Raw genomic sequence first — 56,035 nt, 5'->3', positions numbered from 1 at the left:
GAGTTCGAGCTTGTTGTTCTCTTCCTTGTTGGCCTGGTTCTTCTTGTTCTCGGTGCCCTCGGCCTGGGCCTCGTCGTTGTTGTCGGCGCCGTCGTCGAGCTTGGCCTGCTTCTCGTTCGCGGCCTTCACCTTGCAGGCGGCGAGCGGGTTCAGGTCCGGTGCCTGCTTGCCCTGGCGGCTGAACGCCAGCATCATCCGGTCGAGGATGGCGGCGCGCTTCTCGCGCGTCGGGCCGACGATGATGTTGTCGACGTCCTGGGCCTTGACCGTCTCCAGCCGCTTCTCGGCCTCGTCGGTCACCTTCTCGATGTTCGCGAGTTCCCGGTCGATCTCGGCCTGGGCCTTGTCCGGCACGTCCTCGGGGAGCTTGGAGGCGACGTCGGGGCACTCGAGGCGGGCCGCGGCCTTGTCGGCCTTGTCCTTGTCCTGCTGCGCCTTGTCGTCCTTCTTCGGCGGCTGCTTGGCCGGCTCTTCCTCGTCCTCGGTGTCGATGCGGACGACGGGCCAGAAGTAGGCGGACTTGTCGCCGTTCTTGCAGGTCGTGCCGGCCTTCTGCAGCGACTTGTTGTTCGAGTCGGCGTTGGTCGAAAGGTTGCCGACGTAGTCGTGCAGGTGCTGGGCACCGTTGCGGACACCGGGCTGCGCGATGAAGTTGTCCGGGTTGAAGTGCCCGTTCTCGTTGCGGCCGCAGTCGACGATGAAGTTGCCCTTGGAGGCGTTCTGCTGCTGGTTTACTTTCTTGACGTTCGGCTTCACCTTGGTGATGTCGACGAAGGAGTTCTTGTCCGCCCCGTCGGCGAGCGCGGCGCCATCAGAAGAACTGATGGCCACCACCGCGGCACCGCCAGCGACCAGCGCCATCGCCGCTGCGGCGGCGGTCAGCCAGATCGTGGATTTCCTACGGTGAAAAGCCATTTGCCACCTCGTGTAGTCCGATAAAACGGCATGGTGAAGCTGACGGCGGTTAGCCGTGTGTTCGGGTTTAAGCTCGGTGTGCGGTTAGAACGAACGCGATTTACTTCGTCGGCTCGTCGATTTCTTCTTGGACCGGGAGATCACTCGCATTCCGACCAGCGCGAGCGCGAGCACCGCTATCGCACCGAAGAAGACGCCGTTGTTCTCCCCGAACACGCCTTGCTCGGCGGTGCGGGTGAACTTGGTGCCCTCCGGCACGGTCGGGATCACGCCGTCGGTCGGGTTCGCAGACGCGTCAGCGTTGTTCGAGCTGTTGTCCCCCGTCGGTTCCGGTGCCCCGGAGGCCGCCGGTGGGGGAGCGAGCGGCTGCGGTGACTCCAGACCGGCGAAGTCGACCTTGCCGGTGTCCTCGATCACCTTGATGTGGTCGAAGACGGTGATCATCGCTTGCGTGGAGAGAATGCGGATGAGCTCGTTCTTCGTGCCCGCCCGGATCTGCGCGGCATAGGCGTAGACCTTGCCGTGCGCCGCGCGGAGCCGGTTGGCGAAGACGGCGTCGAACTCGTCACCGTTCGCCGCGTCCATCTCGGCGAGCCAGCCCTTCTGCTCTTCGGTGGCCTCCGTGGGCAACGTGACGCCGAGCAGGACGCCTGCCCGGTTCACCACGTTGTCCAGCAGCGTGTGGCCCTCGATGAGGTGCTTGCTCGCTTCCTGGATCTTGGGCTGGTCGGCCCGCTTGGCCTTGCCCTTCTCGCCCGCGGGCTTCTCCCACAACCCGGCCTGCTTGACCCGGTTCATGAAGTCCCGGTCGGCAGGTCCGAGCGGACCCCACTGCGTCTGCACGACCTCGTCGCCCGTCCCGCCACTTCCGGGCGGCGGGGTCGAGATGGGGGTCGGGGGAGTGGAAGGCAGCACGGCCAACGCGCAGCCCGCCAACGCGACGAGGAGTCGCGTCGGCGTTGCCAAGTTCATGGGGAGTCGCACGATCGGGACTACGGCTCGCAAAGGGAGCCCGCCTCAGTTCGAGACCCCGGCGTTATCGAACCGTTATCGAACCCCGCGCAACCTGGATCTGAACGCGCGACCTAAAGTCCTGAGCATGAGCAAGCGTTTTGTGGCGTTGGGGGATTCGTTCACCGAAGGCGTGGGTGACGAAGACGCAGGTCGGCCCAATGGTGTGCGGGGATGGGCGGACCGCGTGGCCGACGTACTGGGGGCTGCGGACCCGGAGTTCACCTACGCCAACCTCGCCGTGCGGGGCCGGTTGTTGCCCCAGGTGCTCGACGAGCAGCTCGAGCGCGCTCTCGCGATGAACCCGGACCTCGTCTCGCTCTACGCGGGCGGGAACGATCTCATGCGGCCGAAGGTGAACATCGACGCTCTGATGCGCCGGTACCGCGATGCGGTGGCGCGCTGCGTGCAGGCCGGCGCCCTCGTCATCCTCTTCACAGGTGTGGACGGGGCAGACGACCCGGTGTTCCGCAAGATGCGTGGTCGCGTGGCCATCTACAACGAGCACGTGCGTGCGATCGCGGCCGAGTTCTCCTGCGTGCTGGTGGACATGTGGGCGATGAAGCAGCTGCGTGACCGCCGCATGTGGTCTGCCGATCGGCTGCACCTCAACTCTCTGGGGCACACCGAGGTCGCCATTTCGGTGCTCGACGGTCTTGGGGTCTCGCACGCTCTGCAGCGGACGGTGCTCGGAGCGGCTCCGCTGGTCGACCGGAAGGTGCGGCGCGCGGAGGACTGGCAGTGGGCGCGCGAGCACGTCGTGCCGTGGGTGATGCGCCGGCTGCGCGGGGAGTCGTCCGGAGACGTGATCCGGGCTCGCCGCCCTGAGTTGCTGCCGCCGTCGTGAAGGACGAGCGATGGACGATCTACGCGCGAGAAGAGGCCGGATCGTGGTCGAACTACTACGAGCTCGACGCCAAGGGGTGGATCAACCGTCACATGTCGTTGAAGCAGGGTGACTGGTCGGCGCCGACGGCGTGGGGCACTGTCGAGCTGGAGCCGTCCTGTGACCGCTGGTTCGGTCGGATCCCGCACGACCACGTGGACGAGTGGCTGTGCGGGCCGGGCATCGAGCTCGTCGACCCCGGCAAGTTCGACGAGCTGTGGGGTCTCGCCCGCGGTGCGCTCGGCAAGCCTGTGGAGCTCATCCCGTTGCCGGTGGTGGAGCGGCCTGCGGTGGGCAAGCCGTTCTACGACAGGCCCGGCTACCGCTTCCGCATGGCCATGCGCAGGCTGTTCAGCTGGCGCCCGTAGGTAGAACGTGTTCCTTGGCGCGAGGTGGTCTAACGAGGTAACTCGCGTTTGGTAACGGTTTTCCGCCAGGTTGTTTGCATGTAGAACGCGTTCTAGAAAACGTGTGGGCCACCTGGGTGAAATCGCTGGTAGCGGGCCTGGGCTGGATTGATGCAGTGGCCTAGCGTTCGTCCGCATGCATCGCAGGGCTGCGCTGATCGCTTTGGTGGTCTGCGCGTTGATCGCGGGGTGCGGGAGCAGGCTCACCTCCGAGCAACGCGCCGCACTCGCCGTGCCTCAAGGCGGCGGGTCGGGGGTTCAGGAGGGCACGGCACCGGTCGAGGAAGGCGGGGTGCCCGGCAGCGAGGGCACCGCGGGTCAGCCCGGTGCGAACAACCCCGGGCAGCCCAACAAGCAGCCGAACCCGCCGGGGAGCATCGCGGGTGGGTGCCAGGGGACCGGTGGCGCCACGGACAAGGGTGTGACCGCGGGCGAGATCACGATCGCCAACATCTCGGACATCAGCGGGCCGGTGCCCGGCCTGTTCCAGGCGGCGCAGCAGGGGACGAAGGCGTTCGTCGAGTACTTCAACGCCACCCAGGGCGCGATCTGCGGCCGCAAGCTCAAGCTCGTGTCGTTCGACTCGCGCACCGACAGCGGCGGCGACCAGCAGGCCACTGCGCAGGCGTGCGAGCAGGCGTTCGCCATGGTCGGCTCGATGTCCGGGTTCGACCAGGGCGGCGGTCCGGCGGCTTCCGCTTGTGGGATCCCGGACCTGCGCGCCTCCACGGTCACGGTCCAGCGGCAGCGCACCCCGGTCAGCTTCGGCGTCGCGTCCAACGTGGTGAACCTCGTGTCCTCGGCCTACCCGGACCTGATCAAGTCGAGCTTCCCGAACGCCGCCGGCGCCGCGTCGTTCCTCTACCTCAACGTCGACGCGAGCTCGCAGAACGCACGCAGTATGCAAAAAGCAGCCGAGCAGCGCGGGTTGAAGTTCGTATACACGCAGGCCATCGACATCGCCGACGTCAACTACGCGCCCTATGTGGCGAAGCTCAAGGAGACGGGCGCGAAGATCGTCTACTGGATGGGGTCGGCGCAGTACGCGGTCCGGTTGCAGCAGGCGATGCGGCAGCAAGGGTTCACGCCGGAAGCCTTCATCACGGACCCGTCGGCGTACGACGCGCAGTACGTGCGCCAAGGCGGAGCGGCGGTCGACGGCACCGTCGTCTACACGAACGGCGGGTTGTTCGAGGAGAACAACGCCCAGGTGGCGCTCTACAAGCAGTGGCTGGGGCGGGTGGCGCCCGGTGCGGCGCCGTCGTACTTCGGGATGTTCGCGTGGGCTGCGGCACGGCTGTTCGTGCAGCTCGCCGCGAAGATCGGGCCGCAGTTGACGCGCAAGGCGATGCTCGACCAGGTGCGCGGGGTGCACGACTTCACCGCCGAGGGGATGGTCGCGCCGCAGGACGTCGGTGGGAAGCGGACCTCGGCGTGCATGTCGCTGGTGCGGTTGAAGGGCGGGACGTGGTCGCGGCTCGCGCCGGCGTCCGGGTACTCGTGCGGTGCCCTGATCGACACGGGGGTGGGCGGATGACGGCCGACGTCGCCTGCACCCGCTTCGGCCTCGTCACTGGTGGTGGCTCATGACCGCGCTCCTCGCCTACACCATCTTCGGCCTGGTCACCGGGGGTGCGTACGCGGTCGTCGCGGGCGGCCTCGTCCTCACCTACAGCACCTCCAAGGTGTTCAACGTCGGTCATGGCGCGATCGGCATGGTGATGGCGTTCCTGTACTGGGAGCTGGCCGAGAACCGCGGCCTGCCGCAGTGGCTCGCGTTGCTGCTCGTGGTCGGCGTTTGTGCGCCGCTGTTCGGGTTGCTGATCGAGCGGTTCATCATGCGCCGGCTGGCTGGGGCGCCGGTCGGGATCACGCTCGTCGCCGGAGTCGGCGTGCTGGTCGGGTTGATCGGGGCGGCGCAGGCGATCTGGCCACCGGAGGCGCGGCCCGTGCGGCCGTTCCTCGACCAGTACGGGATCCACATCGGACAGTCCTTTGTGAGCGGGCACGACCTGGTCACGCTGGCGTGCGCCGTGCTGGTCGCGGGTGGGTTGTACTTCCTGTTGAACCGGACTCGTACCGGCTTGGCGATGCGCGCGTGCGTGGATGCCCCTGAGCTGGCGGCGTTGTACGGCACTCGGCCACAGCGGTTGTCGGCGTTGAGCTGGGCGATCGGGTCGTCGTTGGCGGCGTTGGGCGGGATTCTGCTGACGCCGGTCGTGCAGCTCGACTACGTGACGATGACGTTGCTCGTGATCACGGCCTACACCGCGGCTTTGGTGGGGCGGTTGCGGAGTCTGCCGTTGACGTTCGTGGGTGCGCTGGGGCTCGGGCTGGTGCAGTCCTACGCGGTGGCCTACCTGCCGTCCTCGCCGTTCTGGATCAGTTTCCGGGTCGCGATCCCGGCTTTGCTGCTGTTCGTGGTGCTGCTCGCGATGCCGCAGTCGCCGTTGCGGATCGGTGGCGTGCGGGGGTCGCGCGGGGTGGCGGTGCCTTCAGGGTTGGCGACCGGGGTGGGTGCGGCGCTGTTCCTGGGTGTCGTCGTGGTGTTGGCGCTGCTGGTGGACACGGTGGTGGCCGGGCAGTTGGCGCTGGGGCTGGTGTTCGGGATCGTGCTGCTGTCGATGGTGCTGCTCACCGGATACGGCGGGGTGGTGTCGCTGGGGCAGTTCACGTTCGTCGGCGTGGGCGCGGTGACGGTGGCGCGGCTCGGTGGCTCGCCGTGGACGCTCGTCGCCGGTTCTCTGGTGGCGGCGGCGATCGGTGCGGTGATCGCTCTGACGGCACTGCGGGTGAGTGGGCTGTACCTGGCGTTGGCGACGTTGGGGTTCGCGCAGCTGATGGACAAGCTGGTGCTGCAGTCGCCGATCGCGTTCGGGGTGCGGGGGAGTCTGCAGGTGCCGCCGCTGTTCTCGTCTTCTGCTGCACAGCTCGTGCTGGCAGCGTCGTTGTTCGCGCTGGTCGGGGCCGGGGTGCTGGCGGTGCGGCGAGGGCGGCTCGGGCGGCGGATGATCGCGGTCAAGGACAGCTCGGCTGCGTGCGCGACGCTCGGCATGAACGTGCGGTGGATCCGGGTCTGGGTGTTCTCGCTGTCGGCGGCGATCGCGGGCCTGGCCGGCGGGTTGTTCGCGCAGCTGCGGGAAACCGTTGCGGCGAGCGACTTCCAGCTGTTCAACAACCTGCCGCTGCTGCTGTTCGCGGTGATCGCGGGCGTGACGTCGGTGTCCGGGGCGGCTCTGGGCGGGCTGCTGCTGATGCTGCTTCCCGTGCTGCAGAGCGGTTTCCCGGCGTTCGCTGGAGCGGCTGTCGTTCTGCTGGGGGTGGCGGCGGCCGGGTTGGCGCGTGATCCCAACGGCCTGATGAGCTGGTTCTTCCGCGCCTGGTCCTGGCGGCGCGCATGAGCACGCTGCAGGTGCAGGGAGTGACGGTCCGCTTCGGTGAGGTGACCGCGGTCAACGACGTGACCTTGTCGGTGGACGTCGGCGTCACCGGATTGATCGGTCCCAACGGCGCGGGCAAGACGACGTTGTTCGACGTGATCAGCGGACTGCGGCGGCCGTCGTCCGGTCGTGTTCTGCTCGATTCCACGGACATCACGTCCCGTTCACCGCACCAGCGGTCCCGGCTGGGCGTGGCGCGGACGTTCCAGCGGCTCGAGGTGTTCGGGTCGCTGACCGTGTGGGAGAACGTCGTGGTGGCGCTGGAAAGCCGCCGCCGGCCGTCTCGCCTTGCTGGTGGGCTGTTGGAACGGGTGGGGATCGCGGAGTTCTCGTCGAACCAGGCCGACACCGTGCCGACCGGTGCGGCCCGGCTGCTGGAGCTGGCCCGCGCGTTGGCCACCGACCCTTCCTTGCTGCTCTTGGACGAACCGTCGTCGGGACTGGACCGGGCCGAGACGGACGCGTTCGGCGCGCTGCTGCGGGAGTTGGTGGGCGAGGGGCGTGCGGTCGTGCTGGTGGAGCACGACATGGACCTGGTCATGAACTACTGCGACGTCGTGCACGTGCTGAACCTGGGCCGCCTGCTGACTTCTGGTTCACCTGAGGAGATCCGCTCGCACGAGGGTGTCCGGGAGGCGTATCTCGGATGATCGATCTCACGGACGTCCACGCCGGCTATGGCCGCATCGAGGTGCTGCGCGGCGTCTCGTTGAACGTGCCGCGCGGCACGGTGACGGCGTTGCTCGGCCCCAACGGCGCCGGGAAGTCCACCCTGGTCAAGGTCCTGAGTGGACAGTTGCGGGCGACTTCCGGCCACGTTCATCTGGGCGGTGTGCACGTGAACGACGCCGCGCCCGACGCGTTGGCACGAGCCGGGCTGTGCACGATCCCGGAAGGCCGCGCGATCTTCCCGAACCTCACGGTCGCCGAGAACCTGCGCTTGATGCGCGGAGATCCTTCAGCGGTCTATGACCGCTTTCCCCGGTTGCGGGCCCGGCAACGGCAGCTCGCGGGCTCGATGTCCGGCGGCGAGCAGCAGATGCTCGCGTTCTCCCGCGCCCTGATCACCGACCCGGCCGTCGTCGTGATCGACGAGCTCTCGATGGGCCTGGCGCCGGTGATCGTGGCCGAGCTGTACGAGGTGGTGCGCGAGCTGGCTTCCGGCGGCGTCACCATGCTGATCGTCGAGCAGTTCGCCGAGACCGCGTCCTCGGTGGCAGATCAGGTCGTCGTGATGGCGCACGGCGAGATCGCCGCGGACAACGACCTGGCTTCCGTCTACTTCGGAGGGACGTCATGAGGTACGCACTCGTCCTGCTGCTTCTCCTGCTGTCCCCGGCGCCTGCGCAGGCCGCCGAGATCGGTGGTTTCACACTCTCCGCCCACGCCGCGCCCGTCTCCGTTCTGCTGCACACCGATCTGCTCCCGGTACCGGCGGAACCCCAGGGCGAAGTGCACCTCTCCTACACCCAGACCGAGCTGGGTTCGGGCCCGATCGGCCGTTCTCTCGCGAGCTCCGTGTGGCCCGGCGCGGCCGTCGGCACCGGTCTGCCGCAGCTCTTGGGCTTCGCCTACCCGGTGCAGGCCAACGCTGCGCACCCCGGCGGCCCGGCGGACGAGTCGAAGTCGGGCATGCGGGTTTCGGCGGGTGCCTCCAAGACCGAGTCGTACGCGGGCGCTCGTCAGGAAGTGCCGTTCTTGCTCACCGCGGATGGCCTCTCCTCGACGAGCACGAACGTCGTTGGTGCGTCGGAGGTCCGCTCTTCGGCGGTGACGTCCGCACAAACGATCTCGCTGCTCGCCGGTCTCGTGGTGATGTCGGGCGTGAAGTTCGAATCCGTCGCGGTGAGCGATGGCAGCAAGGGGAGCGGCACGAGCACGTTCTCCGTCGCCGAGTTCACCGTGCTGGGCCAGAAGTTCCCCGTCAAGTCGCCGGCCGCCCCACCGGACGGCTTGCTGAAGGCCCTGGAACCACTGGGAATCACGCTGACCTGGCCCACGTCCGCGACCAAGACCGAGGGCACCGGGGCGACCTCGACGTCTCGCGGCCTGACCCTGACCGTCGACGTCATGGTGTTGCGGACCAAGCTGGGTCTGGGCGGCATCCTGGACGGGGTGCTGGCACCGTTGCTGCCCAAGGAACTCGTGCCGCTGCTGAACCCGCTGCGCAAGATGGTGGTGATCGTCGGCGACACCGAGGCCGTCGCAAACGCTTCCGCCTCCGTGTCCTTGCCTCCGCCTGATGTGCCTGTGCCGCAAGCACCTCTCGTACCACCGCCTGCAGACGGTGGTGTCTCCGCACCTTCGCCGGGCACGCCCCCGGTAGCCGGTGTCACGCCACCGCGAGCCGTCACTCCGGTCGCTTCTTCCCGCGCCAGGCCTCGGTCGTTGCTCGACTTCCCCGGTGTCCCCGCGTTGATCGTGCTGGCGGGCCTGGGGATAGCGGCCGCGGGAGCGTTCGGCATGAAGTCGTTCGGCACGTTCCTGCTGGGCGGCGCTCCTTGTCCCTCCGGACACCCCACCGGTGTCCCCGACCTCCGGGCGAACTCATGACCATGCAGGACCGGCGCCGCGCACGGATGCAGAGCGGGCTCGGCTTGATCGGCACGATGCTGATGACGGCGGGGATCGCGGCGATCCTCTTCGCCTGGTGGGGCGTCGCGCACACCGGCTACGTGTGGGAGCAGATCCCGTACGTGGTGTCGGGAGGGATGCTCGGGGTGGGGCTGATCGGGGTGGGTGGGTTCCTGTACTTCGGGTCGTGGCTGGTCAAGCTGCTGGAGGAGCAGCGGCAGACCACGTACGCACTGTTGCAGCTGCTGGACGACCGGGCGGCGGAGCGTGACGCCGAGCGCGTCTAACGCGCGGTGAGGGAGTAGGCGGAGAGCGGCACGTTGCCGCTCTTCCGCGCGATCTGCCGCAGCAGGTCCTTGGCGAGCCCGTCCGGAGCGTCCTGCAGCGCGGCCGCGATCTCCCAGTCCGCGTCCTGCAACGCGCTGGTGTCCATCCCGGCGACCTCCTCGACCTCCCAGCCGGCGCGTTCCAGCGCGGCGACCAGCGTCGCACGGGTGAGCGGAGCGCGGACGTTTCCCTCCGACTCGCTCATGCGGTCCTGGGCGAGCACCGCGAGCAGGTGCGGGACCTGGCTCGGGTGTGCGGGTTCCGGGTCCCACTCGGCGAAGCACAGCCGGGTGCCGAGCGAGCGGACCCGCTGAAGTGTGCGCGACAGCAGGTCGGCGGACGCGAAGTACCAGGAGCAGTGGGCGAGCACCACGAAGTCGTAACCGGTACCGACGTCATCGGTCAGCACGTCCGTCTCGTAGCGCATGGAGATGCGCGAGCCGAGCGGGCCGGCGAGAAGGTGCTCGGCGGACTGGCCGACCGTGACCGGCGAGCCGTAGGAAGGCGGAGCCACGTCGACGCCGACGACCCTCCCGTTTGGACCCACGAGCGAAGCCAGCACCGCGGTCATGTCGCCCTGCCCGCACCCGACCTCCAGAACCGAGGCCCCGTCGGGAATCCGCCACTCCGCGGCGAGCGCGGCGCGATATGTCGTCTGAGCTACCTGGATGTCCGGATCGGGCACCCACGCGGCCATGAGCTGGGCGATTTCGTGAGCGTTCATCAAGCCAGACCATAGGAGAGCGATCCCACGACCGCACGCCGATTTGGTTTGTTCACACCCTTGAACCATTGGTTTAGACCAGTTAACGTGCCTCCCATCACGTTCCCCCTGCACGTGAAGGAGCACCATGAAGAGGTTTCGCTGGCAAATCCTGACCTTGGGGCTGGCCTTGGCCACCGTGGTCGGAGGCGTCGTCGCCGCTCCCGCGAGCGGCGCGACGGGCGTGACGGCGGCGTTCACCAAGACGTCGGACTGGGGCAGCGGCTACGAGGCCAAGTACACGATCTCGAACGGCGGCTCGTCCGCGCTCACGGCGTGGACCGTCGAGTTCACGCTCCCGAGCGGACAGTCGATCGCGTCGCTCTGGGACGGCAGCTACACGGCCAGCGGCCAGAACATCACCGTCAAGAACACCTGGAACGGCAGCATCGGCGTCGGTGGCACGGCGAGCTTCGGCTTCACCGTGCGCGGATCGGGTGCGAACCCGTCCAACTGCAAGGTCAACGGCGGCTCGTGCGACGGTGGAACCCCGCCGACGACCACGACCACCACGACGACGACCACCACGTCGAACCCGCCGTTGCCCGGCACCGGCCGCGGCGCGCCCTACCTGTACCTGGGCTGGGGCAACCCGCAGAGCGCGACGCAGGTCATGAGCTCGACCGGCGTCAAGTGGTTCACGCTCGCGTTCGTCCTGTCCGGCGGCGGCTGCACCCCCTCGTGGGACAGCCAGCGCCCGCTCACCGGCGGCGCCGACCAGCAGACGATCAACGCGATCCGCTCGGCCGGCGGTGACATCGTGCCGTCGTTCGGTGGCTGGAGCGGCAACAAGCTCGGTCCGAACTGCTCGACGCCCGAGGCGTTGGCCGGTGCGTACCAGCAGGTGATCAACGCCTACGGGCTGAAGGCCATCGACATCGACATCGAGAACTCCGACGAGTTCGAGAACACGACCGTCCAGGACCGGATCATCACCGCGCTGAAGATCGTCAAGCAGAACAACCCGGGTCTGCAGACGATCGTCACGTTCGGCACCGGCGTGACCGGCCCGAACTTCTACGGCGCGCGGCTGATCGACCAGTCGAAGGCGCTCGGCGCGAACATCGACATCTTCACGATCATGCCGTTCGACTTCGGCAGCTCGAACATCCGCACCGACACCATCGGCGCGGCCACGGGCCTGAAGAACAAGATCAAGTCGACGTTCGGTTACAGCGACGCCGAGGCGTTCAAGCACGTCGGCATCTCCGGCATGAACGGACTGTCGGACCAGCGCGAGCTCACTTCGGTGGACGACTGGACCGCGATCCGCGACTGGTCGAAGTCCAACGGCCTGGGGCGCCTGGCGTTCTGGTCGGTGAACCGCGACCGCGGCGGCTGCGACGGCCAGGTGTCGTCCAGCTGCTCGGGCATCCAGCAGGCCGACCTCGCGTTCACCCGCATCACCGCCGGTTTCTGACACGTTCTGATTCCGATCGGTCACAAGCCGTCAGCGCCATTTATTCGGTGGCGCTGGCGGCTTACCCTTGTGCCATGCGCCGACGACATTGATCTTCAACTGATCTGACCAGGACCGCGACGGCGTGGGCGTGGTGTTCGCACCTCATCCCGATCTACGCGCTGTACGCGTTGCTCTTCGCCGACAGCGGGCTGTCGGACGCCTCCATCTCCGTGCTGCTCACGATCTGGTCGCTGACCGCGGTCGTGTTCGAGGTGCCGTCCGGTGCCATCGCCGACCGCTTCTCCCGCCGCAGCTCGCTGGTCGCCGCCGGTGTGCTGCAGGCGCTCGGATACGCGGCTTGGGTGGTGTTCCCGTCCTTCTGGGGCTTCGCGGCCGGCTTCGTGCTGTGGGGTCTGGGCGGGACTTTGACGTCCGGTGCGTTCGAAGCCCTGCTGTACGACGGGTTGGCGGCTACCGGCGACGAAGAGCAGTACGGGCGGCTCAACGCCAGGGTCGACACCATCGAGCTGATCGCCCAGGTGCCGGTCGCCGTCGTGGCCACCGCGTTGTTCTCCTTCGGCGGCTACCAGCTGGCCGGCTGGGTGTCCGTCGCGATGTGCTTGCTCTCGTCGGTGATCGCGTTGCGCTTCCCGGAACCTGCGCGCGAGGCTGAGGAACACGAGAGCTACTTCGCGACGTTGCGCGAGGGTCTGCGCGCGTCCGTGCCGATCAAACGTGCTGTGCTCGCAGTGGCTCTGGTGTACGCGATCGACGCGTTCGAGGAGTACTTCTCGCTGCTGGCCCAGGATTGGCACGTGCCGACGGTGTGGGTGCCGCTGGCGACGATCGGAGTGCCACTGCTGGGTGCGGCCGGTGCCTCGCTCGCCGGACGACTTCCGTTCCGCGGCTGGGTTCTGTTCGCCTCAGGTGTGGTGCTGATCGTGGCCGCGGTGTGGGCCGTTCCGCTCGCGATCATCCTTTTGGGACTGTTCTACGGCCTGTACCGGTTCGTGCTGGTGCACGTGGAAACCGAACTGCAGCACCGGATCGAGTCCGATGCCCGCGCCACGGTGACCTCGGTCGCGGCGATCGCGTCCGAGTTCGTGGCGTTCGCGATCTACGGCTTGTGGGTGCTCGGGTCGGCGGCGGCGATCGGCGTGCTGATCCTGGTGGTGGCGCTGGCGATCTGGCGGAGGTGATCGAGGTCGCGAGCTTCGATCAACAACCGGTCGGGGTTGAGCGCGAGGCCTTCCTCAGGTGTCTTCGCGAGCACGCCGAGCCGTGGATGCTCGGCCTGGTCGCGATACCTGGCAACGTGTTCTGTCTGACCCGCGAACACGAACAGCCCGTCACCGTGCTGCGCGGCCAAGTCGGCGATCTCGGGCGAGCGGGTGCAGGCGTGCCAGAGGTAAGGCCTGTTGTGCCACAACGATTTGAACGTCTCGTAGTGCTCGATGGTGAGTGGCAGGCTGTACTCGATCTCCTTGCCGAACCAGCCGAACACCCTGGCGGTGTTGCCTCTCCCGAGCACGAGGTCGACCCGGTCCGGGGCGAGCAGTTGCAGGGTGGAGTACTCGGCCGCGAGCCGGGCCGGGTCGTTCGTGGTGATCAGCGTGGTGGCGGTGGAGAGCTTCAGCGTCGTCCTCGCCGCGATGTGGGCGAGCAGCGTGGTCGGCGAGGACGAGTTGTAGGGCGGATTGTGGTGCTCTCCCACCGCGAAGACGTCGAAACCCGCCTCCTCGGCCGCGATCGCCAGCTCGACGATCCCCAGAGGGGTGAGGTCGCCCGCGGTGAAGACGCCGATCTGCACGGTCTCAGTGTGCTCGGCCGAGCCACAACGTCCACAGGCAGCCCGCCGCGGCCAGTGCGCCACCGGTGGCCAGCGCCAGCGGGATGTCCTCGACGTTCGCGACGAGACCGAGCAGGATCGGGCCGCCGCCGAGCCCGATGTCGATGAACGCGCTGGCCGTGCCGGACGCCGCCCCGCGCTGGTGCGGTGCGGCGGTGGCGAAGACGGCCGCGAAGAACGCCGGCGTGCTGAACGTGACACCCAGGCCGAGCACGATGCTGCCTACCAGCAACATGTCGGGAACGGCTGTGAAGACGAGTGCCGCCGCGATGATCGCGAGGGCGATGGCGCCGAGCTTCAACGGCGGCACGCGGTCCGGGACCTTCGCGAACACCATCCGTGCCGCCACCACCGTTGCGCCGTAGAGGAAAAGCGGCAGGCTGGTGTTCTCGAGCCCGCTCTGCTGGGCGCGCAACGCGGAGAACGCGAGGAACCCGCCGCAGGCCGCGAGCGCGGCGCAGAGTCCGATGCTCGGCGCGATGGCGGGCCGGTGGATCAGCTTGGTGTCCGAGCCTGTCGCGGGCGTCCCGGTCTCGCCGAGGAACACCGAGACAACGGCTGCCACCACGCAAAGCGCCGCGGCGGTGAGCCAGGCGGCGGGGAACGACAGCTGGGTGAGCACTTCACCGAGCGGCGGGCCCGCGGCGAGACCCAGGTAGAGGCCGAGCGAGTTGAGGCTGAGGGCTTCGCCGAGACGTTCGGGTGGCGCGATGTCGACCAGGGCAGCGAACCCGGCGACGAAGAAGGCTGCTTCGCCGACGCCCAGCAGGAGCCTGAGGGCGACGACCGCTTCGAGGCTGGAGGCGAGCGCGGTGAGCGAGAGGCTGATCGCGGCGAGCGCGGTGCCGCCGATCAGCAGCGGTCTTCGGCCGAGACGGTCGGTGAGGCGGCCTGCGAACGGGCGGAGGAGGAGCGCGGAGACGGCGAACGAGCCGAACGCGAGGCCCGCTGCGGCTTTCGAGTTGTGCAGCGGGCCGGTGACGTACAGGGGCAGGGTGTAGACCGCGATGCCCATCGCGGTGAAGTAGCCCAGGTCAGCGGCCGTGAGGAGGGCGAAGCGCGAGGTCAGCAGGCGCGCCATCGCAACAGGGTGCGCTAGGAGACGCCGTTCCGCACGTCGGACAAGTAGGCGGCGAAGGTGCGCAGGCCGGGGTGCAGGGCGCGCAGAGCTTCGATGTCGACTTCTGGTTCCGCGGTGGTGCCGAACACCTTGCGCAACTCCGGGTCGTCCACCTGGATCTGTTCGTACTCGACGCCCAGCGCGTTCGCGATCTCCAGCGGTGTCAGGAGATCGCCGGCCAGGGTGAGGTCGGCGCCGATGAACCGTGCCGGGTCGGCGAAGACCTCGGCCGCGATGGCGCCGATGTCGTCGACCGCGATCAAGTGGTAGCCGACGCTCGGGTGCAGGAGATGGGTCAGTTTCTTCATGCCGGGGTGGTGCAGGCCGTTCATGAACGTCGTCGGCCGCAGCACGGTCGTGGGCACGCCGATGTCCGCGATGTGCCGCTCGACCTCCCACTTGCTGTCGAACGACGCGACGCCGGTCCGCGACTGCGCGGCGACCAGCGAGGCGTATACGAGGTGGGGGACTTGTGCGGCGAGAGCGGCGTCGGCGACGTTGCGGCCCCATCGGGTTTCCACGGTGGGGGAGTAGCCCTGCGGGGCGCGCGGGTCGTGCGGTGCGGGCTGGACGCTGAACACCGCGTCGGCGCCGTTGAACGCGCTGGTGAGCTCGTTCGGTGAGTCCTGGTCGGCCACGACCGTCTCCGCGCCGGGGATTTGCGCGGACGGGTTGCGGGTCACCGCGCGGACGGTCCAGCCCGCTTCGACCAGGTGCTTCGTGACGGCGCCGCCCTGCCTGCCGGTTGCGCCCATGACCACTGCAGTCTTCATCTTCCGCCCCCAGATGGTTTTTTTCGAAACTACCTGAGGTGGAAAGTGCTCATCATCTGAGCACTTTCTGGCCGCACCCGAAAAGTTGCCACCCGGAAATTTTTGGAGGGGCCGCACAGGTGCCGCCACCTGGGCGATTCCACTGGCGGCGGCGTAACGCCAAGATCTGCGGATCAGATCAAACTGCACAAGCCGGACATTTGTGCAGGAGATTCACGGAGGCCGCCCGTGCTCGTCGTTCAGATCTTCCTGCCGCTGGCGCTCGCCCTGGTCATGTTCGGCCTCGGCCTCACGCTCACGGTCGCCGACTTCGCCCGAGTCGCGAAATACCCCAAGGCCGCGCTCATCGCCCTGGTCTGCCAAGTGATCATCCTGCCCGCGATCTGCCTCGGGCTGGTGCTCGCGTTCGGCCTCAAGGGTGTGCTGGCGGTTGGGATGATGCTGCTGGTGGCGTCGCCGGGCGGGACGTCGGCGAACCTCTTCAGCCACCTGGCGGGCGGCGACGTGGCTCTCAACATCACGTTGACCGCGATCAACTCGGTGCTCGCGGTGTTCACGTTGCCGCTGGTGGTCGGGCTGAGCATGGCGCATTTCATGGGGGATGACGCGGCGGTCGGCTTGCAGCCGGCGAAGTTCGTGCAGGTGTTCGCGATCGTGCTGGTGCCGGTGGCGATCGGCATGTGGGTGCGCAGCCGCTTCGAGGCCTGGGCGCTGCGGATGAACGATCCCGTGCGGATCGCGTCGGTCGTCGTGCTGGTGCTGGTGATCATCGCGGCGATCGCGCAGGCCTACCAGCAGCTGCTCGACAACATCGGGACGCTCGGACCGGTCGCGCTGCTGCTGAGCATCCTGAGCCTGCTGATCGGGTACTACGTGCCGAAGGCGTTCAAGGTCGAACGCGGTCAGGCCGTCGCGTCGGCCATGGAGATCGGGATCCACAACGCCACGATCGCGATCACGTTGGCGCTGACCGTGTTGAACGACGAGACGATGGCGATCCCGCCCGCGGTGTACGGCGTGCTGATGTACCTGCCCGCTGCGGTGGCGGTGCGGTTGCTGTCCCGGCACAGGACTGTGGTCTAAAGAGGTTGCGCGCCCAGGTGGGTGGACAGCTAGGTTGATCGTGACATGCGTTCAACCACAACCTTCATCGCGGCCGTTCTCGTTGCCGCAACAGCAGTTCCCGCCCATGCCGCGGGGACCATCATCCACACCGACGCTGGATATGTGTCGGGCAGTGTTGTTTCGGGAGGTGTCGTCCACTCCCAGCGCTCCTTCCAGGGCATTCCGTTCGCCGCGCCGCCGACCGGAGCGAACCGGTGGCGCGACCCGCAGCCCGTCCAGCCCTGGCACGGCGTCCGCGAGGCCACCGAGCCCGGCCCGAGGTGCGCGCAGGACGCGTTGCTCGGCGCCCCGGCCAGCGACGCCGAGGACTGCCTGTACCTCAACGTCACCGCGCCGGACAAAGCAGTGAACCGGCCTGTGCTGGTCTGGATCCACGGCGGCAGCTTCACCAGCGGCTCCGGGTCGGACTACGGCGTGGACCAGTTGGTGCGCAACGGTTCGGTCGTCGTCACCATCAACTACCGGCTCGGCGCGTTCGGCTACTTCGGGTTTCCTGGCCTGGAAGACTCCGGGGCGTTCGGCTTGAGAGATCAGCAGAAAGCCCTGGAGTGGGTGCAGCGCAACATCCGGCGGTTCGGCGGGAATCCGCACAACGTCACGCTGTTCGGGGCGTCGGCGGGTGGGTTGTCGACGTGCGCGCAGCTGACCTCACCGAAGACTCGGGGATTGTTCCACCGGGCGATCATCCAGAGTGGACCGTGCCAGCTCGGCACTCCAGCGGGGGATGGCAGGGTCGACCTCACCTGGGTGAAACGTGAGGACGTCGAGCGGGCTGGTGCCGAGGCGCCGCACGGCTGTGCTGATCTCGACTGTCTCCGCCGCCTCCCGGTCGAGGAGGTCAAGAAGCTCACGCCGCTGTTCGCCAAGCCCGCGTACGGCACGGAAGCGTTGCCGGACAACCCGATCACCGCGCTCCAGCAGGGCCGGTTCCACCAGATCCCAATCCTCGCCGGCACCACGCGCGACGAGCTCACACCGTTCGTGGTCATGTTCTACCCGCAACTGGACGCCGCCGGGTACGAACAGGCCCTGGTCCAGGGCTTCGGGGCGCCTGCGGCGAAACGGATTCTGGAGCGCTACCCGCCGAAAGGTGGCGATGAGCGGGTACAGCTGTCGGCGGCGCTCACCGCTATGACGTCAGCTTGCACGACTCAGGAGCTCCGGGCGCAGACCAGGGCTTACGGCTACGAGTTCGCTGAACCTCATCCGCCGATGATCTTCCCAGGTATGCCGGAGTTCACGTACGGCGCGTACCACGGCTCGGAGCTGCCGTTCCTCATGCGGTACGCGGGCGTTGAGCTGCAAGGGGAGCAGCAGCAGCTCTCGGGTGAGATGGTCGAGGCGTGGACCAGGTTCGCGCAGACCGGACGCCCCGGCTGGGATCGCCGAGACGTCCGGATCTTCGCAACCCAGCAGGTCGAACCGGTCGACTACCAGTGCGACCTCTGGGACCGGCTACGAGACTGAGCCCCGCGGCGCGCGTCCGTGCGACTTGCCGGGCGCGCGCACGCCGTTCACCGCCGAGGTGTCGAACGCGAACGTGATCACCGCGGTGGCGATCGCGTCGGCGTTGACGTCGAGCGCGGTCAGGTTCAGGTTCGACCTGTTGTCGCACGGCTGGTGGTAGCACGGGTCGAACGCGACGCCCGCGGTGCCGCCGTACCTGGCCGCCTGCTCGGCCGACTTGATGTCCTCCGCGCCGGTGAACAGTCCGCCCGCCGGGATGTTGACCGCGATGAACGGGCCGTAGTCCGAACGTCCGGAGAACTCGGTGTCCTCGGACGGCAGGCCGCGGTCGGCGTAGAACTTCTCGAAGACGTCCTCGATCTGCGCCGAACCCGGCGGGATCGGGACCGGCGCGGTGCCGCTCGAGTCGTCACCGTCGTAGATGCCGAAGAAGTGGTTCGGAGAGCCGACCATGTCGAAGTTCAGGTACAGCGCGATCTTGTCCTGCTCGGCCTGCGGCAGCGTGGTGACGTAGTGGTCGGAACCGAGCAGGCCCGACTCCTCCGCACCCCACCAGGCGAAGCGCACCTTGGCGTTCGTCTTGACCTTCGACATCTGGATCGCGGTCTCCAGCAACGCCGCCGAGCCGCTGCCGTTGTCGTTGATGCCGGGTCCGTTCTGGACGCTGTCGAGGTGTGCGCCCGCCATCACGACGTTGTTCGCGTTGCCGTACCGCGATTCGGCGAGCACGTTCCACGCGGTGCGCGTGTCGGTGTTGACGTCCACCTTCACCCGGACGATGGGCGAGGGGAGTGCGGCCAGCTGGTTGCCGACGTCGAAGGTCGCCGACACCACCGGAATGGTGAGCCCCGTGGCGTCGCCGATCGGGATGACGATCCCCGTGCGACCGGGCTGGCCCTCGTTGAAGAAGATCACCGCGGCTGCTCCCGCGGCCTGCGCGTTGAACGCCTTGACGGTGAAGTTGCAGGTGCCGCGCTGGATCAGGGCGATGTGGCCGGGCACGAAACCGGCGAAGTCCGCCGCGTCGCAGCCGCTCGAGCTGGTGTTCGCGTTCGCGCCGGGCGGGAGTACGAGGTCGACCGCCTGGAGGGTTCCGGTGACGTCACCCTCGGCCCTGGGCTCGAAGTCGGAGTAGGTGAAGTCGAGATCCTTGCGATACGAGACCGGGAACGGCGCGATCACGTCGAGGACGGAGTTGTCCTCGAGGTAGGTGAAGTCGAACGCCTGCACGGTGGGCGAGTAGCCGGCCGCGTTCAGTTGCGAGACCACGTAGTTCACCGAGGCCTGGTATCCAGGACGTCCGGCCGCGCGGTCGCCGTTCGCGGTCGCGATGGCCTGCAACGCGTCGAGGTGCCGCAGGACACCGTTGAGCGTCACGGCCTTGGTGAGTTTGGCGGGAGAGTTGTTGTTGGGATCAGCGAGTGCCGGCCCGGTCACGGCGAGTGGCAACATGAGTGCCAGAGTCGAGACGAGCGCGAGACGTCTGCGCCATGGACGTTGAACCATCGGTCTGCCTCCATGCGTACTTAGCCGCCGAATGCATCCCCTGTGGTGTCTCGTCGTCCGATGTGTCCTGTGTTACACCATTGCGCTCTGTTGGTCCCTTGTCACGGGAGGTGGGTGTTTGTTCCGGTTGCTGCAGACCGCCGTCCGCGTCGAACCGCTGGAGGGAGACGGTCTCACCAACGTCCTGCACCTCGTGACGCTGGCCGACGGGCGCAAAGCCGTGCTGCGGCAACCCAAAGTCGCCCGTGACCTGCCGAAGTTCGTGGTGCCCGGCGCACCGGAGATCCTCGCCCACAACGGGCGTGGTGACGTGCTCGTCGAGTACGTGGAGGGGCGGACCCTGGCAGACGTGCTCGCCGATGCGCTGCCGGTGTCGGACGAGGTCTGGCGCAGCATCGGCGACGCGTTCCGCAAGATCCACCGCGTTGGCCTGCTGCACAACGACGTCAACCTCTACAACATCATCGTCGGAGACGGCCGGGCCACGCTGATCGACTGGGACAACCCGGGCCAGGGCAACCCGCTCGACGAGCTCGCGGCGTTCGAGGAGCACCTCTACCTGCACGGAACCTCGCTGCCCCAAGCCTTCTGGCTCGGTTACGGGTCCACACCGGACTCAGGGCTGCTGCGGACGCACCGGATCGCGGGCTGCATCGGCTGGCTCGCGAGCGAGGACTGGCGGGAGTGGGAGGACGACAGGACCCTCAGGCCGGAGCTGCTGGCACGGGTCCGGAACTGGCGGAAGCTGCTCGCGAGCTGGCTCGCCGACCAGTTCCGGACCGACTACCGCCTAGCGACTGAGGTTGCGGAACTTCAGCACCGACAGCGGCCAGAAGATCGCCACGAACAGCGCGGGCCACAGCACAGCCAGTAACAGCGAGTGCTGCGCGGCCCACGAGCCGCCGCCGACACCGGGGTTGCCGAACAACTCCCGCGCCGCCGCGACCGTCGCCGACAGCGGATTCCACTCGGAGATGGCCCGCAGCCAGCCCGGCATCAGCTCCGGCGAGACGAACGTGTTCGCCAGCATCGTCAACGGCACCAGGAACATCCACGACGCCTGCGCCGCCTCGGGTTTCACCAGCAGCCCCAGGTAGATGCCGACCCACACCAGCGCGAACCGCAGCCACAGGAACAACCCGAACGCCAGCAGCGCGTTCAGCACCCCATCGCGCACCGACCAGCCGATCGCCAGCCCGCACAACGCCAGCACCAGCAACTCCAGCGACGAGTTGACCAGGTCCGCGATGCTCCGCCCGGCCACCACGCCCGTCTGCGACATCGGCGAGGCGCGGAACCGGTCCGTCACGCCCCGGTCGGCGTCCATCGACACCATCAACAGCGTGCTGCCGACCCCGAACGCGATGGTCTGCCCGAACATGCCCGGCATCAGGAACTCGATGTAGTCACCGCCGCCGAACACGTTCATCGCGCTGCCGAACACGAACCCGAAGATCAGCACCGAGATGATCGGATAGGCGAGGTTCGCGAACACCCTGACCGGCTCGCGCAGCCAGTGGATCAGATCCCGCTTGGCCACCACCCACGAGTCGACGAGCGCGAACCGCACCGCACTCACTCCGCGCGCCTCCGAAACCGTCCCCGCCGCACCGCTCACGCCCGCACCAGTCCCCGCTCCGCCGCTCACGCCCGCACCAGTCCCCGCTCCGTCACTTACGCCCGCACCAGTTCCCGCTCCGCCGCTCACGCCCGCACTTCCCGCGCGGGCCACCGCGCTGGTTCCTCCACCGCTCATGCCCGCACCCCCGTGCTCGCCGCTCCTGAACCGCTCACGCCCGCATGCCCTGTGCATGCCGCCGTGCCCGTCCGTACTCCGTCACTCACGTCGGCACCTCCCGCGCCGGCCACCGTGCTCGCACCCGTTGTTCCGTCACTCATTCCCGCGTCGCCCGCCTCGACCGCCCCGTGCTGGCTCCTGTGCCACTCACGCCTGCGCGTCCAGAGCCAGCCGCCGCTCCCGTTCCGCCGCCGCTCACGTCCGCGTTGTCCGCGCTGGCCGCCGTGCTCGCGCCCGCCTCACCACCGCTCGCACCCGTACCTCTCGCACCCGTACTTCTCGCACCGGTGGCCGTGCCCGCGCCCGGCCCGCTCACATCGGCGCCGGTGGCCGTGCCCGCGCCGGGCCTGCTCACGCCCGCACCCCCGGCCTGCTCACGCCCGGCCTGCTCACGCCCGGCCTGCTCACACCCGCACCCCCGAGTTGCCGCCAGACGTGTCGACCGCCTTGTGGCCCGTGATCGCCAGAAACACCTCGTCCAACGTCGGCCGCCGCAGCGCGATGTCCTCCGCCTCGACCCCCTTGGCCGCCAGCGCCGACGTCACCCAGGTCAAGGCAGCCACCCGGTCGGTCACCGCCGCGCTCACCCGGAACGAGTCCAGGTCCACCTCGGCGTCCGGCCCGAGCACGTCCCGCACGATCGGCAGCTCCTCCGAAGTCCGCGCCACGACCTCGATCCGGTCGCCGCCGAGCTTCGACTTGAGCTGGTCCGGCGTGCCGGAAGCCGCGACCCGGCCGGTGTCCAGCACGACGATCTGGTCGGCCAGCTGGTCGGCCTCGTCCAGGTACTGCGTGGTGAGCAGCACCGTCGTCCCCTCCGCGACCACCCGCTTCACCTCGCGCCACACCTCGCCGCGGTTGCGCGGGTCGAGGCCGGTCGTCGGCTCGTCCAGGAAGAGCACCGACGGCCGCATGATGAAGCTCGACGCCAGGTCCAGCCGGCGCCGCATGCCGCCCGAGTACTGCTTGGCGCGTTTCCCGGCAGCCTCGGTGAGGCCGAACTGCTCCAACAGCTCGTCGGCGCGCGAAGAAGCCTGGCGACGAGAGAGGTGGTAGAGCCGGCCCCACATCACCAGGTTCTCCTTGCCGGTCAGCACGTCGTCGACCGTCGACTGCTGGCCGTTCAACGCCACCTGCCGGCGCACTGCGGGTGCCTCGCGGGTCACGTCGAAGCCCGCCACCTCCGCGCGGCCGCCGTCCAGGCGCAGCAACGTGGCCAGGATGCGCACCGCGGTCGTCTTGCCCGCGCCGTTCGGGCCGAGCAGCCCGCACACCGTTCCGGCGGGCACGGCCAGGTCGAACCCGTCCAGCGCCGCCTTCTGGTCGTACCTCTTCCGCAGGCCTTCCGCGAGCACTGCGTGTCCCACGACTTCACCCCCGTGGCGTAACTGCGTACAAAGTAAACGAGGTGTACGTTGTACACGGTTCTAGGATTCACATGCAAGAGGCTTGTGAAGACGAGGGGGCTGGGTGAAGGACGACCGGAACCGCAGCGTGCGCCTGTTGTGGGAGACGCCTGCAGAACCGACCAGGGGACCCAAGGCCGCGCTCAGCCAGGCGAGGGTGGTCGAGGCGGCCATCAAGGTCGCCGACGCGGAGGGCATCGAGGCGCTGACGATGCGCCGCGTCGCCGAGACCCTGGGCTTCACCACGATGTCGCTGTACCGGCACGTCCCCGGCAAGTCCGAGCTGCTGGACCTCATGGTCGACGCCGTGTGGGGCGAGACCGAACAAACGCCCAAAACCACCTGGCGCGACGGGCTGGACTTCTACGCGCGGCAGCTGTGGTCGATGTACTGCGCGCACCCGTGGCTGCTGCAGCTCACCAACGCGCGACGGATGCCCGGCCCGAATGCCATGACCCGCACGGACGCGGCGTTCGCGGTGGTCTCGGGGCTCAACCTCAAGCCCGAAGAGATCGTCGCGGTCGTCACGAGCATCGGCCAGTTCGTCGCCGGCGTCGGCAGGACGATGGCGGACAGGGTCCTCGCCGAACGGGAGACCGGGGTGAGCGAGGAGGACTGGTGGAACGACCGCGACGAACTCTGGGAGCACTTCACGCCCGAACGGCTGCCGATGATGACGCACATCTGGACCACGGGCGGGTACGAACGGCCGCTGGACGAGTTCGAGTTCGGTCTGGCGCGGGTGCTGGACGGGCTCGCGGTGTTCATCGAAGCTGAGGAACGGCAGAGGGAAGCACCGTTGGTTCGTCGAGAGACGTGCCTGTAGCCATTCGAGACACCTTGAGTCGTCCGATCGAGTGAAATGCCCTGCTCACGTCACCCCTGAACGGTAGTTGCGCGGTTACGTAATGCCATTGTTATGCGCAATCAGAATGAACTCGTTCGCAGGCTGAACCAACCACTCCTATCTGCGCGTTTTCCTTGTGACACCGTTTCGCCGCGGGGGTCGAATCGGGACGACGAGGAGGTCGTATGACAGCTGGCGCGCACGACGCGGTCACTCTTGGCTGCTACGCGCTCGGCGTTCTGGACGCGCACGAGAGTCATGGCGTGGAGCAGCACCTGAGGGGCTGCCCGTCCTGCCGTGCGCAGGTCGCCGACTTCCATCGGATCCGCATGGTGCTCGACGAGATACCTCGGGAAGCATTCCTGCACGAGCTCGAGGACGACCTGCCCAAGCCGTCGGACCTGTTGCTGCAGCGGACGCTGCGGCAGATCCGGAACGAGTCCGTCATCCCGCAGCCGCGGGTGGCGGATCCGCAGCCGAGAGCCAGTCCGCAGCCGGTGGAGGACTTCCCCGAACCGCAGCACGCCAAGCCTCGCCGCTGGCCGGGCTACCTCGCCGCCGCGGCTGTGGCCGCGGTGGTGGCGTTCGGTGGCGCCGCGGTGTTCATGCAGAACCAGGGGCCGGGAACGAGCGCTGCCGCGTCCAGGACGGGTGAGGCGACGACGGGTGGGATCAAGATGGTGGCGGAGATAGCGCCGTCATCGCAGGACCGCTACGAGGTCAAGGCCGACATTCAAGGCCTGCCGGTCGCACAGAAGTGCAAGCTGGTCGTGGTCACGGCGGACGGCAGCAAGGCCGAGGCGTTCGCGTGGACCTCGAAGTCGCCTGGCGCCAAGGTGTCCGGCGTGGTCAGCGTTCCGCCGGACCAGGTGAAGTCGATCGCGGTCGAGAACGCGGAGGGCAAGGCCTTCGTGGTGGCGAACCTGCAAGGGCAGTAAGGGTAGAAACGACTGTAATCCCTAGAAGCAGAGGCCCGGATTCCACTGGAATCCGGGCCTCAGTCGTTGTTACTCACAATGATGTAATTCAGACGGCCTGCAATGTGAGCCATCCTCCGACGACGATCACCATCGCGGCTGTGCCGACGGGTGCGTAATGCGAGAGGGCGCGGGTGGCACGGCCGTCCAGGAATTTCTCGACGCGGTCACGGGCTTTCACCAGCAGCAATCCGACCGCGGTGAGCGTGCCGGCCATGCCGATTCCGTAGCCGAGGACCAGCAGGACGCCGAACCACGTCCGGCCCAAGGCCATGGCCCCGAGCAGGACGACGAGCGCGGAGGGTGACGGAACCAGTCCGTTGGCCGCGCCCATGCCGATCAGACTTGCCCGGCTGTACCCGTGGCCGTGCCCGGTTCCGTGCCCGTGCCCGTGCCCGTGCCCGTGCCCGTGACCGTGTCCGTGCCCATGTCCGTGGCCCACGCCGGCGCCGGCGCCGACGAGCGCGGACTGCCGTGTCGTCAGGGCCGAGCGCAACAGGAAAACGCCGATGACGGTGATGAGCAGGCCGCTGATGAGCCCCAGCCAGCGCAGCACCTGCTCACCGGCCAACGCGCTCGAAGCACTGATGACCAGCCCGAGAACAAGCACGCCACCCGTGTGTGTGGCAGTGACCGACGCACCGACGATGAACGCGTCCCTCGGCCTGCCCTGACGGCCGGCGAGGTACGCGGCGATGAGCGTCTTGCCGTGGCCGGGCAACGCCGCGTGCGACGCGCCCAGCAGCAACGAGAGCAGCACAGCCAAAAATCCGAGCCACGGCGTGAGCTCGGAGCTGCCCAGGATGTCGTTCAGGGCGGACGCGGTGACGCTCAACGACTGGATGGGGGAGCCGGAGGCCTTCTTGGGCTCCGAGCCGCTGCCCGGTGAGGCGTTGAAGGTGACGGACCGGACGTCCATCGGGTTGCTGAGCAGGTCCTCGGGATACGTCCGGAGCTCGTTGCTGATGCTCTCGGTCGGCACGGAGGAGTTGGTCAGCTTGATCCCGGAACCGGCCGCGGTGATCTCGCGCCAGCCCACGCGGTCGATGTTCGACTCGTCGCGGAACTGCAGCTGTGCCGGTCGATCCAGGTCGACCTTGGCGGTGAACTCGCAGACCAGGCGGGTCGTGGAGAGATCCGCCTGGCCTTTGGGGTGATCCTTGGTGGAGCTGGAGAGCGTCCAGGTGATGCGACGCCCGTCCACTGTGGACTCGTCGGTCCTCGCGACCTCGTCACACCACTGCTTGGCGTCCCGTGCCTTCAGGTTCTCCTGCAGCGTCGGGATCTCCGCGACGTCGACCACGGATCTCAGGTCGATGCGGTCCGGGTGCAGGTGCAGGCCGTGGTAGTGGTTGACGCTGAAGTTGCCCAGCGGGTGCGCGGACGCCTCGCCGTGGATGAAGAAGATGCCCGCCAGCAGGAGGGCCACGACCAGGACGGGCCGCACGACCCAGTTGGACAGACTCACCGGCCGCCTCGCAGCTCGGCGAGCTTGCGGCCCGCCTTCAGGGCCTGCAGCGGGGAGAAGTTCGCGTTCAGCCGCAACGCCTGCACCAGAGCCTCCTGGGCTTCGGCGACGCGGCCGAGGGCGGCGAGGATCATGCCGCGGTGGTAGGAGAACGTGGCGTTCTGCCAGCCCAGCGCGTTGGCGCGGTCCGAGTACGAGAGAGCCTCGGCGTCGCGGCCGTTCATGTGCAGCGCCCAGGCCATCGCGTCGGCCACGAAGACGCTCTGGCGGCGGCTCCACTCGGCCTCGGCCCGGCGCAGCGCCTGCATGCCGTCGCCGCGGTCGGCGGCCACGAGAGCGGCGGCGAGGTCGTCGGAGGCGCCCTGCGACTCCATCAGCCGCTGCTGCTCGGACAGCACGTCGTACTGCCGTGCCGCTTCCTCGGTCTTGCCGTTGGCCTCCAGCAGCTCCGCGTACTCCTGCAGGTACTGCGGCAGGGGAGCGCGAGCTACCAGCTTGCGGTAGGTCTCCAGGGCGACCGGGGCCTCACCCCGTGCCACCGCGACCTTCGCCTTGCCCTGAGTGAGAGTCATGTCGTCTCCTCTCGCCGCCAGTCCCTGCTCGTAGTGCTGAGCGGCTTCGTCGAGCCGGTTGTGGTCGAACGCGAGTTCGCCCAGCCGGTACTGGCAGAACGCGATCTCCTCGGGCGTCGCGGCAGCGGTCAGCGCGCGCGTCATCGCGTCGCGGGCGCCGTCGACGTCGCCGTGGAGCTCGAAGTGGAAGGAGGCGCGGGCGAACGACGCCGTGTTGGGCTTGAGGTCCAGCATCTTCTGCACCGCGTCCTGGGCGCCCGCGTCGTCGCCGAGCTGCGTCAACGCGTCCGCCAGCACGCCGTACGCCTGCGCGGACGACGGCAGTGCGGTGATGGCCTTCCGGGCCCAGTCGCGGGCCGTGGGGAAGTCGTGCCGGGCGTTGGCCAGCGTGCCCATGCCGATGGCGGCGAGGCCGGTGTCGCCCGCGTTCTTCAGCGCGCCCTCGGCCTTCGCGTAGTACGAGGGGTCGGCCGTGACGCGCGCCAGCTCCACATAGGACGCGCCGAGCTTGGCCCAGGAGTCCTTGTCCTGTGGCAGGTTGTGCAGTCGCTGCTGCAGCTGGTGCACCACGCGGTGCATCTCGTTCTGCTGTGCGACGACGGGAGCCTGCTCAGGGGGCGCGCCCCCGGCCCTGCTGTCGGCAGGACCGGAGGCGGCGAGGTAGGCAAGCGCCGCGGTGACCAGGAGAACCACCGCGACGGCCTGCCGTTGTTGGTACTTCACTTCGAGTGCGACCCGTACTTGCGGATGTGCTGCTGCCGCTTGCGCCACAGGAAGAACGCGGCGCCGAACACGAGCGCGGAGCCCACCGCGGTGGTCATCGCCATCGGGTCGAGGGTGCCGATCTTGCCGACGTTGTTGACCGCGACGTTGGCGGTGTTGCCGTTGGTGTTGACGGCGGTGCCGTTGCGGGGCAGGCCGACGTACGGGAAGTTCGCCTCGAACGGCTGGTCGTTCGCGTCGACCTTGTCACCCGTGGCGAGCGCGTCGACGAGCTTGCCGGACGCCGCGGCACCCTCCATCGCCTGCACCGCGATGTCCACCACGTCGTCGGTGAGGCGGCGGCCGTTCGGGAAGCCCTGCGTGTCACCGGCGAGCAGGCCGAGGCGGTTCGGGTTGGGGTTCGGGTCGATCATCAGGTTCAGCCGCAGCATCTCGCTGGGGCGGAACCGCCGCTGGTCGACGTCGGCGTTGTTGACCTGCGAGTTCAGGTCGGCGTTGATCTGCGCGCCCAGCTTCTTGGTGATGCCGGTCAGGAAGATCTCGGCCAGGTCGTCGCGCTGGCCCTGCGGTGCCGGGATCTTGTAGATGCCCTCGATCAGCTTCGGCAGCTCCGGGTTCACGACCCGGTCCACGAGGTCCTTCACGCCGGCGTCCTGGTCGGGGCGCAGGCCGTTGAACGCGTCCTTGAGGCCCGCGGGGGCGACGACCTCGTTGACCAGCGGGTTGCCCAGGCGGGAGACCTGCACGAAGTCGCCGTAGCCCTCGGCCTTGCCGGGCGAGAGCTTCAGGCTGCGCCGTGACGTGGTGCTCCAGACGCCGATGTTCGGGTTGCGGTGCACGTCGTTCTTGAGCGCCAGCGCGTGCTTGGGCAGCTGGATCGCGATGGTGTTGACGTTGTAGCCGCGCAGCGTGTCCTGGCCGACCTCGCTCAGGTTGCCGCCGTAGAGCAGGTCGAACACGCGCAGGTCAGCGAAGAACGCGTCGTCGGACGGGCCGGCGTAGACCTTGCCGCCGCCGGGGATCTGCACGATCGCCTGGTCGCGCAGCTTCTTGAAGTCCGGCATCGACGCGGGGCCGTTGGGCGACGGCGCGACCGGGGCGTTGTTGGCGAGCTTGACCTTCTGGCCGTTCGAGTAGATCGCCTCGAGGTCGTAGCGCTGGCGGAACAACAGGTTCTCGTCGTCGAGCGAGTCCACGACACCGTTGGCGTACAGGAACGTGTTGTTCTTGCGCCGGTCGTCGTTGTGGAACATGAACCGCAGGATGACGTCGGGCTTGGCGTCGCCGTCGTTGTCGACGTTGAAGTCGTACTGGGCGTCCTCGGCCCACGGGAAGAAGTTGGGGCCGCCGTTGGGCTCCTGGAAGCCCGACCAGTTGCCGACCAGCGTGACCGTGTCCTTGTGGTCCGGGCTGACGAACGCGTACAGGTCCGTGTTGTCGACGGCCGGGTCACCCGCGATCAGCGGTGCTTCGCGGTGCGACGACGCCGTGGCGTTCGAACCGAACAACGCCGCGTTGAGCAGTGTGGCGGCCACCAGCGCGGCCGCAGCCACCTGGCCGCGCCGACCGCTGAGGACGTGCGGTGATGACATTTCAGGAGACCTTTCGGTAAGCATTTCAGGCGCTGTGCATGAGCAGCGACGGTTCGCTGGCGTGGCTTGAGGAGTGGTCGGTCCACCTCGCTTGGGTGAAGTCGCGGATGCCTTCGACGAGCCGGTCGACGTCCTGGTCGGGCCGCACCACCAGGCGCGCGAAGCGGCTGCTCATGCCGAGCTTGTTGCCGCACTCGCGGATGAAGACCTGGTGCCGGGACAGCAGGTGGTCGCGCAGCTCGCGGCCGTCCATGCCGCCGCCGAGCTTGACCAGCAGGAAGTTGGCCTGCGACGAGTACACGGTCAGATCCGGGATGCGGGAGAGCTCCATGCCCATGCGGTAGCGGTCCCGGCTGAGCAACCGCAGGCTCTCCGCGTACTCGGCCTCGTGCTCGGCCAGCATGAACACGACGGTCTCGGCGAGGGAGTTGAGGTTCCACTTCGGCAGCGTCTGGCGCATCTTGCCCGCCAGGCCCGGGTTCGCGACCAGGTAGCCGAACCGGATGCCGTGCAGGCCGAAGTTCTTGCCGAGGCTCTTGAGCACGACCACGTTGGGCCGGATGGACGCCTCGGCGGCGACCGACGGGTTGCGCTCGACCTCCACGAAGTCGATGAACGACTCGTCGATGACGACCAGGTCCAGGTCGGCCAGCTCGTCCATGAACCGGACGATCTCCCGGCGCGACAGGTAGCCGCCGTCGGGGTTGTTCGGGTTGCAGATCACGGCCGTCCTGCTGCCGCGGGCACGGATGAACTTGATGTACTCGTCGATGTCCAGCTCGAAGTTGTTGCTCTCCTGGAGCAGGAACATGTCGACGCGCTTGTTGCTCTCCATCGGCTGGTCGGTCCACCTGCCGAAGGTGGGGATCGGGATGGCGATGCTGTCGTGGATCCACATGTGGTCCATCCACGTGATCAGCTCGGTGCTGCCGTTCGACATCGCGATCGTGGCCGGGTTGAGCCCGAGCACGGTGGAGAGCTGCTGCGCGATCTTGGACGAGTCGCTGGGGTAGAACTTCAGGACCGACTCGAGGTTCTTCGAGAGCTCCTCGAACATCTCGGGCGTCGGGAAGTACGGGTTGCACGGGATGCAGAAGTCGACGAGTTCACCGGCACCGGTCCGCGACAGCTCGAAGTAGGACGGGCTGTGCGCGGTCTGCTGGAACAGCCCCGCCGAGTCCACACCATGGCGCACGCGTTCGCTCCGTCCCTCGGTCCGTTGTTGACACCGGGGCATACGTGCCGATGTTCATCCCGGTTCACGGGTCAATGTCGGGAAGGTCTCGGATAGGTCTCGCGCGCAACCCGGCGGGCTCCGATGCATCGGCCCGGCGGGTGCGGCCTCGCCAGGTGATCGAGAGGCCGTCCCGGCGTGATCGTCGAGGCGCCCGCGCCCACGACTGTCCACACCGGACAGATCGGTGCCCTGACCTGGTCGCCTGGTCTCACTGCCTCGGTCACACCGCGCGAGCCGCGTACTGCGGGGTGTACCCGGTGGCCGCACCCGTCCGGGCACTCCGCGGCTCATCGGGGACGTGCGTGCGCCAACTCCGCGTCAACCAGGCGGGTCACCGCGCGCACGGCCGCGGTGGAACTCGTCGCTTTCCTCGACCTGGACCACGGGTCTCGTTTGGGCGGCGGCCGATCGCGGAACCCCAGGCTTTGGCTGGTCAGCACGGCCGTCCAGCCCGCGAGCAGACCGTGCGTCCGGGCTTTGTGACGCACCACCCAGGGCGGTTTCCACCTCCGTGACGAGCGTCCTGCGAAAAATTGTCGGTCCAGGCGGATACCCTGCTGGCAGTCCGCACACAACCAGGGAGAAATACCCGTGACCGCAGAGACCCTGTACGGGGCCGACGACCTGACGCACCTCGAAGGACTCGAGGCCGTCCGCAAGCGGCCAGGCATGTACATCGGGTCGACCGACAGCCGGGGCATCAACCACCTCTTCAGCGAGATCGTCGACAACTCCACCGATGAAGGCGTTGCAGGTCATGCAACGAAGATCGTGGTCACGCTGCACGCCGACGGCAGCGTCCAGGTCGACGACGACGGCCGGGGCATCCCGACCGACGTGCACGCGAAGTCCGGTCTGTCCGGTGTGGAGCTCGTCCTCACCAAGCTGCACGCAGGCGGCAAGTTCGGCGGCTCCGGCTACAAGACCTCCGGCGGCCTGCACGGCGTCGGCGCCTCGGCCGTCAACGCCCTCTCCCACCGTTTCGACGTCACCGTGCGCAACGGCGGCAAGGTGCACGAGATGTCGTTCGCCCACGGTGTTCCCGGCGTCTTCGACGGTCCCGGCCCCAAGGCGAAGTTCACCCGCCAGGGCGGGCTCCAGGTCGTCGGCAAGATGAAGCGCAACGAGTCGACCGGTACCTCGATCCGCTACTGGTACGACGCCCGCTACTTCGAGAACAACGCCGCGCTGGACGTCGAAGCCGTGCGCACGAAGATGCGCAACACCGCCTTCCTGGTTCCCGGCGTGACGTACGTGCTGCGGTCGGCGCTGGAAGAGACGATCTCCGAAGAGGTCTTCCACTACCCGCACGGCCTGACCGACATGGTCGACTTCCTCGCGCCCTCTGGTGACCGGGCGGTGTCCGGCACCCTCGTGATCACCGGCTCCGGCACCTACTTCGAGAACGCCGCGGACGAGAACGGCGTGATGCGGTCCAAAGTGGAGCGTCAGGCCGAGGTCGAGGTCGCGCTGCGCTGGGGCACCGGCTACGAGCGCACCGTCGAGTGCTTCACCAACACGATCCGCAACATGCACGGCGGCACCCACCGCCGCGGCTTCGACCGCGCGGTGCTGAAGGCCGTGCAGGACGCGATCTCGAAGACGCGCGGGTTGTTGAAGCCCAAGGAAGATCCGCCCACCCTGGACGACGTGCTCGAGGGCATGACGGCCGTCATCCACGTCCGCATCCCGGAGCCGCAGTTCACCTCGCAGACCAAGGACGAGCTGTCCACCGCGGGCATCACCAAGGTGCTGCAGGGAATCGTCGACGGGCAGGTGCGCGCGTGGACCGAGGACCGCAAGACCAAGACCGAAGCCAAGACGGTGCTGCAGAAGGTCGTCGACGCCTCGCGCGTACGGCTCACCCAGAAGCAGCAGAAGGACGCCGCTCGCCGCAAGACGGCGCTCGAAGGCGCCGCGATGCCCGCGAAGCTGGTCGACTGCCGCACGACCGGTGTGTCCCGTTCTGAGCTGTTCCTCGTGGAAGGCGACAGCGCACTTGGCTCGGCGCGCATGGCACGCGTGTCCGAGTACCAGGCGCTGCTTCCCTTGCGCGGCAAGATTCTCAACGTCCAGAAGGCCTCGCTGGCCGACACGTTGAGGAACGCTGAGATCGCTTCCATCGTCCAGGTCCTCGGTGCCGGCACCGGCCGCACGTTCGACCTTTCACAGATGCGATACGGCCGAGTGATCCTGATGGCGGACGCGGACGTCGACGGCAGTCACATCCGAACTCTGCTGATCACGTTGTTCGCCAAGTACATGCGGCCCGTGATCGAGGACGGCCGCCTGTACGCCGCCATGCCTCCGTTGCACAAGGTCATGACCCGCGGGCGCAACCCCGAAACGCATTTCACCTTCACCCAGCGCCAGATGGAACAGACCGTCGCGAAGCTGGAAAAGGCCGGCAAGACGGTCGTCACGCCGGTGCCCCGGTTCAAGGGCCTGGGCGAGATGGACGCGGACGAGTTGTGGGAGACCACGATGAATCCCACCACGCGTTCCGTTCGGCGCATCACGATGGACGATGCCGAAGCCGCTGAGGAAGCACTCGAACTGCTGATGGGCGAGAAGGTCGAGCCGCGCCGCAACTGGCTCATCGAGTCCTCCGCACGGGTCGACCAGTCGGCCATCGACCTCTGAGCCTCAGACAGAAAGAGCTGGAACAGTCATGGCACGCCGCAAGGGACCCACGACCAGGGTCGACCCCGCCGCGTTCGACCGCGCCGGTGCCACGGTTCTCGACAACTCGCTGAAGACGGAGATCGAGGACTCGTACCTGGAGTACGCGTACTCGGTCATCCACTCGCGGGCGCTGCCTGACGCGCGCGATGGCCTCAAGCCCGTGCACCGCCGCATTCTTTACTCAATGCACGACAACGGTCAGCGGCCCACCTCCCCGTACGTGAAGTCGTCCAGGGTCGTCGGTGACACCATGGGTCGCTACCACCCCCACGGTGACACGGCGATCTACGACGCGTTGGTGCGCCTCGCGCAGGACTTCTCGCTCAACGAGCCGCTGATCGACGGACATGGCAATTTCGGTTCCCCGGACGACGGGCCGGCCGCGAGCCGATACACCGAAGCACGCATGTCCCACGCGGCGATGCAGCTCGTCGGTGAGCTGAACGAGGACACGGTCGACTTCCGGCCGAACTACGACGGTTCGCTGGAAGAACCGTCGGTGCTGCCAGCGGCGTTCCCGAACCTGCTGGTCAACGGCACGTCCGGCATCGCGGTCGGCATGGCCACGAACATGATCCCGCACAACCTGCGCGAGGTCGTGGGAGCGGCGCGGTGGCTGATCACGCACCCGGACGCGAGCCTCGACAAGCTCATGGAGTTCGTGCCGGGCCCCGACCTGCCGACCGGCGGCATCCTGCTCGGTCTCGACGAGGTCCGGAAGGCCTACGAGACCGGTCGCGGTGTGGTCCGGATGCGCGCGAAGGTCGAGATCGGGCTGTTGGAGGGCTCCCGCGGCCGGCAGGCGATCACGGTCACCGAACTGCCGTACGGGGTCGGGTCCGAGCGGATCGTCGAGAAGATCACCGACGAGGTCAACAAGTCCAAGCGGCTCACCGGAATCGCGGACGTCAAGGACCTCACCGACCGCGAGAACGGCATCCGGCTCGTCATCGAGTGCAAGGTCGGCGTGAACCCGCAGGCGCTGCTCGCGGACCTCTACCGCCTGACGCCGATGGAGCAGTCGTTCGGCATCAACAACCTGGTGCTGGTCGACGGGCAGCCGCAGACGCTCGGCCTCAAGGAGCTGCTGGAGGTCTTCCTCAAGCACCGCTACGAGGTCGTCACGCGGCGCACGAAGTTCCGCCGCCGCAAGCGCGAGGAACGCCTGCACCTGGTCGAGGCGCTGTTGATCGCGCTGCTCGACATCGACAAGGTCATCAAGCTGATCCGGGCCAGCGAGAACGCCGCTGCCGCCAAGGAAGGCCTGATGAAGCAGTTCAAGCTGTCGGAGATCCAGGCCGCCTACATCCTCGACACGCCGCTGCGCCGCCTCACCAAGTACGACAAGCTCGAGCTCGAGAACGAGCAGGAGAAGCTCAACCAGGAGATCGCCGAGCTCACCGCGATCCTCGACGACGAGAACGTGCTCAAGAAGCTCGTCTCACAGGAGCTGGCCACGGTTGCCAAGGATCTCGGCGGCGACCGGCGCACCAGCCTCATCGACGGTGACCTCAAGGAGGTGCTGGCGGCGTCCAAGCCCGCCGGGCCGCTGGAGGTCGCCGACGACCCGTGCCAGGTCATCCTGAGCGCCACCGGGCTCGTCGCGCGCACCGCGGCCGAGTCGGAGGAGGTGTCCGAGGGCAAACGCCGGGCGGGACGTACCAAGCACGACGCGGTGTCGGCCGTGGTGCACTCCACGGCGCGCGGTCAGGTCGTCCTGATCACGAACCTCGGCCGCGGGTTCAAGACCGACGTGCTGCCGTTGCCGGTGCTGCCCGAGCAGAACGGCACGGTGTCGCTGAGCGGCGGCATGGCGGCGAGTGAGCTGGTGCCGCTGGACAAGGGCGAGAAGGTCATCGGCATCGTGCCGCTCGATCCCGGCGAGTCGCCCGGTGTCGCGCTCGGCACGAAGCTCGGCACGGTCAAGGTGTGCTCGCCGGAGTGGCCGGTGCGGTCGGACGAGTTCGAGGTCATCACGCTCAAGGACGGCGACGAGGTCGTCGGCTGCACCTGGCTCAAGGACGGCAGCGAGACGCTCGCGTTCGTCAGCTCCGACTCGTCGTTGCTGCGTTACGACGCGAAGCTGGTGCGGCCGCAGGGTCTCAAGGGCGGCGGCATGGCCGGTATCAACCTGAGCGGCGACGCGTACGTGGTGTTCTTCGGGGCGATCCGCACGGACGACGACGAGCACGGCGAGCCGATGGTCGTCACCTCGTCCGGGCAGAGCGTCAAGGTCACGCCGTTCAGCGAGTACCCGGCGAAGGGACGCGCGACGGGTGGCGTGCGGTCGCAGCGGTTCCTCAAGGGGGAGTCGCACCTGGTGCTGGCGTGGATCGGTTCGCGTCCGGCGGGTGCGGACGAGAAGGGTGCGCCGGTCGAGCTGCCGGACATCGACAACCGGCGGGACGGCTCCGGTCACGCGCATCCTGGCCCGGACGTGGTCGGGCACCTGATCGAACGGGACTGAGCGCGAGGCGCGGCCGGGCTACGGCTCGGCCGCGCGCTTGCCGCCCTGTCCTCGCAGCCAGTCGGCGAATTCCGCGAAGCCGTTGCGCCGCGCCGCGTCGAGGGGTGTCAGCTCTTCCCACGACGGCAGCCGGTTCAGGTCCGCGCCTCGGTCGAGCAGCAGCTCGGCGCACTCCCGTTGACCGCCGTGGCAGGCGTTCCAGAACGCGTCCTGGACGCTGCCGCCGGGAAGTAGACGTTCGAGGTGGTCGCGCAGACCGAGAGCGGCGGCATCGGCCAACGTGACGGTCGCACCGCGTTCGACGAGACGGTGGGCGGCATTCCACTGCGCGAACGCCCGTGCGTCCGTCAGCGGCGTGCCGCCGCCGATCACCGCGCCGTCCGCGTCGATGTCCGCACCGGCGTCGAGCAGTGCGTCGAGCACCGCGACGTCGTCGGTGCTGGCGGCCCAGTGCAACGGCGTCTCGCGGTGCGGTCCCACGAAGCGTGCGTTGACGTCGGCTCCGGCCGTGACCAGCGCCGCCGCGGTCTGAACACCGTCCGGGAACCCGCCGGGCCAGTCGGTCAGCACGTGCAGCAGCGTGCGTCCGCAGCCGCGTTCGTCGACGATCCGCGCGGTCGCCAGATCAGGGTTGTCCGCCAGCAGTCGGCGCAGCGCGGTGATGTCGCCGTGGTGGATCGCTGTCGTCACGGTGATGGCCAGCGGCTCGTCATTCCGCATTCCCGCACAGTACGTCGGTTCGCGGACGTAGCATCCGTCGAAATGACCTTGGGGAGTCAGATGACGTTCGCGAAGCGTTTCGACCACGTGGGCATCACCGTCGCCGATCTTGACGCCGTCACGGCGTTCTTCGTCGGTCTCGGCCTGGAAGCAGGCGAGAAGATGCCGGTCGAGGGCGAGTTCCTGGACACCGTGATCGGCATGACCGGCGCGCGCGTCGAGATCGTCATGCTGCACGCGCCCGCCGGTGGCACGACGGTGGAGCTGTCGAGCTTCACGCGGCCGGACCACCTGCCGGGTTCGCCCGCCGCCCCTGCCAACGAGCTGGGCCTGCGCAACGTCGCGTTCGAGGTGCACGACCTCCAGGCGGCGGTCGACCACGCCGCGGCGCAGGGCTTCGGGCTGGTCGGAGGGATCGGCGAGTACGAGGGCGTGTGGCGGATGGCTTACGTGCGCGGGCCCGAGGGAATCATCGTGTCGCTGGCGGAGCAGATCAGGGGGACCTCGTGAGCGTGACCGACGAAGAGATCCAGGCACTCGCGGCGACCGCGAAGCCGTTCAGCGTGGCCATCCTGCACTGGGCGGACAAGACCGTGGACGGTGCGGGCTCGATCGAGCTCGAACACCAGCGGCGCATGGTGTCGTTGCGCGCCGGGAGGACCATCGCGATCCTGTGCCCGGTCGCGTCCGACGACGTGTGCGGTGTCGCGATCATGACGGTGTCCGCCGAGGAGGCAGCGGAGATCATGGCCGCGGACCCGTGCGTGCGGGCCGGGATCATGCGCGTGGAAGTCCACCCGTGCCACGGCTTCCCCGGAGACGCTCTTCCCGTGTGAGCGACCGGGTGGAAACCCGGTCGTCGGAGCCCTGGGTGAGGTCGGATCCGATCGTTACGTTCGGATCATGGTGGTGAGCCGTCGTTCCGTGCTGATGTCGCCCGCGCTGATGGTTCTCCCGTCGCACAGGACACCCGCGCCGATCGCGTTGCAGATGTGGTCGCTGCACGAGCAGGCCGAGAAGGACCTGCTGGGGGTGCTGGGCAAGGTCGCGGAGATCGGTTACGTCGCGATCGAGAGCTACGAGCTGTACGGGAACTCGCCGAAGGTCGTGAGGGCCCGCCTGAACGCGCTCGGGCTCGGGTTGTGCAGCTCGCACGCGCCGTTCCCGTCGGGTGCTGACGCGACCGAGATCCTCGACCAGCAGGCGGAACTGGGCGCGCGGACGCTGGTGTGGAGCCTGGAGCCGGAGGAGTTCGACTCGGTCGACGCGATCAGGCGCGGGGCGGAGCGGATCAACCAGGCGGTGGTGAACGCCGCCCGGTACGGCATGCGGATCGGGTATCACAACCACTTCGCGGAGTTCCGCAAGGTGTTCCACGGGCGCAAGGCCTACGATATCCTGTTGCGCGAGCTGGATCCGCGGGTCGTCCTCGAGCTCGACACGTACTGGGCGAAGGTCGGCGGGGTCGATCCCGCCGAGGTGGCCGCGTCGCTCGGCAGGCGGCTGGAGTACATCCACATCAAGGACGGGCCCGCGAAGGGCATGGACGACTACATGGTCCCGTACGGCACGGGCGTGATCGACGTGCCCGGTGTCGTGCGCGCCAACCCGGCGGTGAAGTGGAACATCGTCGAGATGGACCGCTCGCACCACGACATGTTCTGGCTGCTGCGCGACTGCTACGACTACCTCGTGAGCCGAGGCCTGGCCACCGGGCGGCGCGAAATATGATCCCGGGGTGCCGGACAAGCTGACCGTTGATCTGCACCCGGTCTTCCGCAGTGACCAGGACATCGCGCTGGCAGTCCGCAACGCGCTGTTCCGGGCCGCGGCGCAGCGGGTGCCGCTGGTCGAGATCATCACCGGCAAGGGGTCCGGCAAGCTCAGGAGCCGGGTGCTGGCGATGTTGAAGCAGCCGCACGTCAAGAAGCTGTACCGGCGGGTGGAGACGGCGCCCGGCAACGACGGGATGGTGCTGGTGCACCTGCGTTGAACCCGGTCAGTTCTGGGTCCGGCGCATCACGCGGTCGAGCAGTTCGGCGTCCTCGCGCCCTTCCTCGTCCGACGACGTGAGGGCGAGCAGGAACACGATGATCACGCTGAAGCCGGCGCCGCCGACGATCAGCGACATGATCAGGTCCTCGGAGTTGTCCGTGACGACCGAGGCGCGCTGGCTGATCACGACGTTCATGGCGTGCATGCCGGTGTAGTGCATGCCGGTGACGGCGAGGCCCATGACCAGGGAGGCGCCGAGAACCGCGAGCGGGCCGCTGACCTCCCTGGTGAACCAGAGGGCCGCGGTCGCGGCGACGACGGCGATCGCGATGGAGAGCACGACGACGGCGGTGTCGTAGCTGATCTCGGCGTTGATCTCGATCGCCGACATGCCGGTGTAGTGCATCGCGGCCACCCCGAGCCCGGTGACCACTCCGCCGGCCGCGAGGGGCCAGAAGCGGTCGTCGTTGCTGCGGCGCAGCGCCAGCAGCAGGCCGATGCCGACGACCACGATGGCGACGATCATGCTCAGCAGCGTGACGGGGATGTCGTAGGCGACGTTCGCGCCCATCCACGTGCCGAGCATCGCGGTGAAGTGCATGCCCCAGATGCCGAGACCCCCGATCGACACCGCCGCCACCGCGAGCCACCACTTGCGCGAGGCTCCGACCGCGTTGCGGGCGCGCTCGCTCGACAGCAGGCCGAGTGCCGAACCGAGGCAGGCGACCAGGTAGGCGATGATCGGTGTTGAACTCCCCATGTCCATGCGCGAAATGGAAACATTTCACGCCAATGGACCGCAATAGCCTTCGCGGGGGAATAGGGGGATTTAATAGGTGAAGCCGGGCGGAGGTTCTTCGGATATCTCCGCCCGGCTTTCGAAAATGGGTTCAAACGACCTTTTGCGGGCTCGATAACGCCCAGATCCGTGTTGCCGAGCCTGGCGAACGCCGGCGTGCTGAGGTCGAGGCAGGTGCGTGTGCACGACGGGTGCATGTTCTTCAGTCGATTCTTGCGCCGTGCACCTTCGCCTCGGCGATAATGCGCTCCGCCTCGTCGATGGCGACATTTCGCAATTCTGCCAGGGCTCGCATGGCTTCTGCCCGGCGTGCCGACATGGCGAGCCGGAAGTCCTCGCGAATCTCCTCGCGCTTGGCCGCGGCCTCCTGGTCCAGATTGCGGGCGCGCTGTTCTGCCTCGCCGACGATCATCAGTGCTTTCAGCTGCGCGTCCCTGATGACTTCCCGGCGTTCTTCCTCGGCCAGCGCGACCATGCGGGCGAGCCGTTCCGGCAGGCCCTTCGGGTCGATGGGGGTGAGGCAGATGCGGTGCAGGCCGTCCTGCAGCCCCGCGTTCTCCTCCTGAACGGACATCAACCTGCTGGCCAGGGCGTCGGCCCTGGCTTCTGACGCGTCCCGGTCGGCGGTGACCAGGCGAAGCTCGGCCTCCAGCTCGGCGACGTAGTCGTCCACCTCGTCGCGGTCGTAGCCGCGCCACCGCAGCCCGAACCACGTGCGCAGCGGTACGAGCTCTGTCCTGCTCTCGACACTCACTTGCCGTCTCCTCTGCCTCCCGCGAGTCAGTCTTGACAAGGGGTACGTATGAGGTGCGGCATCGGTTCTAACGGGTTCACCAGGCACAATGTGGACGTGAACAACAAACTGTGCCCCTGCGGCACCGGTCAGTCCTATGTGGACTGTTGCGGTGCGCTGCACTCCGGGGCCCGCACCGCGGCCACCGCCGAGCAGCTGATGCGGTCGCGCTACAGCGCTTTCGCCGTGTCCGATGAGGACTACCTGCTGCGCACGTGGGCCGCGAAACACCGCCCCGCGAGCGCCGGGATCGACGCGACCGACCGCTGGTTGAAGCTCGAAATTCTGTCAACGGAAAACGGCGGACTGCTGCAGAACGAGGGCGTCGTCGAGTTCCGCGCGCACTACGTCGGCGGTGTCGTGCACGAGCGGAGCCGGTTCGTCCGGGAGAACGGCCAGTGGGTCTACGCGGAGGCGCTGTGAAGGTCGAGAGCAGGTTCAACGGGCCGCCCGGGATGGGCAACGGCGGTTACTCCGCAGGTCTGCTGGCCGCGCACGTCGACGCGCGGACGGTCAGTGTCCGTTTGCGCAAGCCCGTGCCGCTCGACCGCGAGATGGAGGTCCGCGGCGGCGACCTGCTCGACGGCGACACCGTGATCGCGTCCGCCGAGCCCGCCGCGCTCGACCTCGAAGTTCCCGCCGTGCCGACGCTCGACGAGGCCCGCAAGGCCGCCGCGAAGGTGCCGTGGCGCGAGAAGCACCCGTTCCCGACGTGTTTCGGGTGCGGTCCAGGTCGTGAGGACGGCATCGCCGCGCTGCTCGGCCCGCTGGACGGGCGACCTGAGTGGGCCGGCGTGTGGCGGCCGAGCGACCTGCTGCCCAACGACGGTGTGCACGTGCTGCCGGAGATCGTCTGGGCGGCGCTGGACTGCCCGTCGGCGCAGCCAGTGGCCCCTGACGGCGGTCCGGCGTTCGTGCTGGGCACTTTTGTCGCCCAAGTGGAGCAGCCGGTGGAACTGGGCGTGGACCACGTGCTCATCGCGTGGGAACTTGGCCGGGACGGACGCAAGGCTTACTCGGCGTCAGCCATCATCGGGCCTCACGGAGTGTGCGGACGAGCGCGCGCCGTGTGGGTCTCGATCGGATGAGATCAAATAACCCGACTGGGTGACGGGTGTGCGCTGCGTCTTGGTAGCGTGCACGACCGTTGCCCGATTAAGCCGAAAGGGCGAGTGAACGGGATGGCACGGAGGTGATCAGGCGCTTGATGGGCCGACGTGCCGCCGCCCATGGCGACCAAAAGACACAGACCCAGGCGTCCGTAGCGCACAACCCGGCTATGAACACGGATCTGTACCCCGTCGAGCAGCCCCCGGCAGCAGCGCCGCCGCCGGAGCCCTTGCCGCAGAGGACGCCCTTCGCGGCGAACTTCGTCGGCGCGACGCTCGTTGTATCCGCACCGGAAGGGCCCAGCCAGGCCGCGTCCGGCCTCGCCCGCACCCTGCCGGTCGACCGAGGCCGCACCGTGGTCGTGGTCGACTTCCCGAGCGGCGACCAGAGCACTTTCTGGCCGCACGTCGTGACCGCGCTCGGCGGCCGCGGGCCAATCAGGCTCGCGGTGTCGCACGCGGGCACCATGCGGCCTACCGCACCGGCGCAGTGGCTCGCCGAGCAGCTGCAGTCCGAGGTCGTGGCGCCGGACGGCGTGCTGACCACCGTGCCCGGCGCGGCGTTCGTCGTCGGCACCCAGGGCTACGGCAGCTGGGTGCGGTTCCAGCCGAACGCGTCGCCGATGCCGTTCGGCCGCCGGTTCCCGGTGCCGCAGTGGGAGGCGATGGACCCGAACTCGCCGTGGCCGACGGGCGAGATCGGCATCTCGGAGCCCATTCCGGCCGGTCTGTGGCTGCGTGCTCAGCAGCCGCCGTTCGACCCGGCCGCACAGGACGCGCGCCCGATCGTGGCGCTGCCGTGCCGTGACAACGTGCTGACCGTCGTGGTCGGCGGGCCCGGTCAGTCGGCGATCCCGACCGACGAGGTGTGCCGGCTGCTGACCGCGCTGCCCCAGGCGGCTCGCTCGCGCGTGCGGCTCGTCCCGTACGGCATCGACACCGCGCTCGGACGCCTGGTCGCGGACCAGCTCGGCGAGCCGATCGCGATGTTCACCGGTCTGCCGGTCGGCAACCTGCGCTCGGGCGGACCCGCGGTGGTCGCGGTCGACCCGCGCGGGCAGCAGACGTGGCGGCCGTTCGTGACCGAGGTGATGTGCTCGCCGCACGAGCCGGTGCCGGTCGTGTCCGGGTACCGCGCGCCGGTGCAGGGACTGACCGAGGTCGAGCCCGGCGTGTTCTCCCTCGGCGACGGCGTTGTGCTCGAGGTCGTGCCGTCCGGTCTGTGGGTGCGTGAGCACGACGAGCCGTACAACGCGGCCGACGTGCGTTCTCAGCCCGTTGACCCGGAGTGGGCGCGTCTGACCGTGGGCACGCCGGGGCGCACCACGCCCGGTGCGGTCGCGGTGCACGGTGCCGCTCTCGTGGAACGCCTTGAGCCCGAGGTCCGGAAGCTGCTGCGGGTCGTGTTCTGCGACGCCAAGGTGTCGCCACCACCGCCACCGCCGCCTCCCACCGCGCCTGTCGCGCAGCACGCCGCGCCCGCGCACGCCGTGGCCGAGGCCCCTCAGCCCACGTTCGGCACGCAGAACAACGCCTCGACGATCGGGGCCGCGCTGGGTGCTGCCGCCCAGGCGTTGTCGAACCGCGACTCGCCGGGCAACGGCACGGGCCTCTTCGCCGCGAACATCCCGGCCGAGCCCGAGCCCGCCTACGTGCAGCTGCCGCCGTCCGAGACCGCGACCGTCTCGGTGTCGGCCCAGGTCGTGGCCGATGCCGAAGAGGCAGCGTTCCCGTCGGACGACCCGGACGCGGCCGCTGTCCGGTTCCGGGTCGACGGTCCGCTGCCGAGCCAGCCGCTGGCGTCGTGGGAGCTCCCGGCCCAGAGCAACGGTGAGCGCGAGACGGTGCTGCCGGACCACAACAGCTCGGATCTGGAGCGTGACGCCGTCCGGCGCGCTCTGGGCGAGCGTTACGGCGTGCACGCGGCGACCGTGTGCAGGCTGCTGGCTCAGCGCCCGGACGCCGAGGAGGATCCGGCCGCGTTCGAGGCCATGGTCACCGACCTGACGGCGCTGCTGGCGTGCGTGTCGCAGGACGAGGACATGGTCGTCGAAACGCTGCGCATGGGCCGGCTCGGCCGCCTGCGCCCGTACGTCGCGTGCATCGTGTCAGGCCTGAACCGCCTGCCGCTGCACACCGGCGTGGCGGTGGTGTGGGGGCAGAGCGGCCCGACCGGTCCGCGTCGCTACCGCAGCGGCGACGTGCTGGTGGAGCACGGTCTGCTCGACGCCATCGCGAACCCGGCGCAGCGCGTCGAGGGCGCCACCGAGTACCTGCTGTGGTCGGTCACCGGCCGCCGGGTCGAGGTGGCGGACCGCGTCGCCGTGGCCACCGAGGAACGTGTGGTCTTCCCGCCCGGCACGGCTTTCCGCGTGCTGGCGGTCGCCGACGCCGAGGGTGATCACCCGCAGCAGGTGCTGATGCAGGAGATCGCCGGCGCCGCGGCGGACCAGGAGATCGCCTCGATGCGTCCGAGTGTTCTCTCGCAGCTCGAACGGGCGGCGGCGAACCTGCGGGTGCTGCCGTCGGTCCCGGTTCCGGTGGAGGCTTGAGCCCCCACCTGGGCATCCGTTACGCCGAACCCGCGGTCGGCTCGCTGCGCCTCCACCCACCGGTGGACTGCGACGGCGAGCCGGCCGGCGCGTTCGGGGACCCGCACACCTTGAACGTGTGGTCCACAGTGGACGCTGACGCGCCGGTGTTGTTGTGGGTGCACGGTGGTGCGAACACCGTTGGCTCGTCCTCGCAACCCGAGTACGCGGGCGATGTGCTGGCCTCGCACGGGGTGGTGTTCGTCAGCTGCAACTACCGGCTCGCGGTCGACGGATACGGTGCACTGGAAGGGTTTCCGCACAATCGCGGGCTGCTGGACGTCGTGTCGGCGTTGAGGTGGGTTCAGCGGAACATCGTGCGCTACGGCGGGGATCCGGGCAACGTCACGGTGGCCGGGCAGTCGTCGGGTGCGCAGACCGTGGCGTCGCTGATGGTGATGCCTTCCGCGAAAGGCTTGTTCCACAAGGCGATCGCGCACAGCCTGGCCGGGCGGTTCTTCACGCCTGACGAAGCTGTCGCGGTGCAACGGGCTGCTGAGCCGGATGTCGTGCTGTACCAGCCGATCGTGGATGGCTGGACGCTGCCGCGGTCGCCGTTGGAAGGGCCGTACGACGTGGATCTGCTGGTGTGCCACACGGCCGACGAGGACGCTGACCTGTTCCAGCGGCCCACTGCGCGGCTCGCGGACGAGCACGGGCGGGCATTCCGGTCGATCTACGCCGGGCCGCCCGCGCATCACGGCGCGGACGTGCCGTCGATGTTCCGCGGTGACATCGCCGCGGCGTGGGCTTCCTTCGCCCGCAACGGTGATCCGGGCTGGCCGCTCGCGGAGGTGCGGCGCTGGGTCAGCCCTCGGTCGTGAGGCCCAGCGCGCCGTCGAGCCTGGGCAGGCACGTGCCGTCGCGCTTGTCGGTCGCCAGGAACTCGGTGAGGCAGCGGCCGATCTGCTCGTGCCCGAGAGCGTTGGGGTGGAAGGACTCCTGCAACGCGTGCGGTGCGCGCTTCTCGTTCTTCAGGCCTTCCCAGTCGACCGTCAGGCGCGTGAACCACTCGTTCTGCGGCTTGCTCACGCACGCCTCGTGGCCCTCGCCGGCGCGCGAGAGGTCCAGGAACCGCGCGTTGACCTTCTGCGCGGCCGTGCGCAGGCCGTTCGACAGCTCCGGCACCGCCTCGTCGACGACCCACTCCAGGTCGGAGGTGCGCAACGGGCAGCCGGACAGGTTCTGCAGCGAGCGCGGCATCTTCGGCGAGACCGGCGCCGCGTAGGACTGGACGACCAGCTGGTAGCCGGCGTCGGGGTAGCCGGAGTCGCGCATGGTCTGGCGGATGGCGTTGAGCGTGTTCTCGACCTTGGGGACCATCCGCCGCACGCGCTTCGACCACTCCGCCGCCACCGATGACGTGCAGTCGTTGCGCTTGCCCCATGCCTCGAAGCACTTGTTGAGGACCTCGGCGAAGTGCGGGTCGTCGTTCGCGCCGATGGCCACGACGATCGCGGTGACCCGGTCCGACCCGGCGATCTTGCGCAGCTGCGGCAGCTGGTCGTTGCGCAGCTTGTCGGAGTTCGCGCCCGAGCACGCCAGGTTGATCTTCCGGTCGGCCTGGATCTGGGCCTTCATGATCGACGCCGCGGCCGACCGGTGGCACCAGTTGCCGCCGTCCTCGCCGTTGGTGCCGGGCTCGTAGTTTCCCGCGCCCTCACCGGACATCGTGCTGTCGCCGAGGGCCACGACCGCGGTCCTGGACTCGCGATCGGGGTCGGAGGGCGGCGGGAACGGGTGGTCGCTCACGATCAGCAGGATCGCGAGCAAACCGATCACCGCGAGGGGCAGGACTCGTCGCATCGCGCGCAATCCTACCGAGCTGGCCGAATGCGAGGCAGATATGGCGTTGCCGCCACTACCGCTGATGAGGAAAGTGGAGGTGTGGGGAATCTGAGGGAAATAGTCGTGGTCGGTTACGACCGCACGGCGCTGCTGGACCTGGCGGGACCGATCGAGGTGTTCCAGGCAGCGAACTACGGGGGCGACCGGTACCGGGTCACGCTGGCCACACTCGGGGGTGGCCCGTTCACCGCGACGGCGGGGGTGCGGATCGAGGCGGGGGCGGACCTGCGCACGCTCGACCGCGAGATCGACACGCTGCTGGTCGTCGGCGGCTGGGGGTACGACGAGGCCGCGTCGGACGCGGTGCTCACGACCAACCTGCGGCGGCTCGCCCTGAAGTCGCGGCGGGTCGCCGGGGTCTGCACAGGGGCCGTGGTGCTGGCCGGCGCCGGGTTGCTCGAAGGGCGGCGGGCGACCACGCACTGGGCGTTCACCGGTGAACTGGAGAACCGCGGTGTCGAGGTCGAGCCGGACGCGATCTTCGTGTGCGACGGCCAGGTGTCCACGTCGGCCGGCGTGACGGCGGGCATCGACCTCGCGCTGGCCATGGTCGAGCAGGACCACGGTCCTGGCCTGGCCCGCAAGATCGCGCAGTACCTGGTCGTCTTCCTGCAGCGTTCGGGCGGCCAGTCGCAGTTCAGCGTGCACACCCGCTCCCGGCCGGTGTCGGACGACTCGCTGCGGGCGCTGCTCGACGACATCCACGCGGACCCGACCCGCGAGTGGACCGTCCCGGTGATGGCCCGCAAGGCGATGATGAGCGTGCGGCACTTCGCCCGCGTCTTCTCCCGCAGCGTGGGCGTCTCGCCAGCTGTCTACGTCGAACGAGCCCGCGTCGAGGCCGCAGCCGACCGGCTGGCTTCGAGCGGTGACTCGCTCGACCTCGTCGCCCGCCAGTCGGGTTTCGGCTCGGCCGAGACCCTGCGACGGGCCTTCCTGCGCGTGCTCGGCGTGTCGCCGGGCAGTTACCGCGCCCGTTTCCGGACCACTGGGGTTGCCTGATGGAAGCCACGTTCGTGCTCTACCCGAACATGACCGCTCTCGACTTCGTGGGCCCGTTCGAGGTCCTCGGCTCGGTCCCGGTCGTGACCGCGCGGTTCGTGGCCGCGTCGCTGGAGCCGGTGAAGTCGGACAACGGGCTGGTCGTCGTCCCGACCGACACGTTCTCCGCTGTGAAGTCGACCGACATCATCGTCGTGCCTGGCTCCGGGCACTGGCGGGAGCTGCTGAAGGACTCCGGCGGCGTCGTCGAGTGGCTGCGGGAGGTGCACCCGACGACGAAGTGGACGACCTCGGTGTGCACCGGCTCGACGCTGCTGGCCGAGGCCGGACTGGTCTCGAAGGCCACCACGCACTGGGCCGCGCGTTCGGATTTGTCGGACCGTGGCGTGGAGGTGTCCGAGGACCGGGTCGTGTTCGACGGCAAGGTGGTGACGGGCGCGGGCGTGTCGGCGGGCATCGACATGGCGTTGCGGCTGGTGGAGGCCGAGTTCGGCGAGATGGTGGCGCAGGCGGTCCAGGTGGGCATCGAGTACGACCCGCAGCCGCCGCGTTCCTACGACTCGATCCCGCCGGAGGTCGCCGCCGGGCTCAAGGCCGCGTTCGAGTCACGTCAGGCCTGACTGGACCGCGAACACGACGAGCTGGGCGCGGTCGCGTGCGCCCAGCTTCACCATCGCCCGCGACACGTGCGTGCGCACCGTCGCGGGCGAGATCACCAGCACCGCCGCGATCTCGTCGTTGGACGCGCCGGACGCGACGTGCCGCATGATCTCCCGCTCGCGCTCTGTCAGCTTGTCGAGGTGCGGCACGGGCCGGGCGGAGGCGCCGGACGCGAACCGGTCGATCACGCGCCGCGTCACAGACGGGGACAACAAAGACCCGCCGTCGGCGACCACGTGGACGGCGCGCAGCAGGTCGGTCGGGTCGGAGTCCTTCACCAGGAAGCCGGACGCGCCGGTCCTGAGCGCCTCGAACACGTACTCGTCGAGGTCGAACGTCGTGAGCATGACGATGCGAACGTCGGCGCACGCAGCGTCGGCCGAGACACGGCGCAGGACTTCGAGGCCGTCCATCAGGGGCATGCGGATGTCGAGGAACACCACGTCCGGCTTGACCGACTGGATCAGCGAGAGGGCTTCGCGGCCGTCGGCGGCCTCGCCGGCGAACTGGACGCCGTCCTCGGTCTCGATCAGGGTCCGCAGGCCCATCCGGACCAGGGGCTGGTCGTCGGCCACCACCACGCGAATCATGAGGGCAACGGTATCCGGGCGGTGACCTGGAAACCGTGCGATGTGGATACTTCGAGCGTGCCGTCGAGAGCCGAGGCACGTGAGCGCATGCCGGTGATGCCGTGGCCTTCCACGAACGCGGCGGGCGTTCCGGTGTCGGCGACCTCGACGATCAGCGAACCACGCACCGGGTACACGCGGACGGACGCGGTGACACCGGGGGAGGAGTGGCGCAGGACGTTGGTCAGGGATTCCTGCACGATCCGGTAGACGGCCATCTGGTAGTTGTCGGGCAGCTCCGGCGCGTCCACCTCGACCGAGACCTCGAGGCCCGCCTCGCGCATCCGGGATGCCAGAGCGGGGATGTCGTCCAGAGAAATCGTTGGGCGCAAAGGAGCTGAGCCGCGCAGGGTGTCCAGTTCGGACCGCAGGCCGTCCAACGCCTCTTTGGACGTGTCGCGGATCGCCTCCAGTGAGGCGCGGGCCTTCGCGGGATCCTTGTCCAGCACGTACAACGCCACACCCGCCTGCATCGCGATCACCGACAACCCGTGGCCGACGACGTCGTGGACTTCCTGCGCGAGCCGCAACCTCTCGGAAACAACGGCGTGCTCGCGAGCGTCCACAGCGGACCGGCGGCGCAGCTTCATCAGCACGCCTGCCGCGGCGGGCAGCAGGATCCAGCCCGCGGACCAGGTGATCCACGAGGTGATCGAGTCGTTCCACCACGGCAGGATCGCCAGCGCGTACAGCAGGGCGCACCCGGCGGCCAGCTCGATGGACGAGTACGTGGCCACGGCGTACATCGCCGCGACGCCGCTGATCAGGATCGGCCCGAACGGGTAGCCCGAGGCCAGGTACACGGCGATGGAGACGGTGGTGAGGCCGAACGTCCACAGCGGACGGACCGAGCGGAACAGCAGGCCTGCCGCTGCGAGAGTGATGAGCAGGTAGGCGAGGACGTCGAGGTCGTGAGCACCCTGCAGGCGTGCGGCGAACCGCGTGCCCACGAGGCCGAAGAACAACAGCGCCGCGGTCAGCGCGATGTCCTGCCATTTGATCCGCATGATGCTGACGATACGACCGGGCGCGTACGCAGATGTGCGTATCTTCATGACGCTCCGGAGCTGACGACCCGCAGTGCTTCCAGGCCGAAGCTAGTACCCATGATCGTGACGACGGAGAAGCTGACGAAGCGCTACGGCGACCGCGCCGTGGTGGACGAGGTCAGTCTGTCCGTGCGGCGGGGCGAGGTCTACGGGTTCCTCGGTCCCAACGGCGCGGGCAAGACGACCACGATCCGCATGCTGCTGGGGCTCGTGAGGCCGAGCAGCGGGACCGCGAGCGTGCTCGGTGAGGCGCCGGGCACCCCCAAGGCGTTGCTGAAGGTCGGGTCGCTGATCGAGGGACCCGGCTTCTACCCCTACCTGTCCGGCCGCGACAACCTGCGGGTGCACGCGCACCGCCGCGGCGTGGCCAGGACGCACGTCGAAGCCGTGCTGGAGCAGGTCGACCTCGTGAGTGCCGCGAACGAGAAGTTCCGCCGGTACTCGCTCGGCATGAAGCAACGGCTCGGCGTCGCCGCGGCCCTGCTCGGCCAGCCCGAGCTGCTGATCCTGGACGAACCGACCAACGGCCTCGACCCGGCCGGCATGGCCGACATGCGCGACCTGGTGCGCGCACTCGCCGCCCAGGGACAGACCGTGCTGCTGTCGAGCCACCTGCTCGGCGAGGTCGAGGAGATCTGCGACCGGGTCGGCGTGATCTCGAACGGCAGGCTCGTCGCCGAGAGCACGGTCGAGCAGCTGCGCGGCGACACCGTGCTGCTGATCAAGGCAGACCCGATCGAGAAGGCGCACGTGCTGATCGAGGGCAGCGAACTGCGCGGTGACGTGCTGCACGTCCGGGAAACCGATCCCGGCGCGCTGATCAGGACCCTCGTCCACGCCGACGTGGACGTGCAGGAGGTCCGGCCGCTGCGCCGGACGTTGGAAGAGGTCTTCTTCGAGATGACGGGAGTGGCGTGATGGGCAGCGTCAAGGCGGAGCTGCTTCGCCTGTGGAAGTGGCCGGCGACGTGGGTGCTGATCGGTGTCTGGCTGGTGATGACGCTGACGTTCGGCTACGTGTTCAACTACCTTGCCCTCAACGGTGGCACCAACACCCGCGGCCAGTCCCAGCAGCAGCTGATCAGCGCGATGCAGCCGGAGAACGTGGGCGCGGCCGTCGTGCGCGGCCTGCCGATGTTCGGTGGGGCGATCATCCTGGTGCTCGCCGCGTTGGCCATCGGCTCCGGCTACGGCTGGGGCACCTGGAAGACCACGCTCACGGCTGGTCCGCGCCGGGTGTCGGCGATGGCGGGCACGTTGGGTGCTCTCGGGATCATCGTGGTGCTCCTGGTGGCGCTGACGTTCGTGGTGAACCTCGGCGCGTCGATCACGGTGGCGTCGCTGGAGGGCTGGGACTGGAGCCTGCCCGGCGTCGACGTGTGGAAACCGATCGTGGCGTCACTGCTGATCGCCGCGATGTGGACGGGGTTCGGCGTGTTCCTCGGCGTGATCACCAAGGGGCCCGCGCTGGCCGTCGGTCTCGGGCTGATGTGGGCGATCGTCACCGAGAACCTGTTGCGCGGCGTCGGTTCCCTGCTCGGGCCGGTCGAGTCCCTGACCAAGGTCCTGCCCGGTGGTTCCGCGGGCAACCTGGCCGGTGCGGTCGGCGGATCCGGTGCTCCCGGCGTGCTGAACGACCTGAGCGGCACGACGGCGGCCCTGTTCCTCGTCGGCTACATCGTGGTTTTCGTCGGCACGGCGACGCTTCTGAAGGTGCGCCGCGACCTCGTATAGGGCCACGGCGGCCCAGACCAGGCCCAGCGCGACCGCGACTCCGGTGGGGTAGTCGCGGTCGTGCAGTCCTGGGTTCACCGATCCGCTGTGCTCCCGCCACAGCAACGGGAACGCGAGAATCATCAGCACCCCGGAGACGACCAGCCCGATGCCGATCGACGGCCGTCTGATCACGAAGCCGGACGCTCCGACCAGCGGTGCGATCAGGAAGTCGTGCAGGACAACGCCTCCGCCGAGCCAGATCAGCAGGTTGACGGTGATCTGGGGGAGCAGCAGCCAGGCGCCCCACAGGCCCAGGCCCACGCCCGCGGCGCCCAGGACGACCCTCGCGCCTCCCGCGACACGAGTGCTCATGCCAGCACCTCCAACGACGTGACCCACTTCGTCTGCAGCACACCCGGCCGGTTCGGCGCGATGAGCCGGCACGGATACCCGTGGTCCGGGCTGAGGTCCTCGCCGTCGAGCTCGAGCGCGAGCAACGTCAACGGGTCCTGCGCGAACGCCTCCGGCAACATGGTCTCCCGGTACAGCCCCTCCTGCTCCAGCGACTTGACCCTGATGTCGCCCTTGCCGACCAGGTCGGCGACCCGGACACCGGTCCAGGTCGCGTTCTGGCTCCAGCCCTCGACGCACGCGATCGGCAGCTCGACGGTGGTCTGCGGCATGGCCTGGAGCTCTCGCAACGAGTAGCTCTTCGCGCCGACCTGCAGCCGCCAGTCCGGTGGCACCACGATCTTCGCGTCCTTCGCCGTCCGGTTCACCGGCAGCTCACCCGGTGACCGCCACGCCAGTACCGAGATGTTGCGCAGGAACGGCACCGTGACACCTGCCGTCGCGACGACCGCGACACTGGTGGTGAGGGCGGTCGTGCGCAGGAAAGCCCTGCGGGACAACAGGGTCTGCTCGGTCGATGCCGGTTCGAGCGTGCGCCGGACGACCGGGATCTTCACCGCGATGTGGACGAGCAGCGCCCCGATCGCGACGTACGCCACCGCGTAGTGGGCGGTGGGGAAGTAGAACGACCACGGGTAGTTCTGCGCGGCGTTGAACAGCCCGGTGACCAGCTCGAAGAACGATGCCGCTATCAGCACGAAGATCGAGCCGCGTTCGAGGGCGTGCGGGACGTTCCTGATCAGTGGCCGCTCGAACAGCTTCGGGTAGACGCTCCACAACTTGGCCAGCAGCAACGGGATCGACGCCACCCCGGAGATCACGTGGATCCCCTGCGTGACCCGGTACAGGTCGACCGGGCGGGTCGGCCACGGCCAGTCGTGCTGCACGCCGTGGCTGAGCAGCCCGGTGACGAAGCACAGCCCGAACGTGATGCCGAGCCACGTCCCGACCCGGCTGGTCACGCCCGTGTGGTGCGCGGGTGCCTTGAAGACCGGCAGCTTCCCGAGAAGTTTCACAGCTTCTCCCAACACGCGAAGAACCGCCCGGCGCTTTCCTTCTGCCACAGCAGGAAGAACCCGTCGGCGGGCACCGACTCGGCGTCGCTCCACGCCCACGGGAACCAGGCGCCGAGCGTGCCTTCCGTGCGCACTCGTGCCTGGCCGACCGTCAGCCCGGAGCCGGGCCGCTCTACCTCGGCGACAACAGTTCCGCTGGGCTTGAGCAGTTCCCTCATGCGCTGGAACAGCACGGCCGGGTTGCCGCCGATGCCGATGTTGCCGTCGGCGAGCAGCACGTGGTGCCAGCGCCCTTCGCCGGGTAGCAGGTCGAAGACGTCGCGGCGGATCGCGATGCCGCCGCGTGCGGTGGTGCGCCGGATCGCTTCCGGCGACACGTCGACGCCGAGCGCCTGGACGCCGCGGGCCAGCAGCGCGGCCACGAGACGGCCGGGGCCGCAGCCGATGTCGAGGGTGGGGCCGGTGCAGACGTCGAGGAGCACGGAGTCGCCGTCGTCGGCATCGGCCTGCCAGCGGTCGACGGAGAGCTTGCGCGGGGTCGTGCCGGCGAAGTCGAGCCAGCTCGCGTGACCTCGGAGTGCCTGGTCGAACATCATCGGGTCACCGCCGTGCCCACCGTCGAAGCGCCCGCGAGCCGGCTGGTGGTGATCGTCGCCAGGGTCGCGGCGAACTTCCCTCGCGGCGCCTGGGCGGCCACCGCGCGGGCGTCCACCATCGTGTCCACATCGGACAGAATGGGCAGCTGGTGCACCTTCAGCCCCTGCAACGCCTCGAAGGTCCGCAATCCCGTGTCCGCCTGCGACATCGGCACATCACGCAACACCGAGGCGCGCAACGGATCCTGCAACCCCAGCGCCCACCAGCCGCCGTCCAGGGCGAACCCGAGCGCCGCCTCCTCGAACGATGCGCACGACTCCAGCAGCGCGGGCGTCACCTGCGGCGTGTCCATGCCGATCTGCAGCACCGGCATCCCGAACCGCGCGATGTCGGCGTGCGCGTGCACCAGCCGTTCGGCGAACGATGAGCCACGCTGCGGTATCACCACGCACTCCGCGAGCGCGTCCCGCACGTCCTCGCGCCGCACGGCCCCCGCCAGGGCCACCACGGGCACCGCGCCCGGCGTGGCCAGCGCGGCCTCCAGCGTGTCGAGCAACGACGACGCCGCCACGTCGGCGGCCTCCTCGTGTGACAAAGGCGGGCACAGCCGGGTCTTCACCTGGCCCGGCACCGGCGACTTGGCCATGATCAGCAGGCAGAACCTCATCGCAGCACCCCCGCCATGTCCCGCGCCGCCCGCAAGGTGCCGCGCACCGAGCCCGACACCTTGGAGCGCGTCCCCGCCGCCCGTGGCCCGTAGGTCACGTCGACCTCGCGCACGCGCCAGCCCGAAGCGGCCGCACGCACCAGCAGTTCCAGCGGATAGCCGAACGCCCGGTCCCGCACGTCCAGCGCCAGCAGCGCTTCCCGCCGGCACACCCGCAACGGCGCGATGTCGTGCACGTCCAGGCCTCGGCGCCGCAGCAGCCCCGAAATCACCGCGTTGCCCGCCCGCGCGTGCCACGGCCACACGCCAGAAGACACCGGCACCCGGCGGCCCACCACCAGGTCGGCGGAGGCCAGCAGCGCGGCCATCGCGGGCAGTTCGGCCAGGTCCAGCGAGCCGTCGGCATCGGCGAAGGCCACGAACTCGGAGGTGGCCGCGAGCAGACCCGTGTGCACGGCGGCGCCGTAACCGCGACGAATCTCGTGCACGACAAGAGCACCAAGCGAAGCGGCAACCTCGGGCGAGCCGTCGGACGAGCCGTTGTCGACGACGATCGCGCGGTAGCCGGGTGGCAGGGAGGCGAGGACCGCGGGCAGTGCGGCGGCCTCGTCCAGGCAGGGCAACACGACATCCATGTGTCCACCCTGGACCATCGGAAAGTGTTGTGGTGCTTACAGAATTGTGACGCACCAAAGAGTTCTTACGATTGTCTTGCGTGGTCGGCGAGCACCCACGACACCCCCTAGGTTGGGCGCGGTGCGTCTAGTCATCGCGGGCCTGCTCGTCGCGGCCGCCGTCATCGCCGGATTCGTTCTCAACGCAAAGTACCCCGGCCTCACCTTCGCGTCCGCCGCGCCGATCTTCGGCGAGTGGGATCTGCACGTCGGGCCCGGCACACCGGCGGCGGTCCTCATCGCGTTCCTGGTCGTCGCCAAGGGACCCGAGCTGGCGCGGCACCGGTTCGCGTTGCCGATCGCGTACGTGACGGCGGTGGCGTGGACGTTCTCGCTGGCGATGATCGACGGGTGGGAGCGGTTCGTCACCAGGCTCACCACCTATCACGAGTACCTGCACGAGGTACCGGGCATCACCGACGTGCCGGCGATGCTCAGGACGTTCACCTCCCGCATCCTCGACTACCAGCCCGACTCGTGGACCACGCACACCTCCGCCCACCCGCCGGGCGCGACGCTCACGTTCGTCGCGCTGGACCGCGTCGGCCTCGGGGGAGGGACGGTCGCGTCGATCTTCTGCGTCCTGGTCGGCGCGCTGGCCGTGGTCGCGGTTCCGAAAGCCATCGGGGACAACGCGGTGCTGCCGTTCCTGGTGCTGTTCCCCGGCGCGGTGTGGGTCGGGGCGTCGGCGGACGGCATGTTCATGGGTGTTGCCGCCGTCGGGATCTACCTGCTCACCAGGTGGCCGCTGCTGGGCGGCGTCGTGCTGGGCTGGAGCCTGTTCCTGTCCTACGGACTGGTGCTGCTCGTCCCGCTCGCGCTCGTCGCGGTGTGGCAGCGAGGAGAGCTCGGCGTCACCGGCCGCCGGATCGCTTTGGCGGTCGCCGGCGCGGCCGCAGTGGTGGGAGCGTTCGCCGCACTGGGTTTCTGGTGGTACGAGGGCTACGAGCTGGTGAAAGTCCGCTACTACCAGGGCGTCGGCACGCCCAGGCCGTACTGGTACTGGGTGTGGGCCAACCTGGCGGCGCTCGTGCTCGTCATCGGGCCCGCCGGGGTCTCGGGCTTGCGCAAGGACAAGTGGATCATCGCGGCCGGCCTCGCGATCCTGGCCGCCGATCTGTCCGGCCTCAGCAAGGCCGAGACCGAACGGATCTGGCTGCCGTTCGCGATCTGGCTGCTCGCCGGCACCGCGAAGCTCGACCACAAGAAGAGGTGGCTCATCGCCCAGGCCGTCACGGCCCTGGCGGTGAACCACCTCATCCTCACGGAGTGGTGACCGGCTCCCGCTGCGAGGCGAAAGCGAACTCCCGCACACCGTCCGAGAACCCGACCTTGGCCTCGAAACCCAGCACGTCCAACGCCTTCGCGGGCGACGCGACGACGTGCCGCACATCGCCAGGCCGCGCCCCGCCCACGATCGACGGCGTCGGCCCGTCGCACGCTTCGGCCAGCGCGAAGGCCAGTTCACCGATCGTGTGCGGAGATCCGGAGCACACGTTCACGGCCTCGAAACCCGGCCGCGGCGAGGACAGCGCGAGGAAGTTCGCCCGCGCCACATCGGTGACGTGCACGAAGTCCCTGCGCTGCCTGCCGTCCTCCATCACACGCGGCGCGACACCGTTCTGCAGAGCCGACCGGAAGATCGACGCCACGCCCGCGTACGGGGTGTCGCGCGGCATCCGCGGGCCGTAGACGTTGTGGTACCGCAACGCCCACACGCTCCCGCCGGTCTGCCGTGCCCACGCGGATGCCAGGTGCTCCTGAGCCAACTTGGTGGCCGCATAGGTGCTCCGCGGATCCAGAGGCGCATCTTCAGGCACCAGTTCGGGCACGAGGAAGTCGCCGCAGAAGCACCGCGGCTCGTACAGGCCCCTCTCCAGGTCGGCGGCGGCACGCTCGGCCCGCACGACGCCGTGCGACAGACACCGGTAGCGCCCCTCGCCGTACACGACCATCGACGACGCCAGCACCAGCCGCGACACCCCGGCCCGGTACATCTCGGCCAGCAGCACCGCCGTGCCGAGATCGTTGTGCCGCGCGTAGGACGGCGCGTCGAACGGATCGACACCGTGCCCGACCATCGCGGCCTGATGGCACACCACGTCCACAGTGGACAACAACGGTCGCAGCACGTCTGGTGAGGTCACGTCGCCGACGACCAGCTCGTGGCCGAGCGACGGAACCGAGCCGTGCGCCTCGGGCAGCAACGCGTCGAGCAGCACGCAGTCGTGGCCCTGGGCGGACAGCTCGTCCGCGACGTGCGACCCGATGAACCCGGCCCCGCCGGTGATCAGTACTCGCATGCCCCGACCGTAGGACCGCGGGGCACCCGCGGCCCTCCTGAGGCCGATGACGTCAGAACTCCGTAATCACTGAGCCGGCTTGCCTCAAGTCGTGTCCATGGCGCCGGCTCTGTTGGCGTC

At 68.7% G+C, this 56,035-nt stretch carries 54 protein-coding genes and 1 pseudogene; 30 read left to right on the top strand and 25 right to left on the bottom strand.

What is annotated here, in order from left to right; all coding sequences use genetic code 11:
- Together UK23_RS16955 and UK23_RS16950 are read right to left on the bottom strand one after the other, a co-directional pair.
- A pseudogene (locus UK23_RS16955) lies at positions 1-915 on the bottom strand (DUF1996 domain-containing protein); the annotation flags it as partial.
- An 84-nt stretch (positions 916-999) separates the two neighbouring features.
- Positions 1,000-1,887, bottom strand: a complete 888-nt coding sequence (locus UK23_RS16950) for a DUF4142 domain-containing protein (protein WP_052684735.1) — start codon at positions 1,885-1,887, stop codon at positions 1,000-1,002.
- A gap of 127 nt (positions 1,888-2,014) precedes the next feature.
- On the opposite strand from UK23_RS16950, the gene UK23_RS16945 reads away from it, so the two are divergent.
- The 8 genes from UK23_RS16945 to UK23_RS16910 all read left to right on the top strand — a co-directional run bounded on the left by UK23_RS16945 (position 2,015) and on the right by UK23_RS16910 (position 9,520).
- On the top strand, positions 2,015-2,773 hold the full coding sequence (locus UK23_RS16945; protein WP_156213169.1) for an SGNH/GDSL hydrolase family protein: 759 nt from the start codon (positions 2,015-2,017) through the stop codon (positions 2,771-2,773).
- A complete protein-coding gene (locus UK23_RS16940; protein ID WP_045312494.1) occupies positions 2,770-3,180 on the top strand; it encodes a hypothetical protein in 411 nt (136 codons plus the stop codon). Before UK23_RS16945 ends, UK23_RS16940 begins: the two co-directional genes overlap by 4 nt.
- 175 nt (positions 3,181-3,355) lie before the next feature.
- Positions 3,356-4,756 carry an ABC transporter substrate-binding protein gene (locus tag UK23_RS16935; protein WP_045312493.1) on the top strand — a complete coding sequence of 467 codons (1,401 nt, stop codon included), beginning with the start codon at positions 3,356-3,358 and terminating at the stop codon, positions 4,754-4,756.
- A 49-nt stretch (positions 4,757-4,805) separates the two neighbouring features.
- Positions 4,806-6,620, top strand: a complete 1,815-nt coding sequence (locus UK23_RS16930) for an ABC transporter permease (protein WP_052684734.1) — start codon at positions 4,806-4,808, stop codon at positions 6,618-6,620.
- Entirely contained in the window at positions 6,617-7,309 is a 693-nt protein-coding gene (locus tag UK23_RS16925) for an ABC transporter ATP-binding protein (RefSeq protein ID WP_045312492.1), read from the top strand. The genes UK23_RS16930 and UK23_RS16925 overlap by 4 nt, the downstream gene beginning before the upstream one ends.
- Positions 7,306-7,959: an ABC transporter ATP-binding protein gene (locus UK23_RS16920; protein WP_045312491.1), complete on the top strand. Its 654-nt coding sequence runs from the start codon at positions 7,306-7,308 to the stop codon at positions 7,957-7,959. Before UK23_RS16925 ends, UK23_RS16920 begins: the two co-directional genes overlap by 4 nt.
- The gene (locus UK23_RS16915) at positions 7,956-9,212 is read left to right on the top strand and encodes a choice-of-anchor P family protein (RefSeq protein ID WP_045312490.1); all 1,257 of its coding nucleotides are present in this window, start codon (positions 7,956-7,958) and stop codon (positions 9,210-9,212) included. Before UK23_RS16920 ends, UK23_RS16915 begins: the two co-directional genes overlap by 4 nt.
- Entirely contained in the window at positions 9,209-9,520 is a 312-nt protein-coding gene (locus tag UK23_RS16910; RefSeq protein WP_156213168.1) for a hypothetical protein, read from the top strand. Before UK23_RS16915 ends, UK23_RS16910 begins: the two co-directional genes overlap by 4 nt.
- Here the strand turns inward: UK23_RS16910 and UK23_RS16905 are convergent.
- Positions 9,517-10,284 carry a class I SAM-dependent methyltransferase gene (locus UK23_RS16905; RefSeq protein WP_045312488.1) on the bottom strand — a complete coding sequence of 256 codons (768 nt, stop codon included), beginning with the start codon at positions 10,282-10,284 and terminating at the stop codon, positions 9,517-9,519. The two genes, UK23_RS16910 and UK23_RS16905, sit on opposite strands and share 4 nt — an antisense overlap.
- 127 nt (positions 10,285-10,411) lie before the next feature.
- Here UK23_RS16905 and UK23_RS16900 point away from each other — a divergent pair, with 127 nt between their 5' ends.
- The gene (locus tag UK23_RS16900; protein WP_045312487.1) at positions 10,412-11,743 is read left to right on the top strand and encodes a cellulose binding domain-containing protein; all 1,332 of its coding nucleotides are present in this window, start codon (positions 10,412-10,414) and stop codon (positions 11,741-11,743) included.
- 170 nt (positions 11,744-11,913) lie between these two features.
- Complete coding sequence (locus tag UK23_RS16895) at positions 11,914-12,924, top strand: MFS transporter (RefSeq protein WP_231114530.1); 1,011 nt, start codon at positions 11,914-11,916, stop codon at positions 12,922-12,924.
- Here the strand turns inward: UK23_RS16895 and UK23_RS16890 are convergent.
- The 3 genes from UK23_RS16890 to UK23_RS16880 are packed head-to-tail and all read right to left on the bottom strand — an operon-like array spanning position 12,843 to position 15,467.
- Positions 12,843-13,535, bottom strand: a complete 693-nt coding sequence (locus tag UK23_RS16890) for an LLM class flavin-dependent oxidoreductase (protein WP_052684733.1) — start codon at positions 13,533-13,535, stop codon at positions 12,843-12,845. The two genes, UK23_RS16895 and UK23_RS16890, sit on opposite strands and share 82 nt — an antisense overlap.
- A 4-nt stretch (positions 13,536-13,539) precedes the next feature.
- A complete protein-coding gene (locus tag UK23_RS48715) occupies positions 13,540-14,655 on the bottom strand; it encodes an MFS transporter (RefSeq protein WP_052684732.1) in 1,116 nt (371 codons plus the stop codon).
- A 14-nt stretch (positions 14,656-14,669) separates the two neighbouring features.
- Entirely contained in the window at positions 14,670-15,467 is a 798-nt protein-coding gene (locus tag UK23_RS16880) for an NmrA family NAD(P)-binding protein (RefSeq protein ID WP_045312485.1), read from the bottom strand.
- 228 nt (positions 15,468-15,695) lie between these two features.
- On the opposite strand from UK23_RS16880, the gene UK23_RS16875 reads away from it, so the two are divergent.
- Positions 15,696-16,550: a bile acid:sodium symporter family protein gene (locus tag UK23_RS16875; protein WP_231114529.1), complete on the top strand. Its 855-nt coding sequence runs from the start codon at positions 15,696-15,698 to the stop codon at positions 16,548-16,550.
- Positions 16,551-16,595: 45 nt separating this feature from the next.
- Positions 16,596-18,059 carry a carboxylesterase/lipase family protein gene (locus UK23_RS16870; protein WP_082114716.1) on the top strand — a complete coding sequence of 488 codons (1,464 nt, stop codon included), beginning with the start codon at positions 16,596-16,598 and terminating at the stop codon, positions 18,057-18,059.
- Here UK23_RS16870 and UK23_RS16865 read toward each other — a convergent pair.
- The gene (locus UK23_RS16865) at positions 18,048-19,511 is read right to left on the bottom strand and encodes a M28 family metallopeptidase (RefSeq protein WP_196777772.1); all 1,464 of its coding nucleotides are present in this window, start codon (positions 19,509-19,511) and stop codon (positions 18,048-18,050) included. The two genes, UK23_RS16870 and UK23_RS16865, sit on opposite strands and share 12 nt — an antisense overlap.
- Positions 19,512-19,683: 172 nt before the next feature.
- Here UK23_RS16865 and UK23_RS16860 point away from each other — a divergent pair, with 172 nt between their 5' ends.
- Positions 19,684-20,439, top strand: a complete 756-nt coding sequence (locus tag UK23_RS16860) for a lipopolysaccharide kinase InaA family protein (protein ID WP_045312483.1) — start codon at positions 19,684-19,686, stop codon at positions 20,437-20,439.
- On the opposite strand, the gene UK23_RS16855 is transcribed toward UK23_RS16860, so the two are convergent.
- The 3 genes from UK23_RS16855 to UK23_RS16850 all read right to left on the bottom strand — a co-directional run bounded on the left by UK23_RS16855 (position 20,356) and on the right by UK23_RS16850 (position 22,730).
- Entirely contained in the window at positions 20,356-21,321 is a 966-nt protein-coding gene (locus tag UK23_RS16855) for an ABC transporter permease (protein ID WP_082114715.1), read from the bottom strand. The two genes, UK23_RS16860 and UK23_RS16855, sit on opposite strands and share 84 nt — an antisense overlap.
- Before the next feature lie 139 nt (positions 21,322-21,460).
- Complete coding sequence (locus tag UK23_RS51645) at positions 21,461-21,718, bottom strand: hypothetical protein (RefSeq protein WP_156213166.1); 258 nt, start codon at positions 21,716-21,718, stop codon at positions 21,461-21,463.
- Between the two features lie 49 nt (positions 21,719-21,767).
- Positions 21,768-22,730, bottom strand: a complete 963-nt coding sequence (locus UK23_RS16850; protein ID WP_045312481.1) for a daunorubicin resistance protein DrrA family ABC transporter ATP-binding protein — start codon at positions 22,728-22,730, stop codon at positions 21,768-21,770.
- A gap of 103 nt (positions 22,731-22,833) precedes the next feature.
- On the opposite strand from UK23_RS16850, the gene UK23_RS16845 reads away from it, so the two are divergent.
- Entirely contained in the window at positions 22,834-23,595 is a 762-nt protein-coding gene (locus UK23_RS16845) for a TetR/AcrR family transcriptional regulator (RefSeq protein ID WP_045312480.1), read from the top strand.
- Positions 23,596-23,801: 206 nt separating this feature from the next.
- Positions 23,802-24,554 carry an anti-sigma factor family protein gene (locus UK23_RS48710; protein WP_052684729.1) on the top strand — a complete coding sequence of 251 codons (753 nt, stop codon included), beginning with the start codon at positions 23,802-23,804 and terminating at the stop codon, positions 24,552-24,554.
- A gap of 88 nt (positions 24,555-24,642) precedes the next feature.
- Here the strand turns inward: UK23_RS48710 and UK23_RS16835 are convergent, their stop codons facing one another.
- From UK23_RS16835 to UK23_RS16820, 4 genes are read right to left on the bottom strand one after another with little or no spacing between them, the layout of a single operon-like run.
- The gene (locus UK23_RS16835; RefSeq protein WP_156213165.1) at positions 24,643-26,061 is read right to left on the bottom strand and encodes a nickel/cobalt transporter; all 1,419 of its coding nucleotides are present in this window, start codon (positions 26,059-26,061) and stop codon (positions 24,643-24,645) included.
- Positions 26,058-27,356, bottom strand: a complete 1,299-nt coding sequence (locus UK23_RS16830; RefSeq protein WP_045312479.1) for a tetratricopeptide repeat protein — start codon at positions 27,354-27,356, stop codon at positions 26,058-26,060. The genes UK23_RS16835 and UK23_RS16830 overlap by 4 nt, the downstream gene beginning before the upstream one ends.
- Positions 27,353-28,948, bottom strand: coding sequence for a DUF4331 domain-containing protein (locus tag UK23_RS16825; RefSeq protein WP_045312478.1), 1,596 nt, complete (start codon positions 28,946-28,948; stop codon positions 27,353-27,355). The genes UK23_RS16830 and UK23_RS16825 overlap by 4 nt, the downstream gene beginning before the upstream one ends.
- Positions 28,949-28,973: 25 nt before the next feature.
- Positions 28,974-30,143 (bottom strand): pyridoxal phosphate-dependent aminotransferase, encoded by a 1,170-nt coding sequence (locus UK23_RS16820; protein ID WP_196777771.1) that lies wholly within the window; start codon positions 30,141-30,143, stop codon positions 28,974-28,976.
- A gap of 633 nt (positions 30,144-30,776) precedes the next feature.
- Between UK23_RS16820 and UK23_RS16815 the strand changes: the two genes are divergently transcribed.
- On the top strand, positions 30,777-32,828 hold the full coding sequence (locus tag UK23_RS16815; protein ID WP_045312477.1) for a DNA gyrase/topoisomerase IV subunit B: 2,052 nt from the start codon (positions 30,777-30,779) through the stop codon (positions 32,826-32,828).
- A gap of 28 nt (positions 32,829-32,856) precedes the next feature.
- Positions 32,857-35,337 (top strand): DNA gyrase/topoisomerase IV subunit A, encoded by a 2,481-nt coding sequence (locus UK23_RS16810; protein ID WP_045312476.1) that lies wholly within the window; start codon positions 32,857-32,859, stop codon positions 35,335-35,337.
- 18 nt (positions 35,338-35,355) lie between these two features.
- Here UK23_RS16810 and UK23_RS16805 read toward each other — a convergent pair whose 3' ends face one another.
- Positions 35,356-36,057 carry an ankyrin repeat domain-containing protein gene (locus tag UK23_RS16805; RefSeq protein WP_045312475.1) on the bottom strand — a complete coding sequence of 234 codons (702 nt, stop codon included), beginning with the start codon at positions 36,055-36,057 and terminating at the stop codon, positions 35,356-35,358.
- A gap of 42 nt (positions 36,058-36,099) precedes the next feature.
- Between UK23_RS16805 and UK23_RS16800 the strand changes: the two genes are divergently transcribed.
- The 4 genes from UK23_RS16800 to UK23_RS16785 all read left to right on the top strand — a co-directional run bounded on the left by UK23_RS16800 (position 36,100) and on the right by UK23_RS16785 (position 38,050).
- Positions 36,100-36,567, top strand: coding sequence for a VOC family protein (locus UK23_RS16800; protein WP_196777770.1), 468 nt, complete (start codon positions 36,100-36,102; stop codon positions 36,565-36,567).
- A complete protein-coding gene (locus UK23_RS16795; RefSeq protein WP_045312473.1) occupies positions 36,564-36,893 on the top strand; it encodes a hypothetical protein in 330 nt (109 codons plus the stop codon). The genes UK23_RS16800 and UK23_RS16795 overlap by 4 nt, the downstream gene beginning before the upstream one ends.
- A 67-nt stretch (positions 36,894-36,960) precedes the next feature.
- Positions 36,961-37,788 carry a sugar phosphate isomerase/epimerase family protein gene (locus UK23_RS16790; RefSeq protein ID WP_196777769.1) on the top strand — a complete coding sequence of 276 codons (828 nt, stop codon included), beginning with the start codon at positions 36,961-36,963 and terminating at the stop codon, positions 37,786-37,788.
- Between the two features lie 7 nt (positions 37,789-37,795).
- Entirely contained in the window at positions 37,796-38,050 is a 255-nt protein-coding gene (locus tag UK23_RS16785; protein WP_045312472.1) for a Smr/MutS family protein, read from the top strand.
- A 6-nt stretch (positions 38,051-38,056) separates the two neighbouring features.
- Here the strand turns inward: UK23_RS16785 and UK23_RS16780 are convergent, their stop codons facing one another.
- Together UK23_RS16780 and UK23_RS16775 are read right to left on the bottom strand one after the other, a co-directional pair.
- Positions 38,057-38,818 (bottom strand): MHYT domain-containing protein, encoded by a 762-nt coding sequence (locus tag UK23_RS16780; protein ID WP_045312471.1) that lies wholly within the window; start codon positions 38,816-38,818, stop codon positions 38,057-38,059.
- A gap of 235 nt (positions 38,819-39,053) precedes the next feature.
- Entirely contained in the window at positions 39,054-39,605 is a 552-nt protein-coding gene (locus UK23_RS16775; RefSeq protein WP_052684728.1) for a DivIVA domain-containing protein, read from the bottom strand.
- Between the two features lie 90 nt (positions 39,606-39,695).
- Here UK23_RS16775 and UK23_RS16770 point away from each other — a divergent pair, with 90 nt between their 5' ends.
- From UK23_RS16770 to UK23_RS52695, 4 genes are all read left to right on the top strand, one after another.
- On the top strand, positions 39,696-40,067 hold the full coding sequence (locus tag UK23_RS16770) for a YchJ family protein (protein WP_045312470.1): 372 nt from the start codon (positions 39,696-39,698) through the stop codon (positions 40,065-40,067).
- Positions 40,064-40,732 carry a hypothetical protein gene (locus UK23_RS16765; protein WP_052684727.1) on the top strand — a complete coding sequence of 223 codons (669 nt, stop codon included), beginning with the start codon at positions 40,064-40,066 and terminating at the stop codon, positions 40,730-40,732. Before UK23_RS16770 ends, UK23_RS16765 begins: the two co-directional genes overlap by 4 nt.
- 191 nt (positions 40,733-40,923) lie before the next feature.
- Entirely contained in the window at positions 40,924-43,305 is a 2,382-nt protein-coding gene (locus tag UK23_RS52700; protein WP_052684726.1) for a hypothetical protein, read from the top strand.
- The gene (locus UK23_RS52695; RefSeq protein ID WP_052684725.1) at positions 43,302-44,168 is read left to right on the top strand and encodes a carboxylesterase family protein; all 867 of its coding nucleotides are present in this window, start codon (positions 43,302-43,304) and stop codon (positions 44,166-44,168) included. The genes UK23_RS52700 and UK23_RS52695 overlap by 4 nt, the downstream gene beginning before the upstream one ends.
- On the opposite strand, the gene UK23_RS16750 is transcribed toward UK23_RS52695, so the two are convergent.
- A complete protein-coding gene (locus UK23_RS16750; protein ID WP_045312468.1) occupies positions 44,152-45,150 on the bottom strand; it encodes a GDSL-type esterase/lipase family protein in 999 nt (332 codons plus the stop codon). The genes UK23_RS52695 and UK23_RS16750 overlap by 17 nt on opposite strands.
- Positions 45,151-45,231: 81 nt before the next feature.
- Between UK23_RS16750 and UK23_RS16745 the strand changes: the two genes are divergently transcribed.
- A complete protein-coding gene (locus UK23_RS16745) occupies positions 45,232-46,194 on the top strand; it encodes a GlxA family transcriptional regulator (RefSeq protein WP_231114528.1) in 963 nt (320 codons plus the stop codon).
- Positions 46,194-46,814 carry a DJ-1/PfpI family protein gene (locus tag UK23_RS16740; RefSeq protein WP_045312467.1) on the top strand — a complete coding sequence of 207 codons (621 nt, stop codon included), beginning with the start codon at positions 46,194-46,196 and terminating at the stop codon, positions 46,812-46,814. The genes UK23_RS16745 and UK23_RS16740 overlap by 1 nt, the downstream gene beginning before the upstream one ends.
- On the opposite strand, the gene UK23_RS16735 is transcribed toward UK23_RS16740, so the two are convergent.
- Together UK23_RS16735 and UK23_RS16730 are read right to left on the bottom strand one after the other, a co-directional pair.
- A complete protein-coding gene (locus UK23_RS16735) occupies positions 46,800-47,444 on the bottom strand; it encodes a response regulator (RefSeq protein ID WP_045312466.1) in 645 nt (214 codons plus the stop codon). The genes UK23_RS16740 and UK23_RS16735 overlap by 15 nt on opposite strands.
- Complete coding sequence (locus UK23_RS16730; protein WP_196777767.1) at positions 47,441-48,490, bottom strand: sensor histidine kinase; 1,050 nt, start codon at positions 48,488-48,490, stop codon at positions 47,441-47,443. Before UK23_RS16730 ends, UK23_RS16735 begins: the two co-directional genes overlap by 4 nt.
- A 99-nt stretch (positions 48,491-48,589) precedes the next feature.
- Here UK23_RS16730 and UK23_RS16725 point away from each other — a divergent pair, with 99 nt between their 5' ends.
- Together UK23_RS16725 and UK23_RS16720 are read left to right on the top strand one after the other, a co-directional pair.
- Positions 48,590-49,450 (top strand): ABC transporter ATP-binding protein, encoded by an 861-nt coding sequence (locus UK23_RS16725; protein WP_045312464.1) that lies wholly within the window; start codon positions 48,590-48,592, stop codon positions 49,448-49,450.
- Positions 49,450-50,265: an ABC transporter permease subunit gene (locus tag UK23_RS16720; protein WP_045312463.1), complete on the top strand. Its 816-nt coding sequence runs from the start codon at positions 49,450-49,452 to the stop codon at positions 50,263-50,265. The genes UK23_RS16725 and UK23_RS16720 overlap by 1 nt, the downstream gene beginning before the upstream one ends.
- A gap of 350 nt (positions 50,266-50,615) precedes the next feature.
- On the opposite strand, the gene UK23_RS16715 is transcribed toward UK23_RS16720, so the two are convergent.
- Genes UK23_RS16715 through UK23_RS16700 form a run of 4 tightly spaced genes read right to left on the bottom strand, consistent with a single transcriptional unit; the run spans position 50,616 to position 53,573 of the window.
- Positions 50,616-51,674, bottom strand: a complete 1,059-nt coding sequence (locus UK23_RS16715; protein WP_045312462.1) for a molybdopterin-dependent oxidoreductase — start codon at positions 51,672-51,674, stop codon at positions 50,616-50,618.
- The gene (locus tag UK23_RS16710; protein ID WP_045312461.1) at positions 51,671-52,270 is read right to left on the bottom strand and encodes a class I SAM-dependent methyltransferase; all 600 of its coding nucleotides are present in this window, start codon (positions 52,268-52,270) and stop codon (positions 51,671-51,673) included. The genes UK23_RS16715 and UK23_RS16710 overlap by 4 nt, the downstream gene beginning before the upstream one ends.
- Positions 52,267-52,938, bottom strand: coding sequence for a TIGR04282 family arsenosugar biosynthesis glycosyltransferase (locus UK23_RS16705; RefSeq protein ID WP_045312460.1), 672 nt, complete (start codon positions 52,936-52,938; stop codon positions 52,267-52,269). Before UK23_RS16705 ends, UK23_RS16710 begins: the two co-directional genes overlap by 4 nt.
- Entirely contained in the window at positions 52,935-53,573 is a 639-nt protein-coding gene (locus tag UK23_RS16700; protein ID WP_045312459.1) for a glycosyltransferase family 2 protein, read from the bottom strand. The genes UK23_RS16705 and UK23_RS16700 overlap by 4 nt, the downstream gene beginning before the upstream one ends.
- A 121-nt stretch (positions 53,574-53,694) precedes the next feature.
- Here UK23_RS16700 and UK23_RS16695 point away from each other — a divergent pair, with 121 nt between their 5' ends.
- Complete coding sequence (locus tag UK23_RS16695; protein WP_231114527.1) at positions 53,695-54,888, top strand: hypothetical protein; 1,194 nt, start codon at positions 53,695-53,697, stop codon at positions 54,886-54,888.
- Here the strand turns inward: UK23_RS16695 and UK23_RS16690 are convergent.
- A complete protein-coding gene (locus UK23_RS16690; RefSeq protein WP_045312458.1) occupies positions 54,875-55,915 on the bottom strand; it encodes an NAD-dependent epimerase/dehydratase family protein in 1,041 nt (346 codons plus the stop codon). The genes UK23_RS16695 and UK23_RS16690 overlap by 14 nt on opposite strands.
- Positions 55,916-56,035 lie beyond the last annotated feature (120 nt).

The organism is Lentzea aerocolonigenes, from assembly GCF_000955955.1.
GTDB lineage: Bacteria > Actinomycetota > Actinomycetes > Mycobacteriales > Pseudonocardiaceae > Lentzea > Lentzea aerocolonigenes_A.
This window is presented reverse-complemented; position numbering and strand designations above follow the sequence as displayed.

What these genes read in the sequence shown, in the direction of transcription:
- UK23_RS16950 (WP_052684735.1), bottom strand. Translation starts at nt 1,887, where the DNA reads ATGAACTTGGCAACGCCGACGCGACTCCTCGTCGCGTTGGCGGGCTGC.
- UK23_RS16945 (WP_156213169.1), top strand. Translation starts at nt 2,015, where the DNA reads ATGAGCAAGCGTTTTGTGGCGTTGGGGGATTCGTTCACCGAAGGCGTG.
- UK23_RS16935 (WP_045312493.1), top strand. Translation starts at nt 3,356, where the DNA reads ATGCATCGCAGGGCTGCGCTGATCGCTTTGGTGGTCTGCGCGTTGATC.
- UK23_RS16930 (WP_052684734.1), top strand. Translation starts at nt 4,806, where the DNA reads ATGACCGCGCTCCTCGCCTACACCATCTTCGGCCTGGTCACCGGGGGT.
- UK23_RS16925 (WP_045312492.1), top strand. Translation starts at nt 6,617, where the DNA reads ATGAGCACGCTGCAGGTGCAGGGAGTGACGGTCCGCTTCGGTGAGGTG.
- UK23_RS16920 (WP_045312491.1), top strand. Translation starts at nt 7,306, where the DNA reads ATGATCGATCTCACGGACGTCCACGCCGGCTATGGCCGCATCGAGGTG.
- UK23_RS16915 (WP_045312490.1), top strand. Translation starts at nt 7,956, where the DNA reads ATGAGGTACGCACTCGTCCTGCTGCTTCTCCTGCTGTCCCCGGCGCCT.
- UK23_RS16910 (WP_156213168.1), top strand. Translation starts at nt 9,209, where the DNA reads ATGACCATGCAGGACCGGCGCCGCGCACGGATGCAGAGCGGGCTCGGC.
- UK23_RS16905 (WP_045312488.1), bottom strand. Translation starts at nt 10,284, where the DNA reads ATGAACGCTCACGAAATCGCCCAGCTCATGGCCGCGTGGGTGCCCGAT.
- UK23_RS16900 (WP_045312487.1), top strand. Translation starts at nt 10,412, where the DNA reads ATGAAGAGGTTTCGCTGGCAAATCCTGACCTTGGGGCTGGCCTTGGCC.
- UK23_RS48715 (WP_052684732.1), bottom strand. Translation starts at nt 14,655, where the DNA reads ATGGCGCGCCTGCTGACCTCGCGCTTCGCCCTCCTCACGGCCGCTGAC.
- UK23_RS16880 (WP_045312485.1), bottom strand. Translation starts at nt 15,467, where the DNA reads ATGAAGACTGCAGTGGTCATGGGCGCAACCGGCAGGCAGGGCGGCGCC.
- UK23_RS16870 (WP_082114716.1), top strand. Translation starts at nt 16,596, where the DNA reads ATGCGTTCAACCACAACCTTCATCGCGGCCGTTCTCGTTGCCGCAACA.
- UK23_RS16865 (WP_196777772.1), bottom strand. Translation starts at nt 19,511, where the DNA reads ATGTTGCCACTCGCCGTGACCGGGCCGGCACTCGCTGATCCCAACAAC.
- UK23_RS16855 (WP_082114715.1), bottom strand. Translation starts at nt 21,321, where the DNA reads ATGAGCGGTGGAGGAACCAGCGCGGTGGCCCGCGCGGGAAGTGCGGGC.
- UK23_RS48710 (WP_052684729.1), top strand. Translation starts at nt 23,802, where the DNA reads ATGACAGCTGGCGCGCACGACGCGGTCACTCTTGGCTGCTACGCGCTC.
- UK23_RS16825 (WP_045312478.1), bottom strand. Translation starts at nt 28,948, where the DNA reads ATGTCATCACCGCACGTCCTCAGCGGTCGGCGCGGCCAGGTGGCTGCG.
- UK23_RS16810 (WP_045312476.1), top strand. Translation starts at nt 32,857, where the DNA reads ATGGCACGCCGCAAGGGACCCACGACCAGGGTCGACCCCGCCGCGTTC.
- UK23_RS16805 (WP_045312475.1), bottom strand. Translation starts at nt 36,057, where the DNA reads ATGCGGAATGACGAGCCGCTGGCCATCACCGTGACGACAGCGATCCAC.
- UK23_RS16800 (WP_196777770.1), top strand. Translation starts at nt 36,100, where the DNA reads ATGACCTTGGGGAGTCAGATGACGTTCGCGAAGCGTTTCGACCACGTG.
- UK23_RS16790 (WP_196777769.1), top strand. Translation starts at nt 36,961, where the DNA reads ATGGTGGTGAGCCGTCGTTCCGTGCTGATGTCGCCCGCGCTGATGGTT.
- UK23_RS16780 (WP_045312471.1), bottom strand. Translation starts at nt 38,818, where the DNA reads ATGGACATGGGGAGTTCAACACCGATCATCGCCTACCTGGTCGCCTGC.
- UK23_RS52700 (WP_052684726.1), top strand. Translation starts at nt 40,924, where the DNA reads ATGAACACGGATCTGTACCCCGTCGAGCAGCCCCCGGCAGCAGCGCCG.
- UK23_RS16750 (WP_045312468.1), bottom strand. Translation starts at nt 45,150, where the DNA reads ATGCGACGAGTCCTGCCCCTCGCGGTGATCGGTTTGCTCGCGATCCTG.
- UK23_RS16740 (WP_045312467.1), top strand. Translation starts at nt 46,194, where the DNA reads ATGGAAGCCACGTTCGTGCTCTACCCGAACATGACCGCTCTCGACTTC.
- UK23_RS16735 (WP_045312466.1), bottom strand. Translation starts at nt 47,444, where the DNA reads ATGATTCGCGTGGTGGTGGCCGACGACCAGCCCCTGGTCCGGATGGGC.
- UK23_RS16730 (WP_196777767.1), bottom strand. Translation starts at nt 48,490, where the DNA reads ATGCGGATCAAATGGCAGGACATCGCGCTGACCGCGGCGCTGTTGTTC.
- UK23_RS16725 (WP_045312464.1), top strand. Translation starts at nt 48,590, where the DNA reads ATGATCGTGACGACGGAGAAGCTGACGAAGCGCTACGGCGACCGCGCC.
- UK23_RS16720 (WP_045312463.1), top strand. Translation starts at nt 49,450, where the DNA reads ATGGGCAGCGTCAAGGCGGAGCTGCTTCGCCTGTGGAAGTGGCCGGCG.
- UK23_RS16710 (WP_045312461.1), bottom strand. Translation starts at nt 52,270, where the DNA reads ATGATGTTCGACCAGGCACTCCGAGGTCACGCGAGCTGGCTCGACTTC.
- UK23_RS16705 (WP_045312460.1), bottom strand. Translation starts at nt 52,938, where the DNA reads ATGAGGTTCTGCCTGCTGATCATGGCCAAGTCGCCGGTGCCGGGCCAG.
- UK23_RS16700 (WP_045312459.1), bottom strand. Translation starts at nt 53,573, where the DNA reads ATGGATGTCGTGTTGCCCTGCCTGGACGAGGCCGCCGCACTGCCCGCG.
- UK23_RS16690 (WP_045312458.1), bottom strand. Translation starts at nt 55,915, where the DNA reads ATGCGAGTACTGATCACCGGCGGGGCCGGGTTCATCGGGTCGCACGTC.